At 61.9% G+C, this 57,671-nt stretch carries 47 protein-coding genes and 1 pseudogene (1 of these 48 running past the window's edge); 23 read left to right on the forward strand and 25 right to left on the reverse strand.

Annotated features, from left to right (window positions below; translation table 11 throughout):
• The first annotated feature begins 457 nt into the window (after nt 1–457).
• The 10 genes from GR212_RS31700 to GR212_RS31745 all read left to right on the forward strand — a co-directional run bounded on the left by GR212_RS31700 (nt 458) and on the right by GR212_RS31745 (nt 11,976).
• The gene (locus GR212_RS31700) at nt 458–1,558 is read left to right on the forward strand and encodes an LLM class flavin-dependent oxidoreductase (RefSeq protein ID WP_163993083.1); all 1,101 of its coding nucleotides are present in this window, start codon (nt 458–460) and stop codon (nt 1,556–1,558) included.
• Nucleotides 1,559–1,674: 116 nt separating this feature from the next.
• Nucleotides 1,675–2,919 (forward strand): acyl-CoA dehydrogenase family protein, encoded by a 1,245-nt coding sequence (locus GR212_RS31705; protein WP_163993085.1) that lies wholly within the window; start codon nt 1,675–1,677, stop codon nt 2,917–2,919.
• On the forward strand, nt 2,916–3,959 hold the full coding sequence (locus GR212_RS31710) for a ketopantoate reductase family protein (RefSeq protein WP_163993087.1): 1,044 nt from the start codon (nt 2,916–2,918) through the stop codon (nt 3,957–3,959). The genes GR212_RS31705 and GR212_RS31710 overlap by 4 nt, the downstream gene beginning before the upstream one ends.
• 39 nt (nt 3,960–3,998) lie before the next feature.
• Nucleotides 3,999–4,592, forward strand: coding sequence for a TetR/AcrR family transcriptional regulator (locus GR212_RS31715; RefSeq protein ID WP_163993089.1), 594 nt, complete (start codon nt 3,999–4,001; stop codon nt 4,590–4,592).
• Nucleotides 4,576–5,178: a 2-hydroxychromene-2-carboxylate isomerase gene (locus tag GR212_RS31720; RefSeq protein WP_163993091.1), complete on the forward strand. Its 603-nt coding sequence runs from the start codon at nt 4,576–4,578 to the stop codon at nt 5,176–5,178. Before GR212_RS31715 ends, GR212_RS31720 begins: the two co-directional genes overlap by 17 nt.
• A 462-nt stretch (nt 5,179–5,640) precedes the next feature.
• Nucleotides 5,641–7,293 carry an ABC transporter substrate-binding protein gene (locus tag GR212_RS31725; RefSeq protein WP_163993094.1) on the forward strand — a complete coding sequence of 551 codons (1,653 nt, stop codon included), beginning with the start codon at nt 5,641–5,643 and terminating at the stop codon, nt 7,291–7,293.
• 39 nt (nt 7,294–7,332) lie between these two features.
• The gene (locus GR212_RS31730) at nt 7,333–8,343 is read left to right on the forward strand and encodes an ABC transporter permease (protein ID WP_163993095.1); all 1,011 of its coding nucleotides are present in this window, start codon (nt 7,333–7,335) and stop codon (nt 8,341–8,343) included.
• Complete coding sequence (locus tag GR212_RS31735) at nt 8,340–9,188, forward strand: ABC transporter permease (RefSeq protein WP_163993097.1); 849 nt, start codon at nt 8,340–8,342, stop codon at nt 9,186–9,188. Before GR212_RS31730 ends, GR212_RS31735 begins: the two co-directional genes overlap by 4 nt.
• Complete coding sequence (locus tag GR212_RS31740; RefSeq protein WP_163993099.1) at nt 9,167–10,897, forward strand: dipeptide ABC transporter ATP-binding protein; 1,731 nt, start codon at nt 9,167–9,169, stop codon at nt 10,895–10,897. Before GR212_RS31735 ends, GR212_RS31740 begins: the two co-directional genes overlap by 22 nt.
• Nucleotides 10,894–11,976, forward strand: coding sequence for an LLM class flavin-dependent oxidoreductase (locus GR212_RS31745; RefSeq protein ID WP_163993101.1), 1,083 nt, complete (start codon nt 10,894–10,896; stop codon nt 11,974–11,976). Before GR212_RS31740 ends, GR212_RS31745 begins: the two co-directional genes overlap by 4 nt.
• A 157-nt stretch (nt 11,977–12,133) precedes the next feature.
• Here GR212_RS31745 and GR212_RS31750 read toward each other — a convergent pair whose 3' ends face one another.
• The 6 genes from GR212_RS31750 to GR212_RS31775 form a co-directional block, all read right to left on the reverse strand.
• The gene (locus GR212_RS31750) at nt 12,134–13,207 is read right to left on the reverse strand and encodes a DNA topoisomerase IB (RefSeq protein ID WP_163993103.1); all 1,074 of its coding nucleotides are present in this window, start codon (nt 13,205–13,207) and stop codon (nt 12,134–12,136) included.
• Nucleotides 13,208–13,438: 231 nt separating this feature from the next.
• On the reverse strand, nt 13,439–14,035 hold the full coding sequence (locus GR212_RS31755; RefSeq protein WP_163993106.1) for an FMN-binding negative transcriptional regulator: 597 nt from the start codon (nt 14,033–14,035) through the stop codon (nt 13,439–13,441).
• A 56-nt stretch (nt 14,036–14,091) separates the two neighbouring features.
• Nucleotides 14,092–15,219 (reverse strand): zinc-dependent alcohol dehydrogenase family protein, encoded by a 1,128-nt coding sequence (locus tag GR212_RS31760; RefSeq protein ID WP_163993107.1) that lies wholly within the window; start codon nt 15,217–15,219, stop codon nt 14,092–14,094.
• 133 nt (nt 15,220–15,352) lie between these two features.
• On the reverse strand, nt 15,353–16,510 hold the full coding sequence (locus GR212_RS31765) for an amidohydrolase (protein ID WP_163993110.1): 1,158 nt from the start codon (nt 16,508–16,510) through the stop codon (nt 15,353–15,355).
• A gap of 28 nt (nt 16,511–16,538) precedes the next feature.
• Nucleotides 16,539–17,525, reverse strand: coding sequence for an alpha/beta hydrolase fold domain-containing protein (locus GR212_RS31770; RefSeq protein WP_163993112.1), 987 nt, complete (start codon nt 17,523–17,525; stop codon nt 16,539–16,541).
• An 89-nt stretch (nt 17,526–17,614) separates the two neighbouring features.
• Complete coding sequence (locus GR212_RS31775) at nt 17,615–18,403, reverse strand: AraC family transcriptional regulator (protein ID WP_163993114.1); 789 nt, start codon at nt 18,401–18,403, stop codon at nt 17,615–17,617.
• A gap of 234 nt (nt 18,404–18,637) precedes the next feature.
• Between GR212_RS31775 and GR212_RS31780 the strand changes: the two genes are divergently transcribed.
• From GR212_RS31780 to GR212_RS31810, 7 genes are all read left to right on the forward strand, one after another.
• Nucleotides 18,638–19,483 (forward strand): ABC transporter substrate-binding protein, encoded by an 846-nt coding sequence (locus GR212_RS31780; RefSeq protein ID WP_163993116.1) that lies wholly within the window; start codon nt 18,638–18,640, stop codon nt 19,481–19,483.
• 22 nt (nt 19,484–19,505) lie between these two features.
• Nucleotides 19,506–20,636, forward strand: coding sequence for an amino acid ABC transporter permease (locus GR212_RS31785; RefSeq protein ID WP_246726140.1), 1,131 nt, complete (start codon nt 19,506–19,508; stop codon nt 20,634–20,636).
• A 13-nt stretch (nt 20,637–20,649) separates the two neighbouring features.
• Nucleotides 20,650–21,393, forward strand: a complete 744-nt coding sequence (locus GR212_RS31790; RefSeq protein ID WP_163993215.1) for an amino acid ABC transporter ATP-binding protein — start codon at nt 20,650–20,652, stop codon at nt 21,391–21,393.
• Between the two features lie 207 nt (nt 21,394–21,600).
• Complete coding sequence (locus GR212_RS31795; RefSeq protein ID WP_163993118.1) at nt 21,601–21,903, forward strand: XRE family transcriptional regulator; 303 nt, start codon at nt 21,601–21,603, stop codon at nt 21,901–21,903.
• Between the two features lie 369 nt (nt 21,904–22,272).
• On the forward strand, nt 22,273–22,731 hold the full coding sequence (locus GR212_RS31800; RefSeq protein WP_163993120.1) for a (2Fe-2S)-binding protein: 459 nt from the start codon (nt 22,273–22,275) through the stop codon (nt 22,729–22,731).
• A 2-nt stretch (nt 22,732–22,733) separates the two neighbouring features.
• Nucleotides 22,734–24,104: a c-type cytochrome gene (locus GR212_RS31805; protein ID WP_163993123.1), complete on the forward strand. Its 1,371-nt coding sequence runs from the start codon at nt 22,734–22,736 to the stop codon at nt 24,102–24,104.
• Entirely contained in the window at nt 24,097–26,382 is a 2,286-nt protein-coding gene (locus GR212_RS31810) for a xanthine dehydrogenase family protein molybdopterin-binding subunit (protein ID WP_163993126.1), read from the forward strand. Before GR212_RS31805 ends, GR212_RS31810 begins: the two co-directional genes overlap by 8 nt.
• Nucleotides 26,383–26,424: 42 nt before the next feature.
• Here GR212_RS31810 and GR212_RS31815 read toward each other — a convergent pair whose 3' ends face one another.
• Nucleotides 26,425–27,636: an MFS transporter gene (locus GR212_RS31815; RefSeq protein ID WP_163993128.1), complete on the reverse strand. Its 1,212-nt coding sequence runs from the start codon at nt 27,634–27,636 to the stop codon at nt 26,425–26,427.
• Nucleotides 27,637–28,365: 729 nt separating this feature from the next.
• Here GR212_RS31815 and GR212_RS31820 point away from each other — a divergent pair.
• Entirely contained in the window at nt 28,366–28,998 is a 633-nt protein-coding gene (locus GR212_RS31820) for a glutathione S-transferase family protein (protein WP_163993130.1), read from the forward strand.
• Nucleotides 28,999–29,363: 365 nt separating this feature from the next.
• On the opposite strand, the gene GR212_RS31825 is transcribed toward GR212_RS31820, so the two are convergent.
• The 3 genes from GR212_RS31825 to GR212_RS31835 all read right to left on the reverse strand — a co-directional run bounded on the left by GR212_RS31825 (nt 29,364) and on the right by GR212_RS31835 (nt 30,937).
• Complete coding sequence (locus GR212_RS31825; RefSeq protein ID WP_163993132.1) at nt 29,364–29,792, reverse strand: nuclear transport factor 2 family protein; 429 nt, start codon at nt 29,790–29,792, stop codon at nt 29,364–29,366.
• A gap of 254 nt (nt 29,793–30,046) precedes the next feature.
• Nucleotides 30,047–30,346, reverse strand: a complete 300-nt coding sequence (locus GR212_RS31830) for a putative quinol monooxygenase (RefSeq protein WP_163993134.1) — start codon at nt 30,344–30,346, stop codon at nt 30,047–30,049.
• 216 nt (nt 30,347–30,562) lie between these two features.
• On the reverse strand, nt 30,563–30,937 hold the full coding sequence (locus tag GR212_RS31835) for a putative quinol monooxygenase (protein WP_163993136.1): 375 nt from the start codon (nt 30,935–30,937) through the stop codon (nt 30,563–30,565).
• Between the two features lie 409 nt (nt 30,938–31,346).
• Between GR212_RS31835 and GR212_RS31840 the strand changes: the two genes are divergently transcribed.
• The gene (locus GR212_RS31840) at nt 31,347–32,090 is read left to right on the forward strand and encodes an SDR family NAD(P)-dependent oxidoreductase (RefSeq protein WP_163993138.1); all 744 of its coding nucleotides are present in this window, start codon (nt 31,347–31,349) and stop codon (nt 32,088–32,090) included.
• 616 nt (nt 32,091–32,706) lie between these two features.
• Here the strand turns inward: GR212_RS31840 and GR212_RS31845 are convergent.
• From GR212_RS31845 to GR212_RS31865, 5 genes are all read right to left on the reverse strand, one after another.
• A complete protein-coding gene (locus tag GR212_RS31845) occupies nt 32,707–33,825 on the reverse strand; it encodes an alkene reductase (RefSeq protein WP_163993140.1) in 1,119 nt (372 codons plus the stop codon).
• Nucleotides 33,826–34,024: 199 nt separating this feature from the next.
• Nucleotides 34,025–35,206 (reverse strand): MFS transporter, encoded by a 1,182-nt coding sequence (locus tag GR212_RS31850; RefSeq protein ID WP_163993142.1) that lies wholly within the window; start codon nt 35,204–35,206, stop codon nt 34,025–34,027.
• Between the two features lie 46 nt (nt 35,207–35,252).
• Nucleotides 35,253–35,999: an SDR family NAD(P)-dependent oxidoreductase gene (locus GR212_RS31855; RefSeq protein WP_163993143.1), complete on the reverse strand. Its 747-nt coding sequence runs from the start codon at nt 35,997–35,999 to the stop codon at nt 35,253–35,255.
• 93 nt (nt 36,000–36,092) lie between these two features.
• A complete protein-coding gene (locus GR212_RS31860; RefSeq protein WP_163993145.1) occupies nt 36,093–36,944 on the reverse strand; it encodes an alpha/beta fold hydrolase in 852 nt (283 codons plus the stop codon).
• A gap of 34 nt (nt 36,945–36,978) precedes the next feature.
• Nucleotides 36,979–37,725, reverse strand: coding sequence for an SDR family NAD(P)-dependent oxidoreductase (locus tag GR212_RS31865; RefSeq protein WP_163993148.1), 747 nt, complete (start codon nt 37,723–37,725; stop codon nt 36,979–36,981).
• A gap of 160 nt (nt 37,726–37,885) precedes the next feature.
• Between GR212_RS31865 and GR212_RS31870 the strand changes: the two genes are divergently transcribed.
• Entirely contained in the window at nt 37,886–38,776 is an 891-nt protein-coding gene (locus GR212_RS31870; protein WP_163993150.1) for a LysR family transcriptional regulator, read from the forward strand.
• Nucleotides 38,777–39,102: 326 nt separating this feature from the next.
• Here the strand turns inward: GR212_RS31870 and GR212_RS31875 are convergent, their stop codons facing one another.
• From GR212_RS31875 to GR212_RS31895, 6 genes and pseudogenes are all read right to left on the reverse strand, one after another.
• Nucleotides 39,103–40,131, reverse strand: coding sequence for a helix-turn-helix domain-containing protein (locus GR212_RS31875; protein WP_163993152.1), 1,029 nt, complete (start codon nt 40,129–40,131; stop codon nt 39,103–39,105).
• A 153-nt stretch (nt 40,132–40,284) separates the two neighbouring features.
• Nucleotides 40,285–41,226 carry an ATP-binding protein gene (locus tag GR212_RS31880; protein ID WP_246726142.1) on the reverse strand — a complete coding sequence of 314 codons (942 nt, stop codon included), beginning with the start codon at nt 41,224–41,226 and terminating at the stop codon, nt 40,285–40,287.
• A gap of 141 nt (nt 41,227–41,367) precedes the next feature.
• Nucleotides 41,368–41,712 (reverse strand): annotated as a pseudogene (locus GR212_RS37855) (winged helix-turn-helix domain-containing protein); the annotation flags it as partial.
• Nucleotides 41,713–41,760: 48 nt separating this feature from the next.
• Nucleotides 41,761–43,575, reverse strand: a complete 1,815-nt coding sequence (locus GR212_RS31885) for an ATP-binding protein (RefSeq protein WP_163993155.1) — start codon at nt 43,573–43,575, stop codon at nt 41,761–41,763.
• Nucleotides 43,576–43,788: 213 nt separating this feature from the next.
• Complete coding sequence (locus tag GR212_RS31890) at nt 43,789–44,088, reverse strand: putative quinol monooxygenase (RefSeq protein ID WP_163993157.1); 300 nt, start codon at nt 44,086–44,088, stop codon at nt 43,789–43,791.
• 106 nt (nt 44,089–44,194) lie between these two features.
• Nucleotides 44,195–46,975, reverse strand: a complete 2,781-nt coding sequence (locus GR212_RS31895; RefSeq protein ID WP_163993159.1) for an ATP-binding protein — start codon at nt 46,973–46,975, stop codon at nt 44,195–44,197.
• Between the two features lie 359 nt (nt 46,976–47,334).
• Between GR212_RS31895 and GR212_RS31900 the strand changes: the two genes are divergently transcribed.
• From GR212_RS31900 to GR212_RS31910, 3 genes are all read left to right on the forward strand, one after another.
• A complete protein-coding gene (locus tag GR212_RS31900) occupies nt 47,335–50,196 on the forward strand; it encodes a winged helix-turn-helix domain-containing protein (RefSeq protein WP_163993161.1) in 2,862 nt (953 codons plus the stop codon).
• Between the two features lie 309 nt (nt 50,197–50,505).
• Nucleotides 50,506–51,693: an efflux RND transporter periplasmic adaptor subunit gene (locus tag GR212_RS31905; RefSeq protein ID WP_163993163.1), complete on the forward strand. Its 1,188-nt coding sequence runs from the start codon at nt 50,506–50,508 to the stop codon at nt 51,691–51,693.
• Entirely contained in the window at nt 51,690–54,872 is a 3,183-nt protein-coding gene (locus tag GR212_RS31910; protein WP_163993165.1) for an efflux RND transporter permease subunit, read from the forward strand. Before GR212_RS31905 ends, GR212_RS31910 begins: the two co-directional genes overlap by 4 nt.
• Before the next feature lie 232 nt (nt 54,873–55,104).
• Here the strand turns inward: GR212_RS31910 and GR212_RS31915 are convergent, their stop codons facing one another.
• The 4 genes in view from GR212_RS31915 to GR212_RS31930 are tightly spaced (at most 34 nt apart) and all read right to left on the reverse strand, a layout consistent with a single transcriptional unit that may run on beyond the window.
• On the reverse strand, nt 55,105–55,857 hold the full coding sequence (locus tag GR212_RS31915; RefSeq protein WP_163993166.1) for an SDR family oxidoreductase: 753 nt from the start codon (nt 55,855–55,857) through the stop codon (nt 55,105–55,107).
• Between the two features lie 34 nt (nt 55,858–55,891).
• Nucleotides 55,892–56,293, reverse strand: coding sequence for a nuclear transport factor 2 family protein (locus tag GR212_RS31920; protein WP_163993168.1), 402 nt, complete (start codon nt 56,291–56,293; stop codon nt 55,892–55,894).
• 27 nt (nt 56,294–56,320) lie between these two features.
• Nucleotides 56,321–57,430, reverse strand: a complete 1,110-nt coding sequence (locus GR212_RS31925; RefSeq protein WP_163993170.1) for an alkene reductase — start codon at nt 57,428–57,430, stop codon at nt 56,321–56,323.
• A 22-nt stretch (nt 57,431–57,452) separates the two neighbouring features.
• Nucleotides 57,453–57,671, reverse strand: partial view of a zinc-dependent alcohol dehydrogenase family protein gene (locus GR212_RS31930; RefSeq protein ID WP_163993172.1) — the end only. It continues 771 nt past the right edge of the window; only the last 219 of its 990 coding nucleotides appear in the window; its start codon lies off the right edge, out of view — the gene reads right to left on this strand; it ends in the stop codon at nt 57,453–57,455.

Raw genomic sequence — 57,671 nt, forward strand, 5'->3', positions numbered from 1 at the left:
CCAGTGGGCCGGTATCCTCCGCTTCCAGCGCAGCTTCTAAGCCGCGCAGCTGAACCAAGTTCGACACATCTCCCGCTCAGACCTCCGAGCAGGAGAGGAAAGGCCCGGTATCCCAACCGGGCCTTTTTGCAATGGATTGAGGCACCATCCGTTTCCAGCCTGATTTCGTTTATGGCTGCGCCTCTTGGCAACGGGTGCGACCGAACCCGAAAGAAGGCGATCGCAGCGTCGCAACCCATTTTCACCGGGGTCATCGCCGCTCGGTTCCACTCTGAAAGGATAGAGGGCGGGTGGCTATGAAACGTCGAGACAGCCCTCGGCTTCCGGGGGAGAAACGGTCAAAGCACAAATATTCTACAAATTTTGTAGAAAAAGAATGACCTGTCTTTCTGAGGCTCGGAGGTCGCGTTAGCTTTTCGGCACACGATCAGGTGAAGCAAACCACAGGGATATAGATATGCCGACCGAATTCATCAGCATCACCTTTCCGAACGCCTCGACCGAGCTTAATCCTCTCGAGAATCCGGCAATCGACCCGCAGTTCCTCGAGCGTTACGCCCGCTCGCTCGACGATTACGGTTTCAACTATACCCTCATTCCCTATGATACCGCATCCTTCGATCCCTTCACCATCGGCGCGACGGTCGCGGCCCATACGAAGAATATCAAGATCATCATCGCTCTCCGCCCGAATACGATCTATCCGACGGTCGCGGCGAAATCGCTCGCGACGCTCGATCAGCTGAGTGGCGGCCGCGTGGTCGTCCACTTCATTGCCGGCGGAAGCGATGAGGAGCAGGCCAAGGAAGGCGACTTCCTCGACAAACGTCAGCGTTATGAGCGGCAGGAGGAGTATATCCGCATCCTGCGTCGCGTCTGGCAGTCGGGCGAACCTTTCGACTTCGACGGCCGGTACTATCAATTCAAGCAGTTCCATAGCCGGGTGCGTCCGGTCAACGGCACCATCCCGGTATCGGTCGGCGGGTCGTCGGACGACGCCTATCGCATCGGTGGTGAACTTGCCGATATCTTCGGGCTGTGGGGCGAGCCGCTGGCGGAAACCAGGCAGCAGATCGATCGCGTCTATGCCGAAGCGGCCCGCGCGGGACGCAAGGATCGCCCGCGGATCTGGGTCACCTTCCGTCCGATTGTTGCGGAAACCGACGAGCTTGCCTGGGCCAAGGCGCATCGCACCCTCGACCTGCTCAAGGACAATCGCGCCAAGGGGCTTGGCAAGGTTCCGCCGGCCGCCCCCTCTCCGCAGAATGTCGGCTCGCAGCGCCTGCTTGAAATCGCCTCCCGGGGCGATGTGCATGACCGGGCTCTCTGGTATCCGACGGTGACGGCAACCAATGCGCGCGGTGCGTCCACCGCGCTGGTCGGCTCGCCAAGAACGATCGCAGATTCCATTCTCGACTACGTCGATCTTGGCGCGGATCTGATCTCGATCCGCGGTTACGACAATCTGAACGATGCCATCGACTACGGCCGCTATATTCTGCCCCTCGTCAGGGCGGGTCTGGCGGAGCGTGAGGCGCCGCAACAAGCGGTCGCCTGATCCACCGTCTTGAGGCCCCGGCAAACACCATTCGGATATAGCCCGCAAGGATCGGTCATCGCACGGTGAGCGCCGCGCAATGCCATTCTTCGCCACTTCAAAGAGGCTGATGCAACGTGTCTTACAGCACAATCGATCTCGCGGAAGTCACCCGGAAGCTTGCCGCCGGGGCCCCTGCGGCGGACGCATCGGGCGCCTTTCCCTGGCCCGGCATAGAGGTCGTTCATGCCGCCGGTCTTCTTGAAAGCGCTGTGTCGGCCCGGTTCGGCGGCAAGGGCGCGGGCATTGCCGATGTCGGGCGTATCCTTGCGGCTCTGGGCCGCGGCGATCCTTCGGTGGCCCTGATCAGCGCAATGACCATCTTCACCCATCTCGGCCAGGCGGCGGCCAACCGCTGGCCGGAGCCGCTATACCGGCGTTTGCTCGACGACGCGCGGGATCGTCCGATCCTGCTGAACGCGGCGCGGGTCGAACCCGAGCTTGGCTCTCCGGCGCGGGGTGGACTTCCCGATACATTGGCGCGCCGGACGGCGAACGGCTGGGCGATTTCCGGCCGCAAGCGTTTCGTCACCGGCGCGCTTGGCCTGACCCATTTCCTGGTCTGGGCGCGCACCGACGAAACGCCGCAACGGGTCGGTACTTTCGTCGTGCCATCGGAATGTCCCGGCATCAAGGTCATCGAGAACTGGAAGAGCCTGGGAATGCGGGCCAGCGGCTCGCACGACGTGGAGTTCAAAGATGTCGAGGTGCCGCTCGAAGACGTCCTCGATCTGGTCGACACCTCCATCGGCACGCAGGACAATCGCGCCCATGCCGCCGCCTCCGTCGCGCTGACCGCCATATATCTCGGAGCCGCCGAAGCTGCGCAGGAGGCGTTCATCCGCTTCGGTCACGAACGGATACCCGCCAATCTCGGCGTTCCGATTGCAAGAACGGACAGGTTCATTTCGGCGGCCGGGGAGATCGACCTGCTCGTGGGCGGAGCAAGGCAAATCCTGTTCAATGCGCTCGACCATTCGCTGGACGAACCGGAAGCTCTGATCAGGGCGCGGCTGCTTGCGGCGCGCAACATACGCGACGCGGTTCAACTGGCCGTTCGCACGCTTGGCAATCCCGGCCTCAACGGCGATCTGGGAATCGAGCGGCACTTCCGCGACATCCAATCGGTTCTCGTCCACGCCCCCCAGGAAGACACCTCAATTTCGATTCTCGGGCGCTCGGCATGCGACCGGTGGAACCGGAAAGCCGAGGAGGAGGAGCAACCCCTCAGCGCGGAAAAAACGTCCGGTTCAATCTCCGGCTCCCGGCAGACGGAAGGCCCGCGAGAACTCCTGGACACGATTTCCGAAAGGCGAGCATGACGCGCTACATCATTATCGGAGCCGGTGCTGTCGGTGCCAGCCTTGCCGCCCAGTTCGAGCTTTCGGGCATCGACTATGCTCTTGTCGGACGCGGGACGCAGATAAGGCACATCATCGATCACGGCCTCACCTACCGGCGGCCCGCCGGGACGCGGCAGATCCGGCTGAAAGCCTTCGATACCGCGGGGCCGCCGTCGCTGCGGCGGGACGATATCCTGTTGCTGACGGTGAAATCGCAGGATGTCGCGGAAGCTCTTTCCGTCTGGGCCTGGCGGCCGGTCGAGGATGCTCCGGAGCTGACGGCCTCCAGCCTGCCGATCGTCACGTTTCAAAACGGCCTGGCAACGGAGGCGGCGGCTCTCAGACTTTTTGCGAACGTCTATGGCGCCAGCATACTGACCCCTGCCCGCTTCACCGAGACCGGTCACGTCGTGGTCGGCGGTGATCCGCAAGTGGCGATCGTCACCATCGGCCGTTATCCGCGCGGCACGGACGAGACCGCTGCCAAGCTCGTCGCCGAACTTGGCCGGTCCGATTACATCGCCGAGGCGACCGACGCTATTCAGCGGTGGAAGGCGGCGAAGCTTCTTCACAACGTGCGCAACGTGCTGGAACTCTTCGACGGACCTGAAAGCGAACGAGCCGCCTTCGGTGCCGCCCTTGTCCAGGAGACCGAGACGGTTCTGACGGCGGCTGGCCATACGTTCGCGTCGCCCTCGGAACGCACGGTCAGCATGGCGCACTGGAAGATCGCCGAAAACTCCGGCATTCAACCCGGTCAGCAGTCGACCTGGCAGAGTTTCACGCGCGGCGCCTCAAGCGAAGTCGACTATCTGAACGGAGAGGTCGTTCTTCTCGGGCGCCTGCACGCGATAGAGACGCCGTTCAACAGGGCGGCACAGGAAATTGCCGGATCGGCGGCGCGACAAGGTGGCTTCACGGCGCTGCTTCCTTTCGCTAATCTGCGCCGGCTTGCCGAGAACTACCTGTCTTTCTCCACCCTTATCCATTCGAGGCCGAAAGCACATCAAACGGGCTAGTCCCGGGATGATGCATGCGAAGGCATCCGGACCGACACAATGAAAATATCCGAGCATATACTGAACACCGCCGGCACTCTCTTCTACAAGGAAGGCATTCGCGCCGTCGGCATCGACCGCATCGTCGACGAAGCCAATGTCGCCAAAGCCACCCTCTACCGGCACTTTCCGTCCAAGGATCATCTTGTCGCAGCCTATCTGACGGAGCGTCACGAGCGCGTGCTTCTCCAGTTGGGAGATGTCATATCGAACGTCGCGCTGCAGCCGCGCGACCAGATCGCGCTGATTTTTGAGCGCCTGTTCGAAAAGGCCGACAGTCCCGAGTTTCGCGGCTGCGCCTTTGCATTGGCCGTCGCCGAACATGGCGATTCCGAGCGCGTGGTCTCGATCGCCCGCGAGCACAAGAAAGCCGTGGGCGACATCTTCCGCTCCATCATGGCGGCTGCCAGGTGTTCGACCGAACAGGCTGCCGCGCACATGTCTCTGCTTTACGAAGGAGCGCTCGCAACGGTCGCCGTCGGCCGTGATCCCCAGGCCGTCTTGATGGCACGCGACTGCGCGCTTTCCGTCTTCGATAGTGCAACCGGCCAATACATCCTGTCTGGAGGAAAGCCTTATGACCAAAACCATTGACTATTTCTTCGGGATCGGATCGCCGTGGGCCTATATCGGCTTCGACCCGTTCATCGAGCTGGCGGCGCAATCCGACGCCGAAATTCGCCCCTATCTCATTCCGTTGATCGTCGAGAATGGCGCGATCTACTCGCGTGACCGCCCCGACGCTCGCCGCGCCTACGGGGTGAAGGATCTCCGGCGCTGGGCTTCTCTTCGCGGCAAAACGCTCGATTTCACCAATCGGTCCGCGCTCTCCGACCCGACTCCTGCCGGCTTTCTCATTTTGGCGGCCCAGCTCAAGGGCCTGGACTGGGTGGAGCTGACCAGGGCACTGCAGCGCGCCTTCTGGAGTGCCGGCGCAGACATCGGCAATGCCGATGTGCGGAAGGCGATTGCCGATGCGGCCGGATTTGACGGTGCAGCCCTCGAAGCACACGCGGCCCTTTCCGAGGTCAGCAACCTCTGGAGCAGCAATCGCGAAATTGCAAAGGAGGCCGGCGTCTTCGGCCTTCCGACCTTCCGCTATGACGGCGAGCTCTATTGGGGGCAGGACAGCCTTCCCTTCCTGGAACGCCATCTGTCCGGCGAAAAGCTGGTGGCCTGACCAAAGCGTGGAGGATTTCAGGTCGACGAGACCTGAAATCCTCCACCATCTGCCGATCAGAAAATCGGTATGCCGCGCGAAAATCGCGCACTGCTTTCTGCGTCCCCTTTGGCATCAAACCCTGCAAGATCGTGCGGCAACGGGCGCACGCCGGCAGCTTAGGAGGTGGAGGTTGAACGGTCCGTCGGCGAACTACGGCCATTGCGGATCCTCAAGCCGCCCAGTTTCAAAAATCGATCCGGATACGATCAGTCCGCGGAGCTCGATCGCCAAGGAGGGTTTTGACCCTGCTGCGTCTCTCGGCGACAGGCCTTGAAAAAAGCCGACCCCCGCACGCGCCAAAACCGGACAAAATAATCCATAAATTTAGTAGAAAAAGAACAACCAGTCTTTCTCCTTTGGTTCTGCCTGCATAGGCTTTGTTTCACGAACTCGCCGAAACCGAACCAGCAGGATCTCTCCATGACCGAACGCCTTTTCTCGCTGTCCCTTTCCCGGCGCCGTCTGTTGATCACCACTTCCGCAGTGGCAACCGGAGCCCTGGCGACGATGGCGGGCCTCACTCCGGCTTACAGTGCCGGCGAAGCCGTCAATGGCGGAGACATCACCTTTCTCATCGACTCGTTGGGCGATACCTGGATCCCGAACAACAGCGCGATTTCCAGCTTTCAGGGTCATATCTGGGGCCATGTGACCGACAAGCTTGTCTACGTCGACGCCGACGGCAAGGTCAGCCCCTGGATTGCCGAGCGTTGGGAGCAGAATGACAAGGCCACCGAATTCACCCTCCACCTTAAAGGCGGCGCGACCTTCTCCGACGGCACGCCGCTCGACGCGGCCGCCGTCGTGGCCAACCTCGACATCTGGTACGCCGGCCGCAAGAAAGAGGGCATCAACCCGATCGGGCTCTTCCCGAAGACATACGACCATGCCGAGGCCGTTGACGCAGCGACCGTGAAGGTCTTCTTCAAGGCGCCGACACTCGGCTTCATACCGACGCTCGGCTATCACGGATCGATCCTCATCTCCCCGAAGACGATCGCTCAGCCGGCCGCCCAGCAGGCCGACTTGAGCAAGACCTCCGGCAGCGGCCCGTATCTGGTCGACTCCTGGAAGGAAGGAGACTTCGTCAAACTGGTGAAGAGAAAGGATTACAACTGGGGTCCGGCGGCAGTCGGCCACACGGGTCCGGCCTTCCTCGATACGATCACCTACAAGCTGGTATCCGAACCATCCTTGCGCGTCGCCGCTGTCCAGTCCGGGCAGGCCGACATCGCCTACAACGCCTCGCCACAGGAACTGACGTCCCTCAAGCAGGACGGCTTCACAGTCGCGACGCCGCGTTATCTCGGTTTCGTGAATGGCTGGGCCATCAACACCAAGCTTGCGCCTTACGACGACGTGAAGGTACGCCAGGCCCTGCAGGCGGGCATCAATCGCCAGGAAATCATCGATACCGTCTATACGCCCGACTGGAAGCTCGCGACCTCGTTCATCCAGAGCAACGTGCCCGGCGCGACTGATCATAGCGACCTGCTCGCCTACAATCCCGACAAGGCGGAGAAGCTGCTCGACGCGGCTGGGTGGATCAAGGGCGCCGACGGCATACGCGCAAAGGACGGCAAGCAGCTGTCATTGACGCTCAACTCCAACCCCTACCTCGCGACCTCGAAATCGATCGATGAGCTCATCGCCCAGCAATTGGCCGCGATCGGTTGGAAGGTCGATATCCGGGCCTACGACGTCGTGACCTTCGGCCAGAAGGTCCAGTATGGCGGCCCGGCCGTGCCGGCCTATGAGGTCACGCGCAGCTTCATCGACGCCGGTACAGTCGCCAGCATCCTCACCGACGCCAACAATGGCGAGAATTGGTTCGCCCTCGGGGAAAGCGACGCGAAACTCAACGAGCTGCGCGACAAGATCGCCAGCGCCGGTTCCGCCGAAATCCGCAACCCGCTCCTCGACGAGCTGCAGAAATACGTCCTCGAACAAGGCTACTTCATCCCGCGAACGCAGATCGTCCAGCGCATCTATGTCCAGTCTCCGAAACTCAAGGGCGAGACATACAACGGCGTCGCCTACGCCAGCTATTACGTGGCCACGAAAAGCGCGTAGCCCGCACAGTTCAACCGAGCAACCGAGGAGGTGACCGGCATGAGCAATGCCTATCTAACCTACGCCGCAAAGCGCCTCGTGCAGGCCGTTGTCGTCATTCTGCTGGCCTATGTCTTCACCTTCGTCGTCGTCAGCATCCTGCCGGGCGACCCCGTGACGAACGTCCTGCGCAATCCGCAGAACGGGTTCACCGAGGAAGAGATCAAGGAAATCATCGCCGCTCAGGGCCTGGACAAACCGGTCCTGGTCCAACTGTCGACCTCCTTGTCCCACTTCCTGATCGGCGACCTGGGCCTGTCGATGCGAACCAACCGACCCGTGACGACCATGATTACCGAGGTGCTTCCCTCGACGCTGGTCCTTGCCTTTGCGGCTCTCGCCGTCGCGCTGCTGCTGGCGATCGTGATTTCATACGGCACCCAATTCCTTCCCAAAAGGTTCGGCCAGGGCTTGCTGCGGGGTTTTCCGTCCTTGTGCCTGTCGGTGCCGAATTTCGTGATCGGCCTGGTGCTGATTCATATCTTCGGCTTTCAGTTCGGTCTCTTCCGCGTCATTGAGCCCGACAGCTTCTGGGCGACCCTTTTTGCGGCGGTCGCGCTGGGTATCCCCATCTCGGCGCAAATCGCCGAGGTGCTCATCGCCAATCTCGACCACGAGTCGGGACAGGAATACGCCGCCGTCGCGCGGAGCCGCGGCCTCGGGCAGATGCGCCTCTTTGCCAAGCACCTGCTGAAGCCGTCTTCGCTTCCCGTCGTCACCGTCGTAGCGCTCACCGTCGGCGAGCTGCTCGGCGGCTCGCTCATAACCGAGGCGGTCTTCGGACGCACCGGCGTCGGCAGCCTCGTACAGCGCTCGGTGAGCACGCAGGATCTGCCCGTCCTGCAAGCTGTCGTATCGCTGGCGGCGGTGGTCTTCGTGCTGGTCAATCTCATCGCCGACCTTGTCTATCCGCTGCTCGACCCGCGCATAAAGCTTGTCGGCAATGCGGAGGCCCGCCCGGCGGCCGTGGACGAAGGCTCCGCCGGCATTTCCAAGGCGGTGACGTCATGACCCTCGTCTCCGCCGCCACGTCCTCGCGCATCAAGGCGGCCGGTTTGCTGGCTGTTCCGCGATTGCCGCCGATCGTCGCGCTCTCGTTCCTGGTCGTTGCGATCGTGATCGCCTGGTCGCTCGCGCCGGGCCTGTTCACCAGCCACAACCCGGCCATCGGCGTTCCCGCTCAAAAGCTGCTCGGTCCCAGTACCGGACACTGGTTCGGAACCGATCATCTGGGTCGCGACCTCTACACCCGCGTCGTCTATGGCTCGGCTTCCTCCGTCAGGAGCGCGCTTATCGCCGTCGTCATCGGCGTCGTGGCCGGTGGGCTCATCGGCCTCCTGGCCGGCTTCCTCGGCGGTCGTGTCGATACCGTGCTTGCCCGCCTCGTCGACGTGCTGCTTGCCATTCCGAAGTTCCTGCTTGCCGTCATCGTCGTCACCGCGATCGGCTTCGACACCACCAACGCCGCCATCGCCACCGGCGTCTCGTCGGTGGCCGTCTTCGCCCGGGTGATGCGCTCAGAGGTCATCAAGACCAGGCAGGCAACCTTCATCGAAGCCTCGTTTCTGCTGGGAGGCTCGCGCTGGCACATTCTATGGCGGCACGTCCTGCCGAATGCGTCGCGCTCCGTGCTGCCGCTTGCGGTGCTGCAGTTCGGCGATTCGATCCTGGTAATCGCCAGCCTCGCCTTCCTCGGCTATGGCGACCCGCCACCGGCCTCCGACTGGGGTTTGCTGATTTCAATCGGCAAGGACTACCTCAAATGGCCCTGGCTGGTTTACGCGCCCGCCTTCGTCACGATCGCGACCGTCCTCTCTGTGAATAGGATCAGCCGATGGCTTCGCAAGACAGATTGAATGCAGTTCTCGCCCGTCCCGACGGTGCGGCGGTGTCGTCGCCTCGGCCAGCGCCCCTGCTCCAGGTAGACGGCCTGTCCGTCTCCTACGGGCCGCATGAGGTCGTTTCCAATGTCGGATTCGAGCTGGGCCGCGGCAGGAGCCTTGCCCTCATCGGAGAGTCGGGCTCAGGCAAGTCGACCATCGCCCGCGCGGTGCTGCGGCTGCTCCCCGGCGGGGGCCGCGCCGCCGGCCGCGTCGAGTTCGAGGGCCAGGACATGCTGGGGCTGCCCGAGCGGCGGTTCCGGCCGCTGCGGGGACGAGCCATCGGCTTCGTCCCGCAGGACCCCGCCAATGCGCTCAATCCGGTGCGGACGATCGGTGCCCAGGCGATGGAAGCGGCCGCGCTTGCCGACGAGCCCAACAAGATCGTGCGCAAGGCGCTCGTCCTGGAGACGTTCGCCGAGGTCGGGCTCGATAACCCCCAGCGTGTCTACGACTCCTATCCCCACCAATTGTCCGGCGGGATGCTTCAACGAGTGCTGATCGGTCTTGCGGTCCTGCCTCGGCCGCTGCTGCTGGTCGCGGATGAGCCGACCTCCGCGCTCGACGTCACGATCCAGAAGCGGATTCTCGATCTGCTTTCGCGCTTGCAGCACGAGCTGGATATCAGCCTGCTCCTCATTACCCACGATCTGGCGATCGCCGCCGAGCGGGCAGACTCGCTTGTCGTCCTCAAGGGCGGCGTTGTTCAGGAGGCCGGTGACACCGCGGCCGTCTTTTCCGCGCCTGCGTCCGCCTACGCGAAGAAACTGCATGCCGACGTCCCGGCCCTCAACCCCGACCGTTACCACAAGCTTCGCGATCCAGGCTTCCGTTTGCTTGACGCCGATGCCACTACCACGCCGAAGATCGAAGTCAGCGGCATCACGAAGAGCTTCACCGTCGATGGCAAGGTGCTGACCGCCGTTGACGACGTATCGTTCACCGTCCAGGCGGGCACCACACACGCGCTCGTCGGCGAGTCGGGCTCGGGCAAGACGACGACGATCCGGCTGCTGCTTGGGCTCGATCAGCCGGATATCGGGCACATTTCGATCGCCGGGGAAAAGCTCACCGGTCGCTCGCAACAGTCTTTGCGCACGGTATGGCGCCATCTTCAGCTCGTCTATCAAAACCCGTTCACCTCGCTCGACCCGACCTGGAAGGTCGAGCAGCTGGTTCGCGAGCCGCTCGACAGGTTCGACATCGGAACCCGCGACGAACGGACGGCGCGCGTCCGCGAGGCGCTGGACAATGTCGGGCTTGGCGAACATCTGCTTTCGCGCAAGCCGCAAGCCTTGTCAGGCGGCCAGCGCCAGCGCGTCGCCATCGCCCGGGCGCTGGTCCTGAAGCCGGATGTAATCGTTCTCGACGAGCCTACCTCCGCGCTCGACGTCAGCGTTCAGGCCGACATCGTCGAAGTGTTGCTCTCGCTGCAAGCCAGCCTCGGCCTGACCTATGTCTTCGTCTCGCACGATCTGGCCCTCGTGCGCCAGCTCGCCCACACCGTCTCGGTCATGCAGCGCGGGCGTATTGTCGAACAGGGTAGAGTCAAGGACATATTCGACAACCCGCGGCAGCCCTATACGGTGTCGTTGCTGGAATCGATCCCGACCGGCGTTGCCGGTATCGCCCGCGCACCGCACCCGCAACTTCGCCGGATCATCAACCAGGAAAAGATCGCATGACCATAGCCGCATCTGTCAGCCCCCTGCCCGCGATCTTTCGTCCGAAGCGACGGCTCGGTTTCAACACCCGGGTGGCATTCAACGACGAAGCAGGGCCGGCGCAGGGGTTGCGCGACGGGATCGAGCTGTTCAAGGCGGCAGAGCGGCTGGGTTATCAGTCCGGCTGGGCCTACCAGCGGCACTTCGACCACTATCTGTCCTCGCCACTTCCGTTCTTCGCCGCGGCCGGCCAGCATACGAAGCATATCACGCTGGGCTCGGCGGTCATCCCGATGCGCTACCAGGATCCGATCCTGCTCGCCGAAGCAGCCGGGACCACCGATCTGTTGATCGGCGGCCGGCTGGAGCTGGCCATCTCGACCGGCGCCAATGCCGTGTTCGACGCGGTTTTCGGCGCGGTCGACACCGATGCGCGGACAGAGGCCAAGCGCCGGCAGGCACGCTTCCTTGACGCGCTCTCGGGCACGGTCCTGCACGTCGTCGATGGGCCGGGTCAGGGTGCCCCGGAAGGCACGGAACTGCGCGTAACGCCGCACAGCCCGACCCTGCGCTCCCGGATCCGGCAGGGCTCGGCCAGCCTGGCCTCGGCTGTGCAGGCCGCCGAACTCGGGATCGGGCTGATCTCCGGAACCGTGCAGCACGATCATGCCGAAGGCGAGACGTTCGGGGAGTATCAGGCCCGCTCCATCGATGCTTTCCGCACCACATGGACCCATAAATGGGGTACCGAGCCGCCACCGGTCACCGTCGCAGCCTCGATTCTGGTGGGCACCACCACCGAGCTCCGGGAAAAATACGCCGCTTACGATTTCGAGCGTCGCACCCACGGCATCGCCGCATCCCGCCCCAAGGGCGCCCTGGCGCCGGCCAATCAGCCAACCGGGATCCAGATATCCCCGGTCTTTCAGGGCACCCCAGACCAGGTGATCGAGGCGGTCCTCAGCGACCCGGGCCTTGCCGCCGCAGACGAGGTTGTGCTTTTCCTGCCGCCCGCCTTCAATCTTGCCGAGAACATACGGCTACTGACCGACCTTGCGCAGACGGTGGCGCCGAACTTCGGCTGGTCGCCTGGCGCATGACAGCGCGCGGCTACGCCGTTCAGGGTCCGTCGCCTTGACCTTTAAAAGGTGCTCTCGGCATCGGCGGGAGCATGGTGGCGTCCTTTGAGTGGCCGGCGATCCAGTACCAAATCTCAATCATGCGGCCGCGCGGCGGGCTGCCACTCCTTCAAAGGTTTCAATCCTTCGACACCCGTCTTTGAAGCCATCGCAACACGCGAACCTCCTCGATGTCCATCCACTGCAGGAGCCTCTCGCTGCGCGTTTGGATCTTGAGGACCTCTGGAAGGCATCCGGCCCTGAAATCCTCGAAAACCGCGGGATGGATGTAGGATGACCTGCAAACCGAACGCGTGTTGACGAGCATCGATGCGACAGTATCGATCACCTGATTGAGCTGGCGCGTGACCGCTCTCTCCGACAATTCCACGTCGAGGGGAGCCAGAGCCGAGACCGCCATGCAAGTCGCACCCCACGTTCTGAACTGACGCGAGCTGAAATCGCTTCCGGACGTCTCCCTGATATAGGCGTTCACGTCCTGCGACGAGATCTGCCGGTAGCCCCCGTCGTCGCAAACATACTTGAAAAGCTGCTGGCCCGGCAGCTCCTGCAACCTTCGCACGACGTTTGCGATGCGTCGGTCGCTGTGCACCAGATTCCATTCCTTGCCGGACTTGCCCCTGAAGCGGAATTTGACCGTTCCCCCCTCCACGCGCACATGGCGCCTTTTGAGCGTCGTCACTCCGTAAGACCGGTTCGCCTCGGCATAGGCGGCATTGCCGACGCGAATATAGAGGTTGTCCAGCATCCAGATCACGGTCGCCAAGGCCTTTTCCATGGTCAGGCCTCGGGAGCCGAGATCGGCATCGACCCGCTGGCGGATTTCGGGAAGACTGCTTGCAAAGTCGACGAGACGATCGAACTTCACGCGACCGCGTTCGGAATGCCAGTCCGGATGATAGCGATATTGCTTGCGCCCGCGAGCATCGATTCCGATCGCCTGAAGATGGGAAAATGGATTTGTCGAGATCACCACGTCCGTATAGGCGGGAGGGATGGCCAGGGCGTCCAGACGGGCGATCTCCACTCTATCGGTGATCCGCATTCCGCTTGGCATGTAATAGAGAAATCCGTTCTTTCCATGCCTTCGGCGAATGCCGTCCTCAAGGCTGACAAGGTAGGTCAGTCCGGAATGGAGTTTCAGTTCGGCGGCCGCGGCGGCGGCATCCACTTTGGAGATGATCTGGTTCATGCCCCGATAACTCCCGCGCGATGCGCCGGTTCCCATACATTCGCCTGGATGTTTGATCCCGGATTTTGATGGCGCGACCGTCTCGCAAGCGCGGAGAGATCCGCTGTGGGGCAGGATCCGCATGAGAAGCGGCGCGATGACAGAAGCCATCGCGCCAGAAGGCGATCATGAGAAATCGACAGAGCGACATCGCCGATCGGGCGGATGCCCGACTATCCACCCTTCATCGTTCTATGCCCGGTCCCGCATGCGCTTCATCCAACGGACCAGCGCGTCGTCTTTCAATGCGCCCAGAATGTGGCTGAAGGTTTCGTCGCTCTCATCCTGGCCGAGCTTGAAGCGGGCTGAAATGGAAAGGATACGGGCGCGAAAACCGATGACACCGCTGCGGAGCTTCGCATAACGCGGACCGAGGCTGTCGATGGTCCAGGGCGTCTGTTCGTTCTGCTCCATATGGGCGACCGTTCGCACCAGAGCCTCGTCGGTCAACTCGTCGCTGAACGCGATTTCCGCCGCAATCCGCACCACCACGAAATTCCATGTCGGCGCCCAATCGCTTTTTCCGGCCATGGCCGGTGAGATATAGGCGCTCGGGCCATGAAAGCTCAGGAGACAGCGGGAATCCTTGTTGAGAACCGGATAAATGGGCGCATGCCGTGGCAGATGGCCGAGCAACGCCGTCGGCCGGCCATCGGCATTGCGCTCGAGCAGAACAGGCATATCGGTCATGTGGAAATCACCGTCATGAGCCGCGATGGCCGCCATCGGATAGGCGTCGATCACGTCGCCGATGTCGCGATCGTTCCAGTTGTCGAATTTTCCTGTCATCTTATCCTGCCCATGACGTTGCGGCCGGGTCTCGTGCCCGGCTCTCGTTCGAAATATCAGAGAAACCAAACGACCTGGCGAATGGCCGCGCCATCGGCCAATCGATCGAAGCCGGCATTGATCTCTTCAAGGCTCAGGCGGCCGGTCAGCAGCTTGTCGACCGGCAGCTTGCCGCGCTTGTAGAGATTGAGGAAGCGAGGGATATCCCGCGACGGCACGCTTGAGCCGATATAACTGCCTTTCAGCGTGCGCTCCTCCGCCGTCAGTGTCACGGCGGGCAGGCGCAGCATGGCGTTGGGATTGGGAAGGCCGCCGGTGATGGTTGTTCCGCCGCGGCGCGTAATTGCGTAGCCGAGTTCCAGCGCATGGACCGAGCCCGCAAATTCGAGCGCCACGGCGACGCCGCCGCCGGTAATCTCGCGGGCTTTCCCGACCACATCCGGATCATCGCCGCGCAGGGTGTGGGTCGCGCCGAGCGAGCGGGCGAATTCGAGCTTCGACTCCAGCCGGTCGATGGCAAGGATGGTCTCGCAACCCGCGGCGACAGCGCCGAGCAGCGCGGCAAGCCCGACGCCGCCGAGACCGATGACGGCGACAGATCCGCCAGGTTTGATTTCGCCGGCGTTGAACACCGTGCCCACACCGGTGATGACGGCACAACCCATCAGCCCGGCGATATCGAGCGGCACCTCGGGGTCGATCTTCACCAGCGAACGGCGGGAAACCGTGGCATATTCCGCGAAAGACGATACGCCGCAATGATGATGGATAGGCTTGCCGTGACGGAAAAGGCGCGTCGCGCCGGTGGTCAGGTCGCCCTTGGCGTTGTGCGCGGCACCCGGCTCGCAAAGCGCCGGGCGGCCCTCCGAACAGGGATTGCAATGGCCGCAACTCGGCACGAAGACGAACGCCACATGATCGCCGGGCTTCAGGTCTTCCACGAAAGGACCGACCTCCTCGACGATGCCGGCAGCTTCATGGCCCAGCACCATCGGTAAGGGGCGCGGCCGGTTTCCCTCCATAACGGACAGATCCGAATGACAGAGACCCGCGGCCGCCATGCGCACGAGGACCTCCCCCGGGCCTGGCCCTTCAAGGTCGATCATCTGCACCTTGAGAGGCAAAGTTTCGCCATAGGGCCGGTCCAGCCCCATTTCCTCGAGCACGGCAGCTTTGATCCTCATCGTCGGCAACCCTTTCGGCTGATGTGGAATGTACGCAGGAGACTATCATCCCGGCGGCATGGCCCGCCTGCGACATCAGGTCAAAAACTATCGCGATAGGGCCGCATTGCGATGGCGAAAGACAGGATCAGGATCAGGCCGCGTCGCCGAGCATGTTTTGCACGACACGCATGAAAACGCCGGCGCCGATGCCGATGAGGCCATCCGGGAAATCATAGTCGGGGCTGTGAAGCGCTGGACAATTCGGTCCCGCGCCGAGGAGGAACATCGCCGAGGGAGCAACGGCTCGGAAGCGCCCGAAATCTTCCGATCCAAGCATCGGCAGGTTGCCGCGACCGAAGGCGATACCCTGTTGCTCCAGCGCTTCGGCAAGGCGGGCAACCGCCTCCGGACTGTTTTCGCAATGGGAGAAGATATCGCTGTAGTCGATGGAAAGACCGAGCCCTTCGGCGGTAGCGACCTGTTTCACCAAAGCCTCGACCTCGTTGCAGAGATGCTCCATGCGGTCGTCGATCAAGGTGCGCAACGTCGCCCAGACCTCCGCCGTGCCCGGGGCGACGCCGAAGGTGGGCTCGCCGAGCGACGCATGGGTGACGGTCACCATCGAGAGGCTCTCGTCGCGGGCGCCGTCGACGGACATGGCCGCAAGCGCCGTCATCAGGGCCGCCACCGCACCCATGGGCGATTTGCCGGAGCGGGGCGTGGACGCATGCGCCGTCCGTCCTGTCAGCCGAATGCGGATGCCGCGGGAGGCGCAATTCACCGGCCCTTCGGCAAGCGCCACTTCGCCGAACGCCAGGCCCGGCGAATTATGCAGCGAAAAGGAAAAATCCGGGCGGATCTCGGCAAATCGCGGATCGTCGAGCACCGCCGCCGCGCCCGCGCCGGTTTCCTCGGCAGGCTGGAAGAGCAGCACCACGCGGCCGCGCCGCAGCCGCTCCCGCGACAGGCCGTGGGCAAGCCCGGCCATGATCGCCATATGCCCGTCATGGCCGCACATATGGCCTTTGCCCGCCACGAGCGACTTGTGGGCGATGTCGCGGGTTTCGGCGATCGGGAGGGCATCGAGCTCGCAGCGGAAGAGCAACGTCGGCCCCGACCCCTTCCCCTCGAAAACGGCGGCGACACCGGTGCCGCCAAGTCCCGTCATGATCCGGTCCGGCTTCAGCGGCGTGAGGAAGGAGACGACGCGCCCGGCCGTTTCATGTTCCTCGCCGGAGATTTCCGGATGCCGGTGAAGATCGTGTCGAAACCGCACCAGATCCCCGATATCGCCTTCAGTCAGAAACATGAGCCCATCCTTTCTTGTCTTCCCTCGTTCAGGCGCCTGCTCTGCCAAGCACGCGGGATATGAACCGCGCGCCATCGGCAATCGCCTCGCGTGCCAACCTGGACATGGACATCGCCTCCAGGAAGGAATGCGTGGCGCCCTTGTAGACCTTGCTGTCGGCGACGTTGCCAGCCCCCCGCAGCCTCTCCACCATCTCGAAGCTGTCGGCCGCGATGATATCCCGATCCGGAACGACAAGGAAAGCGGGCGGCAGGCCATGAAGCTCGGCCTTCAGCAGATAAATCTCGGGATTGGTCAGGTCTTCCGGCGTGCGCGTGTAGTTGCGGAAATAGAAGTTGACCTCCTCGCGATCCATGACGGAGCCCGGCCCGCCATGCAGCGCCTCGGCCTCATCGGAGCATTCGGTTGCAAAACCCGCGTAGTTGAACAGCAGGCCCTTGATCGCAGCGCCATCACCCTTGTCGCGCATGCGGATTGCCGTGGCGAGCGAAAGATTGCCGCCCGCCGAATCGCCGCCCAGAGCCAGCCGCGAGGGATCGATGCCGATCGATGCGAGTTTCAGCCAGCCGAGCGCATCCTCCACCTGATCGATGGCGACGGGATATTTGTGCTCGGGAGAACGATAGTAGTCGAGACCCAGCACCTTCACCTTGGCCGCATGGGCATATTCGCGCATCAGCCTGTCGTGGGTGTCGATGCTGAACAGAACAAAGCCGCCGCCGTGGAGATAGACGAGGACCGGCGCATCATCCGGCAGTCCGGGATCGTAGAGCCTAGCGCGCATAGCCCCGTGGCGTGTCGGGATCGACAGATCCTGCGTCTTTGCCATGACGGGGCCGCCCTGCCGGAAGGGCTCGCGGACGATTTCCGCGATCCGGCGCGCTTCTTCGGGAGAAACGCTGGAGAGCGACGGATACTGTGCCCAGCCCTTGCGCATCCTGGTGAGGAACAGGGCAATTTCGTCATCGATTGGCGACAGGGTGGCGTGCTGCGGGGAGGAAGGAGATATGCTCACGGAACTGGCCTCATGGTCTTCGGGTCGAGGCAATCTTAGCAATCGTCCGTGCGCCGGCGCTCCCTTCGCCGGGTCTTTTCCTGTCTCGATCAGGCCGTTGTGCCCTGCGGCTTGAGGTTGTGCTCCGCACGATAGTGGCTCGGCGGGGCGCCGAAGGAACGATGGAAGATCGACGTGAACGCCGAGACGCTCTCATAGCCTATGCCATAGGCAACAGAGGTCACCGAATGGCCCGCATGCAGGAGCGAGAGCGCGTGCATCAGGCGCACCTGCAGCCGCCATGTGGCCAGAGCCATGCCCGTCTGATTCTTGAAGATGCGCGTGAATGTCCGCCGCCCCATATTGGCGACGGAAGCCCAGTAATCGATATCGCTGTGGTCTCCGGGATTGTCGATAATCATGTTGCAAACCCGCAGGATGCGGCTGTCGCTCGGCATGGGTATCTGGATGTTCGCTGTCGGCATGCGTGGAATCTCGTCCAGCAGCAGCCGGACGATCTGCCCCTCGCGTCCTGCCTCGTCATAGGCGAAATTGAACGTCATGATCTCGCCGATCAGCGCGCGCACCAGATCGGAAACCTCAAAAACCCGGCACTCCTTCGGCAGGTTGTCGAGCATCGGGTCTATATAGACAGCGTAGAATTTGACGTTCTCGCGACACTGGGTCTGGTGGCGCACGCCGGGCGGAATCCAGATCGCCCGGTTGGGTGGCAGCACGTAGGTCGCTGCTTCCGTCGTAACGGCCTGGACGCCCGACAATGAAAAGCTGAGCTGGGCCCGCTCATGTGCATGGAAGGGGTCGACATATCCGGCCGGGTACTCGTCCGACAGCGTCACGACCGGCCTGATCGTGAGCGGGTAATCCTGACTGCGCTTCATCCTCGCCTCTCCAAAGCACATCTTCCTAGCGGAAAACTGTGGTCACGAGCCTTAGCCTGATTCAAGCAAATTTGCTTGCCACTGCATCAAATTGGCCAGTTCAAAACACTTTCAGTCCCGGCCGCGACAAACTTCCCCGTGGCTTGATGCTACTGTCTCAGGACGAAAAGCAACGCAGCGGCACCCCGCCGGGAGTGCTTTTCGAGTAACGAATAGAAAAGGGGAATCAATAACATGAAGAATAAAGGTGCCTCGGGCGCTTGTTTCGCCGCGCTTGCGCTATGCCTCTTGGCGGGGACCTCCGCCACGGCCAACGAAATCTCCAAATGCCCGCTTTCCGGTGAAAAGGGTTCCGTTTCGATAACGCCTGCGAATCCAGGCGAAATAACCGTCGAGACGGCACTCCCCAACCCGGCCTGGTGGAATGGCGACACACCTGACGAGATCGCGGACGGCTTCGAATATTGTCTCGCCGCCAACGTCGCCCATCGCGCCGGCTTCGACAAGGTCAAGATCGTCGTCTCGTCCTTCCCCGCGCTGATTGCGAACGCCAACCAGCACAAGGACCTGGCGATGGCGACCATCTCCATCACCGACGAGCGCAAGAAGGTCCTGTCTTTCTCGGCGCCATACTTCTCCTCCGATATCGGCGTGCTCGTGAAAGCCGGCAAGCAGGTGGATTCCGCCGCGCTGAAGACCTTTCGCATCGGCGTTCTGCAGGGCACCACCGGCGCCAATTTCGTGACCGATCGTATTAAGCCCGCGGAAGTTAAGGTCTATCCGGAAAACCCCGGCATGTTCGCCGCGCTCATGGCCGGCCAGATCGATGCCGCGATCACCGACACCGCGATCATCCTCGCCCAGGCATCGAAGTCGAACGGCGCACTGACCGTCGCCGGCCAGTTCGAGACGGGCGAGTATTACGGTGCAATCTATCCGAAGGACTCTCCGAACAAGGCCGCAATCGACAAGGTCATCCAGGACATGCGCGCCGACGGGACGTTGGCGAAGCTCGCCTCGACCTATCTCACTGGCATCTGGGGTGCCGATCCCACCAAGATCCCCTATCTGAAGCCTTGATCGGACGGCGGGAAAATACGCTATGACGACCACTTCTCGAAGCGCCGAGACCAAGTTGATGGGTCTCGGCGAAGGACGATCCTTCGGCGCCGGTGCGGCGCCGAAGGATCCGCGCGGATGGACGACGACGGCCATGCTCTGCGCCCTGTTCATAACCGTTTCGACCTGGATTACCTTCGGCGCGGCTCGCGACCACGCTGCCGCGCTGGGTGTCAGCGCGGTGCTATCAGGCGCGCTGTTTGCAATTCCGGTCGTCCTCGCCTTGTTGCTGCTGTGGCCGGCATCGGCAAGCGTCCTTCGCGCCCAGAGGGCGCGGCAGGCGGTTGCGGCCGGGGATATGATCGCAGCGAGAATCGCGACCTCGGCATCGCTCGATTACGCCCACTACACGGCCGGCTTCTCCGCGCTCTTCGCGGTCATCATCGCTCTCGCGCAGTTCCTGATGGCAAACGACCTGGCGGTCAGCCGCACCTTCCTGGCGCTGCCGCTGATCGTGTCGTCGTTTCCGCTGGTTCTGAAGGCTTTCTGGGTCAACATCTATATCTTCGTCGTCGCCGAGATCTGCGTTCTCGTCTGGGGTCTGATCGTTGCGGTGGCGAGGCTCATTCCGGGCAAGACCGGCGCTCCGGTACGGGCGATGGCCACGCTCTATACCGATATTTTCCGCGGCATGCCGGCGATCATCACGATCTACCTCATCGGCTTCGGCCTCCCCTTGAGCAACCTTCCGATCTTGAAGGATCTGTCTGTCGAGACCTACGCAATCCTGGCCTTGACGCTGACCTTCGGCGCCTATGTCGCCGAGGTCTATCGGGCGGGGATCGAAAGCATCCATTGGAGCCAGGTGGCGGCGGCGCGTTCGCTCGGCCTGTCCCACATGCAAACCATGCGCTACGTCATCGTTCCCCAGGCGGTGCGGCGCATCATTCCGCCGCTGCTCAACGACTTCATCGGCTTGCAGAAGGACACGGCGCTGGTCAACGTCATCGGCTCGATCGATGCCTTCAACCAGGCCAAGATCCTCTCGAGCAACTACTTCAACCTGTCGCCCGTCACCGTCGTCGCCTTCGTGTTCGTGCTGATCACGATACCGCAGGCCCGGTTTGTCGACCGGATCATCGAAAACGACCAGCGGCGCATGCGCGCAGGATAAGGCGAGGATGGCCATGCCAATCATCGAAGTCAGGAACATCTCCAAGAACTATGGCACCTTCAAGGTTTTCGACGGCCTGACGCTGGAGGTGGAAGAGCATCAGGTCGTTTGCCTGATCGGGGCCTCCGGCTGCGGCAAGTCCACGCTCTTGCGCTGCCTGAACGGGTTGGAGACGATCAACTCCGGCGAAATTCGAATCCATGACGACCGCATCACCGGCCCGGGCGTCGATGTCAACGCGCTGCGGCGCGACGTCGGCATCGTCTTCCAGAGCTACAACCTCTTTCCCCACATGACGGTGCTGGAAAACGTGATCCTGGCGCCGTGCAAGGTGCTCAGACAACCGAAAGACGACGCCGTGGCGCTGGCGATGCGTCTCCTGGAGCGCATCGGCCTTGCCCACAAGGCCCATGAGTATCCCGACCGTCTCTCCGGCGGCCAGCAACAGCGCGTCGCGATCGTGCGGGCACTGGCGATGAGCCCGATGATCATGCTTCTCGACGAGATCACCTCGGCGCTCGATCCGGAACTCGTCTCCGAAGTCCTCAACATCGTACGCGACCTCGCCGCCGACGGCATGACCATGGTGCTTGCGACGCACGAAATGGGCTTTGCCCGCGAGGTTTCCAGCAAGGTCTGCTTCCTCGCCGACGGCAAGGTCTACGAGGAAGGTCCTCCCGAGCAGATCTTCAGCGCTCCGACGCGGGAACGCACGGGATCCTTCCTGCAGAAGATCGTCGAGGCCGGCCGGCTGTAGTTTCGGCGTTCAATCAGCGCGGGCGGTTGAGCATCCGCCGGCCGCCGGCAATGCGTGGACAGCTTCGCCGGGTCGTCGATGCCGCATGCTTTGATACAAGTCGTCGGATGCCCGAAAGCGCCGTGACGACTCTGGCATTGGGACAGTTGACAGGAGGAAAGCGCGACTGGACTATGCCAGGATCGGAACGCGCTCAAGAGGCTTACCGTGATTACAGGCCCGCAATGTCACGCTGCTCGTGCCTTGGTGGAATTCACCAGGGATCGTCTCTCCAAATCAGCCGGGGTGGAAAAGGAGCAAATCGAACGGTTCGAGCGAAAGCTTGAGGAGCCGGATGACCGGGTTGTCGGTCTGCTCCAGTCAACGCTCGAGGCGGCAGGCGCAGTCTTTCTGCAAGATGGAGACGCCGGCGGCATCGGCGTGCGGCTGAAGTTCAACCGATCCGAAACCCGACGGATCGCCACTCTGGAAAGCGAAGGCGGCATCGTGGCACAAGACGACGTGCCTTGAAGGTTGTCGCAGACGGCGTTCTCGGCGGCTTGCTTCGTAAGGCGAAGCCGCCTCTTCCATCGCCGACCGGCAACATGGATATGACTGCTCGATCCCGGCCCCGCCTTGAGATTTGAAAGGCAGCAGCTCTTTTGCGAAGGGCGATGATCGATACTACGGCGAGGACCCTGAGTATTTCGGTCTCGCCTTGAAGCGCGCCGAAACACCACTCCTTTTCAGATACCGCCGCAAAATAGCATGGCGCGGAACGATGCCATCCAATGGCGGCGATAACGCATTGTTGAAGTTTACCAGGGGGCGATACCGGCGTACTGTCCGGCGAGCAGTTCCGTTGATGCATCGCTTTCGCTGTCACGCAGGGATGGAGACATGCTCACTCTGAATATCAATGCGCAATTGCGCGAAGTGGATGTCCCCGAGGATATGCCGCTTCTCTGGGCGTTGCGCGATCACCTCAATCTCGTCGGCACCAAATATGGCTGCGGCGTCGCCCAGTGCGGCGCTTGCACGGTGCATGTGGGCGGCAAGCCGGTACGCTCGTGCCAGCTGGCCGTTGGCGACGTCGGTACCCGCGCCATCGTCACCATCGAAGGAATTGGCAGGACGCCCAACGGCGCCAAGGTCCAGCAAGCCTGGATGGAAGCTGCGGTGCCGCAATGCGGCTATTGCCAGGCCGGTCAGATCATGTCGGCAACAGCCTTGCTGGACAGCAATCCTCAACCTGACGATTCCGACATCGACGCGGCCATGGCAGGCAATCTCTGTCGCTGCGGAACCTATATCCGCATCCGCCGCGCGATCAAGAACGCCGCCGCCAAACCGGCCTGACCATGAAGAAAATCATCGGTCTTGTCGTCGCGCTTATTGTTGTCATCGCGCTTGGTTTTGCGGGATGGCTGGTACTCGGCCGTGATCCGACGTCCTTTGCCGGTGGCTCGACCGTGGCGTTGGAAGACTATCAGGTCGCCAATACGACCGGCGTTCCGGCACAGCTTGCCGGCGAAGATCTGGTGAAGCGCGGCGAATATCTCATCCATGCCGCAGACTGTCAGGCCTGCCACACCGCCCCCGGCGGCACGCCCTTTACAGGCGGATTCGCCTTCAACCTGCCGTTCGGCACCATCTATTCCACCAACATCACGCCGGACAAGGAAACAGGTATCGGCAACTACACCGACGCGCAGTTCCTTGCGGCGGTACACCGGGGCATTCGGGCCGACGGCGAGAAGCTTTATCCCGCCATGCCCTATACCTCCTACAGCTACATGACGGACGCCGACGTGCTGGCCATCAAGGCCTATCTCTTCACGCTGGCGCCGGCGCATGCTCCGGCCAGGCAAAACCGGCTTTCGTGGCCATTCGACCAGCGCAGCCTTCTCACCTTCTGGAACGGGATGTTCAACGCCGATGAACGCTTCCGTCCCAACACCGGCGAGAGCCCGCAATGGAACAGAGGCGCCTATCTTGCCGAGGCGCTCGGCCATTGCGGCGAGTGCCATACACCGCGCAACCTCGCCTTTGCGCTGGACAATCACCACAAATTCGCCGGCGCCATCACCGCGGGCTGGCACGCCTACAATATCACCGGCGACAGGGATTCCGGCATCGGCGGCTGGAGCGACGAGGATATCTATCTCTACCTCTCGACCGGCCATGCCAACGGGCATGGCGGCGCGGCAGGCCCGATGGGCGAAGCCACCGACGACAGCCTCAGCTATCTGGTGCCGGATGACGTGCATGCCCTGGTGGCCTATCTGCGCAGCATACCCGCCCATGCGAGCGATCTTCCGCGCACAGTCACGACGGCTGCACCGGCCTCCCACAAGGAGGGCGTGGCGGCGGATGTCGATTCTCGCGGAGAAAAGATCTTCGCCGGCGCTTGCGCGAGCTGCCATGACTGGACCGGCGTAAGCCCGGTCACCGGCTACGCCACGCTCACCGGCGTGCGCGCGGTGAACGACCCGAGCGCCACCAACGTGGCGCAAACGGTCATCAATGGCGTCGATCGCACGACCGCCGAGGGCAGAATTTTCATGCCGGCCTTCGGCGAGGGTTATTCGGACGACGATATCGCTGCCGTCGCCAACTATGTGACGGCCCGGTTCGGCGCCAAAGGCGCGCATTTGACAGGCAAGGATGTGGCCAACCTTCGAAAGCAGGCGCCCCAGCAATCCAGTTCCCCGGAGGCACACAATGGCTGACACCAGCTCCAATTTTGCCGAATCCGATGCCTATCTGTCGGCTCTGATGCGCGAGGTTCGGTCCGTATCGGCAACCAATGCCGTGCTGTCCATGGGACGGCGCACCTTCTTCAAACTGGCCGGCGGGAGCGCCGCCGGCCTGATCCTGGGCTTCCATCTCGGAGACGCGGCGTTCGCAGCCGAGACAACCGACGACAAAGATCAGGTCATGAACGCGTTCATCCGTATCGCGCCGGACAACACGATCACCATCTACTCCAAGTGCCCGGAGATCGGCCAGGGCATCAAGACCTCGTTCGGCGTGATCATCGCCGACGAACTCGACGCCGACTGGAACCATGTCGTGATGGAGCAGGCCGATATCAATCCCAAGGTCTATGGCAGCCAGGGCGCGGGTGGTTCGACCTCCATCCCCCGCGCCTGGGACCAATTGCGTCAGGCCGGCGCCGGCGCCAGGGCCATGCTGATTGCCGCCGCCGCCCAAGCCTGGGACGTGGATCCCACACAGATTGCCGCTCAGGATTCGGTCTTGAGCCATGCCGCCAGCGGCAGATCCGCAACCTATGGGTCGCTTGCGGCGGCTGCCGCCAGAATGCCGGTGCCTGATCCCCGGAGCCTGAAACTGAAGACCCGCGCCGACTATCGCCTGATAGGCAAGCGCTATCGCGGCGTCGACGATCCCAAGGTCGTCAGCGGCCAGCCGCTGTTCGGCATCGATGTCCAACTCCCCGGCATGGTCTATGCCAGCTTCACCAAATGTCCGGCGGCGGGCGGCAAGGTCCGATCCTTCAACGTGGACGAGATCAAGGCTCAGCGCGGCCTGCTCGACGCCTTCGCCCTGGACGGGACTGGCCTGCTGGTCGAAGTCATGCCGGGCGTCGCCATCATCGCCAGGGACACCTGGAGCGCCTTCCAGGCGAAGAGCAAGCTGCAAGTGGATTGGGATCTGAGCGAAGCCTCGACGGATTCCACCTCGAAATTCTCGGCCGAGGCCAGGAAGCTCGCAACCCGTTTCCCGGAAAAGCCCGATGACAACGTCGGCGACGTGGACAAGTCATTCGCCGGTGCCACCAAGACCGTGGAGGCCTATTACGAATATCCCTTCGCCGCCCATGTGCCGCTGGAGCCGATGAACACCACGGCGCACTGGCATGACGGCGTGATGGAAATGTGGGTGCCCACCCAGCAGCCCGATCGCGGCCTGCCGCTGGTCGCAAAGGTGGCCGGCATACCGCAGGAAAAGATCGTGATGCATCAGACCCGTGTCGGCGGCGGTTTCGGGCGACGCCTGGTCAACGACTATGCCTGCGAGGCGGCGGCCATCGCAAAGAAGGTCAACGCCCCGATCAAGCTGCAGTGGACGCGCGAAGACGATTTCGGCCACGATTTCTATCGCCCCGCCGGCTATCATCAGTTCAAGGGTGCGATCGACAAGGAGGGCAGGCTCGACGCCTGGCAGGAGCATTTCATCACCTTCACCGCCGACGGCAAGAAAGAAGCCACGGGCGCCAATCTGACCGACAACCTGAAATACTCCATCAAGGCGCCCAACCTGCGGCGCGGCAAGACCATGTTGCCGCTGAAGATCCCCACCGGTGCCTGGCGCGCGCCGGGCGACAATGCACAGGTCTTCGCCGCCCAAAGCTTCATGCATGAACTGTCGCTCGCTTCGGGCCGCGACCATGTCGAATTCCTCCTCGACGCAGTGAATCGCGACGTCGCCGAACTGGCGCCCAAGGACCAGAGCGTCAACTTCAGCCCCAAGCGGGCGACCGACGTGATCCGGATGTGCGCCGAGAAGGCGGGCTGGGGCAAGGCAATGCCCAAAGGCAGCGGTCTGGGCCTGGCGTGGTGCTACTCCCATGCCGGCCACGTCGCGCAGGCGGTCGAGCTGAGCGTCGACGCGAACAAACAGATCAAGATCGATCGCATCTTGGTGGTGCTCGACGTCGGCCCCATCATCGACATGGCCGGCTCCGAAGCCCAGGCGCAGGGCGCGTCCACCGATGCGCTCTCCACCGCCATGGGCCTCAAGATCAATATCGAAAACGGCCGGATCCGGGAGCAGAACTACAACGCCTATCCGATCCTGCGCCTGCCCTTCGCGCCGATGACGATCGATGCCTATTTCATCCAGTCGGACAACCCGCCGACCGGCATGGGCGAACCCGCCTTCCCGGCGCTCGCGCCCGCGCTGGGCAACGCCATATTCGCGGCAACGGGAGAAAGGGTACGCCAATTGCCCTTGCGCGATCTGGGCTTCTCCCTGGCAATCTGACAGATCGCTTTTATTGAAGCCGAATGAGCCATGACCGGCAGGTCATGGTGCTGTCCTACCCTCGGGACGCTGCAGCTTGAGCGTGAAGGCCGCAGCGATGGCGGCGGCGGCCGCACTCGCGATGATCGGGCCGAGATAAGTACCCGTGCGGTCGAACACGAAGCCGGCGGCAGTCGGACCGAGGAGAGCCGCGATACCGACGCCGGTATAGAGATAACCGAGCATGGCGCCGATGTTGCGGGTGCCGAAAAGATCGGCTGCAACGGCGGGATAGAGACCGACACAGCCTCCATAGACCGCGCCGAAAACCACGGCGAAGATGGCGAGCATGGCAAAACCATCCGCGAAAGCCCACAGGACGAAAGAGGCGGCCACACCGGCGGTCAAGGCCGCGAGCATGCGCACCGCACCCAGACGATCGCCAAGGCCCGCCAGCACGAAGCGCCCGAACACATTTCCAATGCCGATCAGAGCAATCAGGGTTGTCCCGGCGTCGAGCGGAAGGCCAAGATCGCGGGCGGCTGGAACGATATGGACGTAAGGGATGAAAATGCAGAAGGAGCCCAGAACGATAACAAGATAGAAAAGCGGGAACCCGGGCGTGCGCCAGGCGGCAAGCGGGCTGAGCGTCGCCGGCGTCGGTGTCGCCGTGTTCAAATCGGCGGCGGCGCGGCGGCGGCGAATGAGCATGGCGGCTGGAGGACCGACGACAGCGATCACGGCGGCAAGCATGAGAAAGCAGCCGCGCCAGCCGAGATAGGGGATGAGACGACCGACGGTGAAGGGCAAGACGAGCGTTCCGAGCCCCAGGCCCGCCGTCGCGATGCCGGAAGCCCGGGCGCGTTGGCGGACGAACCAGGACTGCACGGCCCCGATTGCCGGCACATAGGACAGCCCGATGCCGATACCGACGCCGGCGCCATAAGCGACGTAAAGCATGGGAAGCGAGGTGGACCGGCTTGCCGCGACGTAACCGATGACCATCGCAATGACGCCGGCGGCGACGAGCCTGCTGGTCGACCACCGATCGGCAAGTGGCCCGGCGACCGCGCCCAGCGAATAGAAGATGAAGGCCCCGATCGAGAAGACCAGCGCGATCTCGCCGCGCGATGCATTGAACTCGGCCGACAAACCCGGAAACAGCGCCGAAAAGGCGTAGGCGGAGCCAAAGGTGATGGCTGTCGTGGCATGCGCACCGGCAACGACACGCCAGCCATATCGCGTGTCGGGTTCTTCTTGGCTAAACTGAAGCATGGGATTCCGTGTGGGGCTTGCTGCAAAAATCGCAATAGAAGTAGGCTTTTGCGACAGATAAATACAGCAGCTTTTTGCGCCTGGAGTCAGGCTGCAAGTCGTCCGAAACGGCAATGGAAATGGACGCGAACATGGTCTTCGCAGTTCCTGCCGGACTGCTCCGAAGGCGGCGCGCAGCCCGACCGCACGGCCGCCGGCGAGACTTACCGTCTTAAAACGCGCACCTGCTTCAAAAGCCGCACTTCTATTCAATAGCGGGCCCATGCGCGAGTGCATAACCTTGCGGGATAGTTGTTCAATAGCGGCCACACGGGAGGGAGTGGAACAGCAGGCGGCTGTGGGAAAGCAAACTGGCTCACTCAGCATAAGCCGACCGCGCCTGCGCCGCCGCCCGCTCCGATTTCCGCCACAGATAATTCGAAGGTGCCTTGTCCCATGCCTTCAAGGCATGGGGAAAGACCTACAAAGTCTTTTTCGGAAGAAGGCTAACGGCATAGATATGCAGCAACGGAATACGAGAGAAGTTGCTTACAGGCGATGTTCTCCATCCGGAAACATACGACGTTACAATAGTTTGCCGCCAGTGCATTGCAACATTTCCACGATACCCCATCGTCTGGCTGCTCCAGTCTTCTCATCCATGGACGGGCATCGGAAGATGCCGTGGCCCATGCCTCATCAAACATCTGAACCGCCTACCCGCTTAACTCGCAACAAGGAATACAGAAAATGAAACTCTACCAATCGAAGGGCTCGCCGAACTCCCGCCGCGTCCGCATCCTGATCGCAGAAAAGGGCCTGGACGTCGAACTCGTTCCGGTGGACCTCGGCGCCAAGGAGCAGTTCTCCGACGCCTATCGGGCGATCAATCCTCGCCAAGTCGTCCCGACCCTGGTGCTCGACAACGGCACGGCGATCGGCGAAGTGCCCGTCATACAGCGTTATCTCGATGAGGTGCATCCCGAGGTGCCACTGTTGGGCTCGCCCCCCGAAGAGCGCGCCATCGTCGGCATGTGGGACCGCCGCGTCGAGACGGAAGGCTTTGCTTCCGTCATGGAGGCTATCCGCAACACGGTTGCCGGCTTGAAGGATCGGGCGATCGCAGGCCCGCATAACTATGCCCAAATCCCGGATCTTATCGAGCGCAGCAAGCAGCGGGTCGCCAACTTCTATTCCGATCTGGAAAGCCGTCTGCAGACCGCACCCTTCGTTGCCGGAGAGAAGTTCACGGTGGCCGACATCACGACGCTCGTGACCATCGATTTCGCGACCAATGCGATCTCCATGCCGATCCCGGACGGCGCTGCAGCCACGAAGGACTGGTATCAGAAGGTGTCCAGCCGCCCGAGCGCCCAGGCCTGAGGCGTTCGCCATCCCCGAGGAGTCGTCACGCATTGTCGGCTCCTCGACCCTTTGGATCAGGGCGGTCAGCGGCCTGCCAAACACTGGCTCGCCACCAACGCAACGGCATCCTTCCGTGGTAACCGAATGCGCCGGGGCTTCCCGATCCGGGCAAATCGTCCAGTCTCCATCCTATCGATGATCCTGCGGCGTCGTTGCGGCGAATACAGGCCCCTGCGCTCAGATTGGCCGGCGGAGGCTTTTTCGACCGGAGACACGCGATCTGGCCTGGCGAGGTCCACCTTCCAATTCGAAGCCATCGACCATGTTCGCAGGCGGGCCGGCCGTCCCTCATTTCCGTTTCGGCATTTTTGGAAACCGGTCGCTTAAACAGCGAGGTTTTTGAGTCCGTGGTCGATTTTCAAGCTGTCCAGCAGCGCTTGGGGTTCGAAATATGCCACCCATATGTCGATCGCAAGTCCGTTGCGGACTGTCCAATGTTCGGAAATCTTGATCATGTCATCTCGGCCGGTGAGACCGAAGTTGCAAAGCGCGACGGCCTTCTCGCCATCCGCAAAGAAGACGTCGTAGCTGAAGCGGCCGAAGTCGAGGACGTCGGGCAAGTTCGGAAGGACCTGATCGCGGAAGAAGGCGCCACCATGATGCACACCGCCCCACGGAAGATAGTTCGGCGCAGTGGTGATGAAGTCGGGATGGAGATAGGGAGCAAAGTCCGTCAGCCTCTTCTGCACGCCGGCCTGGTAATAGGCATCGACGACGGTAAGCGTCTCGCTGGTTTTCGAATGTACGGCCATAGGGCAATCCTCGCTGGTGGTCGGCTATGGGAAGCGGACCAGGTCCATGTCTCGTTTTCGTGGCTGCAAAGTAGGCTGACGCACATCGGAATGATTGAAAGCTCATCGCAGCTTTAGAATTTTCCGAACTGAAAATGCCTTGCCTGCGCTGGCGGGCTACCATCCGTTTTGGAGTTCTTGCAGTGAATCTGCCTGCCGTTGTGAAGAGCCTGCAATCGACTCTTCGCCAATCGATACCGCGCATAGGTTTCGAGCTATGAGGCCGCCTTTAGAATATGGACCGTAAGGTGGGCGAGATGCGGTTTCACCGTTTGAAGGAATAGACCGAGGTTTGCGCCCTTGTTGTGCGCATCCAGAGCTTCGGAAGACGTCCACTTTTCGACCACCATGAACGAGTCAGCGCCTATCCGGTCTCCACCATCCGCATCGACCAGCGGCTGATATTCGATGCATCCTTCCTCCTCGAGGACGAGCGGTCGCATCTTGTTGAACGCTGCGAGGACAAACTCGCGTTGGCCAGGACTTGCGGTCAGCATTGCCACAACATGTATCATTGGGTGATCCCTTATGACCTCCTTCAAACTGCGTACACGTTGGCGGCGGCACGCTATTGAAGGATCTTGATCGAAAATCGAGTAGCCTTGATACCGGCGTACCATGGCACGCGCGGATATAGCCAAAGAAGATGCAGCAAAAGCCGCTCCGTCCGGCCGACAACACGGATGGTCATTTTGAGCGACCGGGACTTTTCGATCCGGACGGAGTATCGTCTACCCGACTGCCATGTTGAGACGTGATCCGGGTGTCGCCGCTGACGGCTTCCGGCCGGTTTCCTGATCCGCGGAAGCCGGTTCTCCGCCAAACTGATAAATCGTGAGGATCGCGACGTGGCTGGCGACAAGGGCGAAGATGTCTGCCACTTCGGCAGACTTTCGCAGCCTTTCGAAGGTCTCCGCGGACCGCCATCCAAGGGATATCGAAATCGGCCGCCCCCACTCGGGCTCCTGAGGTTCACCATCCGCCCTCACATCGAACCAGATGCATTCCGGGTTCGCCCTGACGGCGTCTGCCACGCGGTCCAGAAAGCGCAGCAACGGCTGCGTTCTGCCGGGCCGTACGCGGGCATCTACCACAAGCTCTATCATGGCGAGTTCCTTTAACCTTCGGGGCATACTGACAGCAGGACGGTCGGCGCTATTGAAGACTCTTGAGGTAGAATCCATTCCGCCTCGTCGCGGTTCCCGGAAGCCGGCGGAAAGCCTGACATCGTGTTTGAGACCAGCCTCATCCGTGTCTCGATCCACAAGCCCGAACCATGGCGGCGATGGATCGGAAGAGCAGCCGTGGCAATATATTCCGGGCCATCCCCAGTATCCCATTGCGCCGGCTTCATCAGCAGTCAGGCCCTCGATCTTAACGACGAGCAGCAGTGACATCATGAATAGCCATGCCTCGCCGGCATGACTGCCAACCAACAAAGTCTTTCACTAACAGACTGGAAAACAATAGCTTTTCCCTCAGGGAAATCATCCCTGGATAGAAGGAAACAGAACTATGGGAAAGCTCTCAGGTAAAACAGCGCTCGTGACGGGCGCCTCTCGCGGCATCGGCCGCTCGGCCGCCCTAGCGCTTGCGGATGCGGGCGCCACGGTGCTCGTTCATTACTCTCAAGCCGGGCCGGAAGCCGACGCCGTCGTCACTGAAATTCGCAGCAAGGGCGGCAAAGCCGAAAAGCTCAAGGCCGATCTTTCCACCGCGAATGGCCCGTTCGAACTCGCCGAACAGGTCAAGAAAGTCACCGGCCGGCTCGACGTTCTCGTAGCAAATGCGGGCGTCTCCAAGGCCGCATCCATCGAGGAAACCCGCGTCGAAGACTTCGACCACCAGTTCGCGGTGAACGTTCGCGCACCGTTCTTCCTCGTGCAACAGCTCTTGCCGATCCTTGGAGAGTCCTCCAGCGTCGTGCTGGTGTCTTCACTGGCCGCTCATGCGGCTGTCGGAAACCTTCCGGCATATGCCGCAACGAAGGGCGCGATCGACACTCTGGTCAAGCATTTCGCATCCGCCCTCGGTTCGCGCGGCATCCGCGTGAACGCGGTTGCTCCGGGCGTCGTCGCCACCGACATGTCGAACTTCGCCAAGACCGAAGCCGGCAAGGAATTCACCCTTGGGATCCAGGCGATCAAGCGGGTCGCGCAGCCGGTCGATATCAGCGGTGCGATTGCGTTTCTCGCATCCGACGATTCCCAATGGATCACGGGCGACACACTCCGCGTCGATGGCGGCTCGAAGCTCTAAAGACAAGCCTCCCACATCTGCGGCAGTCCAGGGTGGGAGACGATCGCAAGAAAACTGGCTGCCGGCGGCACGGTGGAAGCGTTGTCCGAGATGCGCGGAAAAGCCGGACTGCCGAAAGTGGGGTTCGTCCCTCGATGCCGCCGTTTCGCGGCCTTACTCCAAGGCAACCTATCAAAAGATGGCCAGCCCTACTTAGGCGGTCTTGGATGATGAACTCCCTATCTGCCGATTTGATCCCCTGCCCCCAGGTCGCAGGCTCGCCCTCCCCCACCCGTCAAAGATAATCGACACCCACAGATAGCGACGTTGTCGACCGATATCATCACCATCTATCAGCACAGTTCCCTCGCAAGAGACGGGTGCGTTGGGTTCGGCACGTCAACTGCGCCTGCGGCCGAAACGCGGAGGTCGATCCGTGGCGGAATGGAGCAGCTGGCGCAGGAGCATGCGCGGCACCGGCTACCACCAGCGCATATGCCGGCATCCAATCAGCAAACGTTGGAGGAAGCTATTTGCAAAAAAAGCTCGGTGGCAGCCCGATGCCAAACCATCTGATGCTCGTGTCCACGAGACGCGCGCTTTGGGCGCGCGTCTCGTCCGTCAAGGCATCCGGCGACTATTCGGCCGCGAGCGCCTTCAGGAAGGGATAGTCTGTGTATCCCTTCTCGGTTCCACCATAGAAGGTGTCGCGATCATAGCGGTTCAAGGCCGCCCCGGCGCGGAGGCGCTCCGGTAGATCGGGATTGGCGATGAAGTGACGTCCGAAGGCAACGAGATCGGCATCACCCGAAGCGATCACGGCTTCGGCTTTCTGGCCGTCGTAGCCGCCCGCGGAAATGATCGGCGCCGAGAAGAGCTTCCGCAGCCGGGCAGTGGCGATCGGGTGCTCCATGCGCTCGACATCTTGCGAGCCTTTTACGCGTGGCTCGACGATGTGGAGGTATGACATGTCGAGCTGGTCGAGACGCCTGGCGACATGATCGAACAGGCTTTCCGGATCGCTATCGCCCATTCCATTGAAGGTGCCGCTCGGCGAAAGACGGACACCGAACCGTTTCGCGCCCCAGACGGATTTGACGGCCGTGGCGACATCGAGCAGGAACTGCGCGCGCTTCTCGACTCCGCCTCCGTAGCGGTCCGTCCGCTTGTTGGAGATGTCCTGAAGGAATTGGTCCGGCAGGTAACCATTGGCGGCATGGATTTCGACACCATCGAAATCAGCCGCCACGGCGCGGGCCGCAGCCGCGCGGTAGAGTTCGACGACGTCTTGAATCTCGTCTTCGGAGAGCGCCCGTGGGGGCGTCGCCGGGACCCAGCCGTTCCGCGTGTAGGCAAGGCCGTCATAAGGAACAGCGCTCGGCGCGACTGGAACGCGGCCTCCGTTCAGATCCTCATGGGAGGTACGTCCGACATGCCAAAGCTGAAGATAGATGCGGCCGCCCTGGGCGTGAACCGCCTGTGTGATCCGAGACCATCCGGCGACCTGTTCGTCGTTATAGATGCCGGGCGCGCCCAGATAGCCGCGGTTGTCGGGGGTTATCGTCGTAGCCTCGCTGATGATCAGGCCGCCGTCGCTGGCGCGTTGCTTGTAGTATTCGACCATCAGATCCCCTGGAACGTCGGTGTCGAGGTTGGCGCGCAAGCGCGTCAGCGGCGCCATCACCACTCGATGCTTGAGGTCCATTTCGCCGATCCGGACCGGCGAGAACAGGCCGTGTTCTGATTGCAGACTCATCTTCTTTCTCCTTGGATTGCAGTGATTTGCGTTGAAATCTCGGGATGCCGGGGGTGTCACTTACGCAGCAGCGTCGAATTGTGGAGGCTGTGCCTCCGATCGGTGCTCAGCCGGAACCCGGTCACACCGAATGGATTGGCTTGAGGTTATGTCTCGATGGATGGAACCGGCGGCCGTCATGACCGCCGGTGACGGGCAGCTAGGCGACCTCGGCGACGTCGATCTTGGCGGAGACGCGCCCGAGGGTCAGGACCGTGAGCAGCGACAGGGCCGATAGCGTTCCCCCGATATACATCGCATTGAGCAGGCCCAGCTGGTCGACGACCACTCCCCCGACGAACGAGCCGACGGCGATGGAGATCTGGAAATTCGCGACGAACAGAGCCATCCCGCCTTCGGCAACGTTGGGAGCCGCCTTGGCCATCCACATCTGCAAAGCGACAGGCATGGCGCCGTAGGACAGGCCCCAGATCGCCAGCAGCGCCAGCGTGCCCACCTGCGATGTTCCGACCACCGGCAACAAGAACATCGGCAGCATCAGGAAGACGATCGTCGCAATGAACGTCTTTCGGATGCTGCGTGAGGCACCCGCGCCGCCTGCGAAATTGCCGGCCAGACCGATCGCGGTATAACCAAGGAGGATCGAGGAGATGGCGCCGCCACCGAAGCCTGAAATCTGCGCCAGAAAGGGCGTGACGTAGGTATATGTGGCGAACTGCGCAACGAGCACGAGAAACATCGCGGCCAGCCCTATGCGGCCTTGCTGCGTCTGCGCGATTCCCAGCAGATCGGATGGGCGGACGCGCTGCTGGACCTCAAGCTTCGGCAGCGAGCAGATCTGCGCGACGAACGCGAGAACGGAGATCGCAAGCGCGGCTCCGAAGGCCGCCCGCCAGCCGACGACATCGCCGATGAGTGCGCCCGCCGGGCCGCCGATCAGCATCCCGAGCGACACGCCCGCGAAGATGATCGAGGTGGCCCGCCCGACCTGGCTCTCCTCGACAAGACGCCCGCCCAGGCCCGCGCCAATGGCCCAGAAGCCGCCCAGGCCGACGCCGAACAATATGCGGCCGAAAATGAGGACCATGAAGTTCGGGGCGATCATGGATACCAGATTGGAGATCGCCAAAAGAAACGACAGACCCAGCAGCACCAGGCGCCGGTCGTGGTTCTTGATCGCCACGGTCACGAAGGGCGCGGCGACGGCTGCCAGGAGACCGGGTGCCGTCACCATCAGGCCGGCGGTACCTTCAGAGACGTCGAGCCCGTCGCCGATATAGCGCAACAGGCCGACCGGGAGGAATTCGGTCGTGCAGAAGACGGTTGCGCTGAGAGCGACGGCAAACACGCCCAACCAGTTCGAATTTTTATCCTGCGACATAGGTAGATATCCTTTGCATTTGAGCCCGACGCACGGCGGCGTGCGTCTAGAGCCGTGATCCGCCGTCAGCCTGGACGACTTCGCCGGTGATCCACCGGGCTTCATTGGAGGCGAGGAAGGTGACGACGCGTGCGACGTCCTCGGGGCGTCCGACGCGCTTCATCGATTGCATGGCGAGCGTCCGCTCCCTGCCCTCGTGCGTTCGCACGAAAGAGGACATCTCGGTCTCAACGATCCCCGGCGCGACCGCGTTCACGCGGATGTCATGCGGGCCAAAGGCGCTGGCGAGATATTTTACGATGGTTTCCAGCGCGCCCTTCGTCGCGGCATACGCTGCATGCCCGCCGATCGGTGAGCGCGCCGCGAGAGACGAGATGAATATGACGTTGCTGTCGGTGCACATGATCGATCGAAGCTGCTGCACGAGGAACAGCGGCGCCCTGACGTTGACGGCGAAGAGCCTGTCGAATTCCTCGATCGTGAGATCCTCGATCGAGGCCGGGACGAAGATACCGGCGTTGGCGACGAGGATGTCGAGGCGTCCGCCGATGATTTCCTTCGCGCGCTTGGCAAGCCTGTGCGGCCCGTCCGGTGCGGAAAGGTCCGCGCTGATCTTTTCGGCGCGTGAGCCGAGGGAGCGGATTTCGGCCACGACCTGATCTGCCTCCCGTGCATGCCGACCGTAGTGAACGATGACCTGCGCGCCCTCCTGGGCGAGGCTCAGAGCGGTCGCACGGCCGATCCCGCGCGAAGCGCCGGTTACAACCACCGTCTTCCCTGAGAGCTCGGCCATTGCGTATTCCTTTCATAGGTTCGGGACGCAAGCGGCCCTCTGGCCATCCTCGTGGATGGCCAGCGCGTCCTGTTGGGCTGCCGGAGCTGTGGACTAGAAGTGGTTCTTATCCAGGAACGTCGAAACGTCCGATACGAACAGTTCCGGATACTGGTACTGGGAACCGTGGCTGCTGTCCGGGTAGAGGATCAGCTGTGCGTTCGGAAGATTCTGCTGCAGGATAAATGAGTTGACCGTATAGATGATCACGTCGTTGCCGCCGTTGACGACCAGCGTCGGCTGATTGATCGACTTCAGGTAGGCATGGGGATTCTCGCGCGGAGCGCCCCACTTCCCGAGAGCTTCGATCTGCGCCGGTGCGACCTTCTCGCTGACCTCATGATCGCGTCCCTCCGTGCGGAGGCGAAAGCGCTTCAGAAATTCGCGGCCTGCGGCCTGGCTCCTGTCCGTGGGGGTGAAGAAAACCCCCAGCCACAGGTCGTCGGGGTGCTCGTAGGTCCCGCCGAACACCGCCAGGGCTTCCGGGGTCAGCGTTTCCATGGCCTCACCGCTGCGCGGACCGGTCCCGACGAGGATCAGCTTGCGCACCAGATCGGGGGCGGCGAGAGCCATTTCCTGGGCGACAAGGCCGCCCAGCGAGAAGCCGAGCACATCCACCTTGGAAAGGCCGAGCGCCTTGACGAAGGCGACGGCGTTCGCCGCCATGCCCTCGATCGTGGTCGGAACCTCGCCGGAGGTGGTCGAAATCCCCGCGTTGTTGAACAGGATCACTTCACGGCCCTTGGCAAGGCCGTCCGTGACAAGCGGATCCCAGTGATCCATTGTCCCGGTGAAGTGCATGTTCATGACGAGAGGAACGCCTTCCGGATTGCCGAAGCGGCGATAGGCGAAATTCACTCCCGCCGCCTCGACGAACTGCGTCGGCGCAGTGTGATGCGTAGTCATGATGATGCTCCTAAGATGCTGCAGTTGATCGAGATCAGCCAGCGGTCTTGCCGCCGTCCACCGTGACGACCTGGCCCGTGACGAAGGAAGCCTGCTCGGAGACGAGGAAGGCGATCGCGTGAGCCACGTCCTCGGGCTTGCCGATACGGCCGAGCGGGACGCCCGACGCGAGCGCGGCCTTGTTCTCCTCGGTGCCGGTGAAGCGGTCGAGCATGCCCGTATCCGTCGGGCCGGGCGCAACTGCGTTGACACGGACGCCCGAGCCGGCGACTTCAAGGGCGGCCGACTTGGTCAGGCCTTCCACGGCATGCTTGCTGGCAGAGTAGACCGAGGCATAGGCGGCGCCTTCGTGACCGTAGGTCGAGGAGATGTTGACGATGCTACCCACGCCGCGCTCCTGCATTACGCGCAGCTCGTGCTTCATGCTGAGCAGCGTGCCGAGAACATTGGTGTCGAAGGTGGCGGCGTAGCTTTCCGCGGTCTGGGCGGTGACGAGGCCGGGCTGTCCTTCGGTGCCGGCGTTGTTCACGGCGGCGTCGAGGCGGCCATGCAGGCTGATTGTCTGGTCTACAAGGTTGCGGACGTCATCGTCGTTGCGAACGTCTGCGCGTATGAACGAAGCAACTCCGCCGCCTGCATTGATCTCTTCGGCAAGGGCATACCCCTTAGGTTCGTTGCGGCCGGAGACAACCACCTTGTTTCCCTGCTTGGCAATTTCGATAGCGGCTGCGCGGCCGATGCCCGTCAGCGCTCCTGTGATCAGTACTACACGTTCAGACATGGCTCAAATCCTTGATATTTCTGTTAAAAGACGGAGTCTTCGGGCACTGCGTCGCAGCTGCTTTCCGCTTCCGTTGAGTAACTGTGTAGGCTTGTTCAGCTGCATTGAAAAAGACTTTGTAAGTTGGTAGATATACCTCTGAAGCATGGAGTCTATCGTTATGGAACTTCGTCACCTGCGTTACTTCATCGCCGTCGCCGAAGAGGGCAGCCTTACTCTCGCGGCGGAAAAGCGCCTTCATACCGCGCAGCCGTCCCTGTCGAGGCAGATACGGGACCTGGAATACGAGGTGGGAGTACCGCTGCTCCTGCGCAGCGCCCGCGGCATCGAATTGACCGCCGCCGGAAAGGCGTTCCTCGATCACGCCCGGCAATCCGTTACGGAAGCGGAGGCCGCCGTCGAAGCCGCCCGCAGGGCGGCGGAGCCGGACAAGCCGGTTTTCTCGATGGGATTTCTGACGGGGATGGAGGTCGAGTGGCTTCCGATCGCATCGCGCATCCTGCGCGACGAACTTCCCAATATCGAAATCAGGGTCGTCAGCCAGTATTCCCCCCAGCTCGCCGAGGATCTGCAGAGAGGCAAGCTTGACGTCGCATTCCTTCGCAACGAGCAGAAGCAGAACGTCGAATACCGGGTCGTCGCCAGCGAGCCGCTGGTGGTCGTTCTGCCGAGCGATCATCGGCTCGCTGCGGAACACGAAATTGACCCTCGTGATCTGGTAGGTGAGATCTTCATCGGCATGTCCGACATCCCCCATGTGCTGAGGGGTGTCATAGACGGCTATTTCGCCAAGCTCGGCCTCGACATCAAACCCACCCATGTGATCGACAATTTTGCGATGGCCATCTCGCTGGTGGCGTCCACACGCGGGGTCTGCCTTCTTCCTGCCTACGCGGAAAACTTCCTGTCGTGGTCGGTCGTCAGCCGCCCTCTGAAGGGAGAAAGCCCGACCATCGATCTGATGCTGGGCTACAACAATCTGAACACGTCGCCATTGCTGCGCCTGTTCCTCACGCGGATGGAAAACCAGGCTGTAACACCGGCGCGCTAGGGTCTTGGGTGAAGCCATTGCCTGACGGTTCCTTCCGTTAGAACGCCCCTGGAGGCTGGAGACATGCACCTCATAGCGTCTCGCCCGCCGAAGCCATCGCGGCGAGGCCTGTCGTTGCTGCCTTGGTCTAACACCCGCCCCGTTCCGGCTATTGGATGATTCCCGCCACTTTTGAGCAATCGTGCAGCGAAGCATCCGAAGGCTGAGATGTTGGGTATGGAGCTGCGTGGATGCGGCAGACGAAGAAAGCAGGACCTCAGGCAAAACCCGAGAGCGCCGGCCTACAAGACAAGAGACGGTCCGACCGCGCGCATCGAACCGCCCGCTCAGCCCGAAAACTCGTAGTCGTACGGCGCGTCAACGCCATGCGCCGCAAGGGCCTTGTCCCGGATCCAGGCCAGGGGAGTGGTTCCGACAATCTTGCTGAACGTCCGGGTAAAATGCGCCTGATCGCAGAAGCCCAGGGTCAGGGCCACATGGGCGAGCGACATCTCTTTGCGGAGAAGAAGGGATTTCGCGGTCTCTATCCGTGCTTCGATCAGCCATTGATGCGGAGCTTTTCCCGTCGAAATCTTGAATGCGCGGCAGAAATGGGCGACGGACATCGTGACAATTTCCGCAAGTTCGGAGAGTGCCGCGGTCTCTGCGATATTGTCCAGCATATGGCGCTGAACCTTTTGCAGCTGAAAGGGCGCCATGCCTCCGCGGGCGAGAGATCGCGGCTTCTGACGATGCGACCTGGCAAGCGCAATCATCATCGCGGATGCGAGCGTATCCCCGAAAAGAGAGTCGTCGGATAGCGACGACTGACATTCATGCGCAATTAGCTTCGACAGATCCATGAGACGCTGGTCGAGAAACATCAGCTTCGGAATGAGCTTTCCGGACGATCCCGTCACCTCGTCATAGACATCCTGAAGACGGCTTTCATCCACTTGAACGAGCAGGTGTCGAAGAAAACGCACCCTTTCCGATGTTCCCCCCGCCCGGAAGCTTTTCGGCAGAATGCTGACAGGTCCCTCGTTAAAACGCTCCAGATCGCTTTCCGGTCCGGAGCTTCCGGCGGCATCGACTACAAACTTGCCGCCCACAACCTCAAGGACGACGGAAATCCTTGCCGATGACGAGTCGATTTCCACTTTCATGGAATGCTCGGCCTCCACATAGTCGAGGGTCGCCGAGACGTGGCTCCATGTTCGTCTGTAGCGCTGCGTGATGACGCCGCCATGGTACACGACCGGATCTGTGGCAGACCAGCTTGGCGAACCTTCGGCCGACCGGAGAGGCAAGCCCGATTTTATCGAGGCCGGGTGGCCATCGGACGGAAGTGCCGTAGCACGAGCATTTGCCAACATAATGATAGTCCCCTCGTCGAAACCTGGGGAGACGATCGGAGGAGGAGGGACGAAAAACAAATTATACGTTGTGAGAAAATGTGGACGCTATCGGCTCTTCCGGGCGCACCTGGCAATCGAATGCCAATGCAATCCCTCGATGGCCTTGGCACTTTATGGGACATTCGATCTTGCGATCGAAAGACGTCGAATATCGTTGCCGAGCCTGTAGATTTTCGCGTCGCCTTCGATGTCGACCAACATCACCGACTTGAGGATGAGCGAAAGAAAACGATCAGGGAATGCACTACGTTCGCTCGCCGTGCGCGCGCAGGCAGCAAACGCCGCATCCATTTCAAATGGGCCGGCAAAGACGGAGAGCCGACGGAGCACGTCCTTCTCTTCGTCGGACAGCATCCTGTAGCTCCAATCGACGTTCGCACGTAGAGTCCGATGCCGGTCAGGCCGCGCATGGCGCGCTTCCAGGTCGAAAATTCCGTCCTCCGGGATATTTCGCAGGGCTTCGACGCCGCCTCGCCTGCAGTGAACGGCGGCTATCTCGATCGCAAGCGGCAGTCCGTCCAGGCGCCTTGAAGCGTCCGCCACCATAATCCGCTCGGACTCGGAAAGCGATCCAGCATCCAGATGCCCCCGCATCAGCAGCACCTCCACCGACGGATAGGACAGAATCCGTGGCCAACTGGATCCGGCAGGCGGCACCGCAAGCATCCCAAGCCTTCGCTGCCGTTCGCCGGCCGTCATCAGCGGCGCTCTGCTGGTGGCGATCACGAACAGATCTTTGAAGGATGCAAGCAGTCTTCGAGCCGTCTCTGCCGCGAAAATCGTGTCCTGCTCGCAGCCGTCCAGGATCAAAAGCGCACCGCCTTCGCTGCGCTGAGCCTGCAAGGACGCCATAGCGGTCGATATCATCCCCAGACCATGGATTGCCGCGACGTTCACCACCAGGACGCCACGGGAAAACCGCTCGCGCAGATCGTCGGCGATTGCCAGAGCCAACGACGTCTTTCCCACGCCGCCGGCACCGACGATGGTGAGGAAGCGATCCGATAGGAGCGTTCTGCCAAATGCCGCGATCTCGTCCTTCCGGCCCGCCAATTCCGTTTCCCGCCAGAACGAAATTTCCCGTTCGCTGTCCGGGTCGAGTGCCTTGATCCGCGCCTGCGTCTCCGAGGGCGCATGGAATCCCTCGCTTCCGTCGGGATATTTCGGGTTAACTTCCGCAATGAAGGAATAGCCTTTGCCCGACAATGCGGCAATGAACCTGCATTCGCTTGATTGGCCCAGGGCTTTGCGTAGCGGGGCGATGTGAAACCTGAGCTGAGAGGGATCCATCCTTCTGTCCGGCCACACTTTTCCGACAATCTCTTCGCTCGAGATAGTTTCGCCTCGACGCTCCACCAGGCACGCAAGCAGATCGAACCCGCGGCCAGCGAGACGCATGGGCCTGCCGTCGCGCGTCAGCTCGCGGCGCAGCGTATCGAGTTCAAACGATCCGAAGCAGTACCGCATTCGCTCCTTTCCCAGGCAACCCCGATCGGCTTCCATGTTCGGCCGGGTTGATGCGGCATATCCGCCGCGCATATCATATCAACCGCGGCGAACTCCTCTTTGAATTGGCCCGGCACACCTCTAGCGCACCCGACCCGACGATCGGCGAGAGGTGTCGCGCAACAATTTCGCCAGGCCGCCCCGCATTTCCTCGGCCGGACCGCCAACATAGTGGCGAACCGCCGTCAGCATTTTCAAAAGAGATGCTTCCAGATATTCATTCGAGGGAGCGCTTTCGAAAAGCGGCCGCGCGCGCTCAAGATAGTTCAGATAGTCACGCAGCAAGCCGACCTCCAGAAAAAGCACGCTGGCTGAGAGGCACAGTTTGATCGCCAGCTCGGGGTCGCCCCGTTCGGACTGGCACCAGTCGAGCGCAGCGCGAATGTCTCCAATCAATTTGGCGTGCGCTTGCCGCCAGGCGGCACGATCTGCGTTCGGGTACGAAGCATCCAGGCGCCTGAGCTCCTCTTCGAAGAGAACGGCATGCAGGCGACGAGCCTCATCCTCCTCCCCGCTTTCACGCAGGCGCTGCAGGGCGTAGACCCTGGTCGTCGCCAACAGGGAGTAGTTGTTGGTCTTCTCGGCCGCGTCAAAGTCAACCAGCGATTTCAGCACCAGCTCCGCGAGATCTTCGAAGGCTTCCCGCGCGGAAGGCGCATGCTTCGCCCCGACACAGACCGCCAGGCTTTCCGAAAAGGCGCCGTCGAATACCGACAGGCGACAAAGCATCCTCTGCTGTCTGAGCGACAGAAGACCGAAGCTCCAGCCTTGGCTGGCCGACATCGATCGATGCCGAGGCGGTATCCGTTGATGATGACTGCCGACACCGGCATCGATTGCGGAGGTCAGAAGGTCCGATAGGCCTGAAAGCCCGAGATCCTGATACCTGGCCGCTGCAAGCTCGATCGCCAGCGGAATGCCGTCGAGCCGGCGACATATCGCGGCGATCAACGACAAACGGCGCCCGTCGGCCAGCAGGGATGCAGCGATCTGCGACCTCTCCACAAACAGCGCAATCGAAGGACAGGAAAGAACCTCATCGATATCGACGCTGTCGTCCATCGCCGGCAGCGGCAGCGTCGACAACCGCCTGAGCCTTTCGCCGACAGCGCGTATCGGTTCACGGCTCGCGGCGAGGATGACGGCGGACGGCAGTTCGCTCCGTATCCGCTCCACGAGTGCCGAGGCGGTTTCAATGGCGTGCTCGCAGCTATCGAAGATCGTGAGCAGCCGCTCATTCCGAGACAGGGGAGCCATCTGTTGCAACCAGTCAGCGATCGCGGGATCCAAGCCTGGAGCGGAAGCAACGCCTAAGCTGGGGCCGGGCCTCTCCATACCCGAGAAGTCGACGAAGGCGATCTTGTCGAAGACGTTGGCAAGCCGCGCTGCTACCGCCAGCGCAAGCGCTGTCTTGCCGACGCCGCCGGCGCCGATGATGGTGAGGAAGGATTCGCTCAGAAGGGCCTCGGCGACAGCCGGGACATCCGTTTCTCGGCCGAAGAGACGAGGCTGCGCATCGTCGGATCCGAGCCAGCGGACGATGGGCCAAGCGCCACCTTCTCGCTTCGCTATTTTTGGAATGTCGCCATGCGGCTTCTCCAGATTGCCGGCAGCGCAACCCGGGCGAACCTTTTCGGTCAACATGTATCCTCTGCCAGCGACAGTGGTCAGCAAGGTGTGTTCAGGGTCGTCGAGCAGCCTTCTCAACACCTTCATCTGAAATCGAAGTGCGCTATCCCCCACAGCCCTCCTGCCCGGCCACGCGCGCGCCACCAATTCGGCATGCGTGACGACTTCCCCCGCATTTTCGACCAGGGCAAGCAGAAGATCGAATGCCCGGCCGCCTATGGCCAGATGGACACCCTCGCGAGTGAGCCGGCGCGACTGGGGATCCATCCGGAATTGCCCGAACGTCAAGCAGGAGAGCTCATGGCCATCGCCTATTCGTCCGGAGCGACTGAGGGGAAGAGGCATCGGCGAGGAATCCCGGCGCTCGCAGGAGCTACCCTCTCCTGCTTCAGGCTTGCAGCTCGACGAGGCCCGCAAAGTGAGCAGCGAAAGCTCCTCCGGCCATCGGTCATCCGCGTCCATCTTTCATCGCCTCATCTGTCAGAGCTCCCGGAGCACATGCAGCGACAGCGAGTTGAGAAGCGCCCTTGATCCGGTCATGAAGGAACGAAGCGGGGCTGCCGTCTTGTGCGTCTTGAACGCTGCGTGGTTCTCCCATTTTTCGATGACCACGAAGGTGTCGCTTCCGAAGCCCGGGTCGGTTTCGTCGGCATCTCCCATCGCGATATATTCCAGGCAACCAGGTTCCTTCCTCACGGCGGGCACTATTTCTTTAAAAGCCTTCAACAGCGCCTCGCGCATTCCCGAATTTGCAATGATGATGCTGATGACGTGGATCATTTAATCTTCCTCCAAGACCTGACTACCTACGATAGTGCCGGCCCCGAATTCATATTGAACAGATTTGATGCAAATGGGCGTCGATCGATGTTCCCGTCTTCAAGTGTCAGTGGACAGCGGCAAGTTGCGCACGCGCCGCTCGAAAATCCACGCTTTCGAAACCTTCTGCGAAAAGGGGCATGACGTCGGAAAGAACGGTCGCGGCTTCGAACGTGGCGCCGGTTTCCGCAAGGACTCGCGCAAGGCTCGTTGCGCATCTGAGCCGCCATGTGTCGTAGCCTTGGCTGGTCGCCAGATTGAGCCCCTGGCGGAAAAATTTCATCGCCTCCGCTTTATCTCCCGACCTGCGAAGTTCGAGCTCGCCGCAGATCCGCAGCAGTTCGGCATAGCACCAGCCGGGTGTGGTGTTCATGGCGTGGCGCACCACCCAGTCGATGGCCATCTCGCCGCCCAGCACTGCCGTATACTCGGTCAGCACGCCTCCAATGCCGATCTTTGAAAGCAGCCCGGTGTGGTCATTCCTATTTCGAACTATGGCATCGGGCGAGGTCACGTCTTCATAGGCCTCCGCCCAGCGAAGCCAACGATAGAGCGCATGACGGGAAGCGGTCTCCGTCAGGAGAGCAAGATACGGCGCTGCTGCCGACGGCCCATTTGTAAGGTAGACAAGCGGAAATGCGGCGGTCCCCAGCGCATGACACAATGAAAGCGGATGATTGGCCACCAGAGCATCATCGACGCAGCGCGATGCGAGAAGGGTTGCCTGGTCCAATTTGCCGGTGAGCCAGAGATGATTGGCAAGGGTAGATCGAAGCGTTACCTGGCGTTGATCGAATTGTGAACCGGCATTCTTGATCTGGGGATTGCCGTCTAGGGGATGGAGCGCGGCGGCAATACGGCGTTCGGCCTCCACCCTGTTTCCCGCATAGTGATTGCTATGTCCCAGGGTTCGGTTTGCCACATGCCGGGCATCTGGGCCCTCCAGCCTGTCGAAGTCCCTTTGCAACGTCAGCGCCTTTTCATGTTCTCCCCTGAACAGGTAGGCTGCGGAAAGACCCGATATCGCCCGAAGCTCGTCTGCTATGCTACCCGCATCGCGGGCTGCCTTCAGGCTCAGTTCGAACTGCCCCGTCGTCTCGTCGCCGAGCGGAAAATCGTGGGAATGATGATAGATCGTCGCCAGGGCCGCGTGCATCTTCGCGTCCGCGAGCCTGTCGGGTGCAGGCGATCTCCGGTTCACTTCCAGCGCCCGTTCGATAAGCGTGCGGTATTCGCCAATCAGCCCTATCGTCATGAACAGCACCGATCCCAATGCCGTCAACGTTACGCCGATTTGTTCATCTCCGGGGCTTGAGAACGCCCATTCGATCGACTGTCTCACCTCGGGAAGCTTGGAGCCATACTGCTCGAGCCATGTTGACGTCACGCCGTCGCTCCAGGCCGCCGCCGCCTCTTCCAGCAGGGAAACGCAGAACTCCGCGTGGCGGCGGTACATGAGCACCGCTTCGCCGTTTTCGTCGAGTTTTTCCCGGCCAAACTCGCGTATCATGTTAAGCATGCGGCATCGGATGAAGCAGCCCTTGCCCACGGCCGTTATCAGCGACTTGGCGATCAGGCTGGCCAGGATGGCGCCGATCTCGCGGCCGAGATCGCCTCCGAGCCCTGTCACGTCGCAAGCAGCTTCGACCGTGAAATCTCCCGAAAAAACGGAGAGTCTCCGGAAAACCACCCCTTCGAAACCCGTTAGCAGGCCATAGCTCCAACTGATGGTATTCCGCAACGTGCGATGCCTCAGTTCGCCGGGCAGGCGAACTTCCCTCAGCATCGGATAGATGGCTTCAAAACCCTCACCGAACCTGCCTAGGTCCAGATCGCCGGCGCGCGCAGCCGCGAACTCGATCGCAAGAGGTATACCCTCAAGATTTCGGCATAGTTCGGCAATCGCCTGCGCATTTTCTGCGGAAGGTCGAAACACTTCGCTCTGCGCCGATGCCCTTTCGACAAACAGTTCGACCGCCGGAAAGCTGAAAATCTCCTCGGCCGTAAGCGGCTCTCCCAAGGGCGGCGTCTTGAGCGGCGGCACGCTTCTGATCAATTCCCCTTCCGCATGAAGAGGCTCGCGGCTCGTGACGAGAATATCGACGGTCGCCGCACGTTTGCGGACGGCCTCGACAAAGACCCGTACCGCCGGCGCAAGATGCTCGCAATTGTCCAGAATAAGCAACGACGTGCGGTCTTCGAGGCGGGAAAGAACGCTGTCAATCGGATTGTCCGAGAACGAACTGAGGCGGAGAACCGAGCAAAGCTCTCCGGCTATCTGGTCGGCCTTCTGCAGCAGGCCGAGATCGACGAAGTGAACGCCATCGGCATAGTTGTCCGAAATCTCGTCAGCGATTGCGAGAGCCATCGTTGTCTTGCCCACCCCGGCCGGCCCGGAAAGCGTCAGGAGATGAGTGGCGGCCAGCTGGATCGATGCCGCACGGGTAAAAGCCTCGCGTCCGATAACCCGGGTCCTGGGTGAAATTCGTGGCGGCGGCGCGGGCTGCGCCAACGACGCGCCGGGATCGCGCCGCAACATGGCGTCGGATGCAAGAAGATAGCCTTTTCCGGGAACGTTGACGATGAAGCCCCGCTCGCTTTGCTGCTCGCCCAGCGCCTTCCTCAGGGCCGCGATATGAACCCTCAGGGTGCCGACATCCAAGTGCATGCCGGGCCAGACCAGCCTTCCGATTTCGGAAAGCGTGACCACGCTTCCCCGCTTGACCGCGAGTGTCGTAAGAACATCGAAGGCGCGGCCACCGACCGGTACCAGCTGGCCGTTCTTCTCCAGAATCCGCCTTGAGGCGAACAATCTGAACGGTCCGAACGAAAGGTACTCCTCGGTCATCTAGGTCACCGTCATCTCCAATGCGTCCGCCGGCTTTGGTCGCGAGATCGAAATGCCAAAGCCAGCCACCCAAAAAGGCCTGCGGACGCGACGATCGCAGCCATCGGGCGCTCTCTCGAACGGTGTCGTCCGCCATGCGCCTTCCCCGCCGCGACGACCGCGTTTTCAGGCCATCACATATTGATGCGAAGTCGGCTCCGGGCGAAATAAATAGCTGTAAATTTTCTCTTTTCACTGCAAAGATTGCCAGTAAATGCCGGGTAGACCGCTGGATTGGCGAGCGGAGAGTATGGTCTGGAAAGGCTTTGCAAGTTAGGACGTGCACTTGTCCCAATGCGTTCGTCTTTTAGGAGAGTTTAGTGCCGGGAACTCAGAATATACCTCGCACGGCGATGCTAAAATTCGGTCCCTTCAAGCTTCTGCCGATGCAGAGATTGCTCATAAAAGACGACATGCCGGTCAGGATCAGCCCGCGTGCGTTCGATATACTGACAATGCTCACCGAGCGTAGCGGCCAGATCGTTGACAAGCAGGAACTCTTGAAAAATGCCTGGCCGAAGACACTGGTCGGCGAGGCGAACCTGCGTGTCTACGTGGCGGAGTTGCGCAAGCTCCTTGCGGCGGCCGGCATCGAAGACGCCATCGGAAACGTCGTCGGCCGAGGCTACCAATTCAAGGCTCCCGTCGAAGAAGCCGCGGAAGCAGCCACCTTCCTCGCCAACGGATCGGAAGGCATCGGCCTTCCGGTTGCCCTGTCAAGGATGTTCGGGCGCGCGGACGTTGTCGACACTCTCTCGGCCCGTGTGTCGCGGCATCGTCTTGTGACGATTTCCGGCGCCGGCGGCATTGGCAAGACCACCGTGGCGATCGCCGCAGCGACCTCGCTTGCAAGTTCCTATCGGGACGGCGGCCGGTTCATCGACTTGACGCCGGTTTCCAACGCCAGCCATGTCCCGGCCACCGTCGCATCGGCGGTCGGGATCGTCGCTCTCTCGCGCGATCCTGTCCATGACCTTCTTGCCCACCTCAAGAACAAGCATCTGTTGATCCTGTTGGACAATTGCGAGCATGTCGTCGAGATTGCCGCCAAGCTTGCGGAGGAAATATTGAAGGCGGCCCCGATGGTGAGGATCATCGCGACGAGCCGCGAGCCTCTCAATGCCGAAGGCGAAGTCATCCTGCGTCTGTCGCCTCTGCAGGCACCGCCAGTCGGGGACATGTTGACCGCGGCCGAAGCACTCGCCTTCCCATCGGTCCAGCTGTTTGCCGAACGGGCGGCCGCTTCGCTCGACAATTACCGGCTGACCGACGCGGAGGCACCGGTCGTCGCCGACATATGCAGGAGACTTGATGGCCTCCCGCTCGCCATCCAGCTCGCGGCAAGCCGTGTCGATGCGTTCGGGGTGTTCGGTCTCTTCAAGCTGCTCGACGACAAATTCAAATTGATGATGCAGGGCGCCCGTACCGCCGTTCCACGGCATCGGACACTCGGCGCCACGCTCGACTGGAGCTATGGCGCGCTTGCCGAGACGGAAAAGGCGGTGCTGCGCAGGGTTAGCCTTTTCGCGGGTCACTTTACGCTGAGAGCCGCGATCGCCGTGGCATCGGGTCCGGATATCGGCCAGTCCATATTGGTGGATGATATCGCCCACCTCGTCAGGAAATCTCTGATCGTCGCCGAATTCGGGCATGCGAACGCAAGATATCGTCTGCTTAGCACCACGCGGGCATATGCTCAGGAGAGATTGGCCGAAAGTGAGGAGGTCAATCAGTTCTCCCTGCGCCATGCCGAGTATCTTCGACAGATAACGGACCAGGTCGTAGCAGAACAGGGACCCAGGTCCGGGCAGGAATGGCTCCTTGCCTATGCCGACCATATAGAGGACATCCGTCTGGCTCTGAATTGGGCTTTCTCTCCCGGCGGCGCTGCCGAAGCTGGCGTGGCTCTGACCATTTCTGCCATCCCTCTATGGATCGATCTATCCCTGAACGAGGAGTGCCGCCTTTGGGCCGAAGCCGCGCTTTCCAGGCTCGACCCACACGGCGATCGGGATTCGAACGAAAAGCTGCGGCTTTTTTCGGCCGTTGGAGGCGCGTCCCTCTATACGCGCGGTTCGGCGCCGGAACTGACCGCCGCGTGGACGTCCGTGCTGAAGATCGCCGAACGAATCGGAGAGGACGACTACCGATTGAGAGCGATGTGGGGACTGTGGTCAGACCGAATAAACCATGGGGAGAACCGGGCTGCGCTCGACTATGCCAACCGGTTCGCAAGAAGCGCGGCAAGCTGCGGAGACCCTGCCGCCTCGGCGCTGGCTGATAGACTGCTGGGATATTCCTTTCATCTTCTGGGCGAACAGGACCTGGCCAGAAAGCATACCGAGCTCATGCTGGCGCACTATACCGCGCCCCCGGATCGCTCGCATATCGTGCGCTTTCAATTCGATCAGCAGGTAATGGCGAACATCGCTCTGGCCAGCATAATGTGGCTGCAGGGATGTCCGGACAAGGCGGTCTCCATTGTCGAAGCGAACGTCGACAAGGCAAAGGACGTCGGACATGCGCTCTCTCTGACATATGTTCTGGTTCAATCGGCGGTCCCTGTTTCTCTCCTTGCGGGTGATCTCGAAGCGGCGGAACGCTACGTCGGCATGCTTGCCCGTCAGCCGGTGCGGCACGCCGCCGAACCATGGGCGCGATGGACCCGATGTCTCAAAGGGGTGCTGCTTATGAGACAAGGCGCGTTGCAGGACGGGCTGGACGTTCTAGGGAGCGCACTCGAAACGTTTCCCGAGCACTCCTTTCATATGCGCTACATCGGCTTTCTGGGAGAACTCGCGATGGGGCTTGCCCGCGCGGGAAAAGTCGAGGAAGGCAATGCGGTCGCAGACCGAGCGATTTCCGCAGCACTGCAGACCCAGGAACTTTGGATCCTTCCGGAATTGCTCAGGATCAAGGGAGAGATCCTCGCCATTCAGATCGAGAGCCCGGCAATTGCCGCCATCGAGGAGCTGTTTTCCGAAGCGCTGAGCCTGGCCGGACGGCAGAACGCCTTGTCGTGGCAGCTGAGGGCGGCAAGCAGCACCGCCCGGTTTTGGCAACGCCTCGGCCGGTTTCACGAGGCCCGCGACCTGCTGGAGCCAATCTACGCCAGATTTACCGAAGGCTTCCTCACCGGCGACCTGAGAGAGGCTCAGACGCTCCTCGCAAATCGAGGCTGAGACCGCCCAATTTCGACGGATTTACACAGTGGCGCTTGTCGATCGGCGATGTATTCGCCTCGCCTTCGTCATCACCCGGCGGCGGCAGGGCGTTCCGAACGAGTGGACTGGAAAACGGTGCACTTGTTCGATCAGGATTCTTCTAAAAGGCTGATTTTCGACAATAGCCCGCCCGTCACCCGACTAGGGTTTCCCTATCAGGAAACCGCGAGCCTTCGACGGCCGCATCGTCAGGGGCTCGGCAATGCCATTGATACGCTTTGACAGCGTCGAGGTGCGCTTGCCCGACCAGATCCGGAGGCTACTCCAATGCGCATAACCGACCATCACGGCCGTCTTGTCGCTTTTCTCTTACTCCTCGCGGCCAGCACCGCGTCCGCGCAGCAGTCTCCACCCCCGCCGCAGGTCTCGGTGGCAAAGCCGCTCCTGCGCGACGTCACCGACACCGACGACTTCATCGGGCGCTTCCAGGCGTCGGAGCAGGTCAGCGTGCGTTCGCGTGTCGGGGGATATCTCCAGAATATCGACTTCAAGGACGGCCAGCTCGTCAAGGCCGGCGACCAATTGTTCCAGATCGACCAGCGGCCGTTCGACACGGCGCTCAACGAGGCGAACGCAACCCTTGCCGTCGCAAATTCCACGCTGACCTACGCCAAGTCGGAGTTCGAGCGCGTGGACTCGCTTGTAAAGTCCGGGAGCCAGTCCGTATCGACGCTCGACGACCGCCGTCGCGAGCTTCAGTCCGCCGAGGCCAACGTGGAAGGTGCGCAGGCGAGCGTCGAACGCGCGAAACTCGATCTCATCTACAGCAACATTACGGCTCCGCTGAGCGGACGCATCGACAGGCATCTCATATCGGCTGGAAACCTCGTGCAGGCCGACCAGACCGTTCTGACCACCATCGTCGCCATGGACCCGATCGACTTCTACTTCGACGTCGACGAGCGGCGATTGCTGAACTACGCGGAGACCGCCAGGAAGCAGGGCAACGTCCTGCAGGACGGCGGCGGGAGCCTCCCTGTCACGGTGACGCTTGCGGATCGCGACCATACCAAGGTCAAGGGTGTCGTCGACTTCGCCGAAAACACGGTGGATCCCGAGTCCGGAACGCTGCGTGTCCGCGCCCGTTTCGCCAACCCGAATTTCCTTCTTCAGCCCGGCCTCTTCGGACGGGTGGCGATCGAGGGCTCGAACGCCTACCAGGCCGTGCTGATACCCGACGAGGCTATCGCGTCCGACCAGAACGAGCGGGTCGTCTATGTCGTTGGGGAAGACGGTACGGTATCGACGAAGTCGGTACGGCCGGGGCCGAAACTCTATGGCTACCGCGTCATCAGAAGCGGTCTGACCGGCGGCGAGACGATCGTCGTGAAAGGCGTCGTCCGGGTCCGTCCAGGCGGCAAGGTAACGCCTGTCACCGTGCAGCTTCCGCCCGAGAACAATGATGCGCCGGCTTCGAGCCAGGAAGCGGCCGCCGCCGTGGAGCCATCGAAATGAGGTTCGCACACTTTTTCATCGACCGCCCGATTTTCGCATCGGTCATATCCGTGGTTCTGATGATCGTCGGCACCATCGCCTATCTCCAGCTGCCGATCTCGCAGTATCCGGACATCGCGCCGCCGACGATCGTGGTAAAGACGTCCTATCCGGGGGCCGATCCGCAGACCATCGCAGATACGGTCTCGACCCCCATCGAGCAGGAAGTGAACGGCGTCGAGGACATGCTCTACATGTCGTCCTACTCGAGCGCCGACGGCGCGATGTCGCTGACGATCACATTCAAGCTCGGCACCGACCTCGACAAGGCACAGGTCCTCGTCCAGAACCGTGTTGCGATCGCCCTGCCACGCCTGCCCGACGAAGTGCAACGGCTTGGCGTGACCACGCAGAAGAGCTCGCCCGACCTGATGATGGTGATCCATATCCTCTCGCCATCCGGCAGGTACGACCAGCTTTATACCTCGAACTACGCCCGCAACCGCATCCGCGACACGCTGGTCCGCCTGCAGGGCGTCGGCGATGTCCAGATATTCGGCGAACGCCAGTATGCCATGCGCATCTGGCTCGATCCGGAGAAACTCGCCTCGTACAACATGACGGCAAGCGACGTCGTCGGCGCGCTTCGCGACCAGAACGTCCAGGTTTCGGGCGGCTCCATCGGCGGTCCGCCGGCCGGCACCGATAGCTCGTTTCAATATGTCGTCAGGACCGACGGACGCTTCTCCGATCCCAGGCAGTTCCGCTACGTGATCGTCAAGTCCACGTCGGCCGGACGGCTGGTGAAGCTCGAGGACGTCGCCCGCGTCGAACTTGGCGCCCAGGACTACGTCACGAACAGCTACCTGAACAACCAGCCGGCCGTCGCCCTCGGCATCTTCGCGCGGCCGGGCACGAACGCGCTCGAGACCGCCGCCCAGATCCGGCAGATCATGACGGACGTTTCCAAGGACTTCCCGCCGGGGCTTGAATACCGGGTCGTGTACGACACGACCGCTTTCGTCTCGGAATCGATCACCGAAGTCTATCACACCATCGGCGAGGCCGCCGTTCTCGTTGCGATCGTCGTTCTGGTCTTTCTCCAGTCCTGGAGAACTGCAATCATTCCGATCGTCGCGATCCCCGTATCGCTGGTCGGCACCTTTGCGTTCCTGGCCGCATTCGGAATGTCGCTGAACATGCTGACCCTTTTCGGTCTCGTGCTCGCGATTGGTATCGTGGTCGACGACGCGATCGTGGTCGTGGAGAACGTGGAGCGAAACCTTGCCAAGGGCATGGGTCCGCGACGGGCCGCGCACACGACCATGGACGAAGTCGGGACGGCCGTCGTCGCCATTTCCCTCGTGCTGGTGGCGGTCTTCGTACCGACTGCGTTCATTCCCGGCATCGCGGGACAGTTCTACAAACAATTCGCGGTGACGATCGCGATCGCGACCGTGATCTCCGCGGTAAACTCGCTTACCCTCTCTCCGGCTCTCGCAGCCCTGGTTCTGAAGCGGCATTCGAACGTCGAGCACCATCGCAGCCTCTTCTCGCGGATCGGCCATGGCATCTCGGGCGGTTTCAACCGCGGCTTCGACGCGATGAGCCGCGGCTATTCGGTGCTCGTACGCCTCATCGTCCAGTCCTGGATCGGGCGCGGCTGCGCGCTCGCCGTCTTTCTGCTCCTCCTGGGTGCAACGTGGTTCGTAAGCACGCAGGTTCCGAGCGGCTTCATTCCGGTGATGGACCAGGGCTACGCGATCATTGTCGTTCAGCTGCCCGATGGCGCATCGCTCGACCGTACCGACGCGGTCGTGAAGCAGGTCGCAGAGATCGCGAGGAAGACCCCCGGCGTCGGCAATGCCGTCGAATTCGCCGGCTTCAGTGGCGCCACCTTCACCAATGCATCGAACGCCGGCGTGGTCTTCACGCCGTTCCAGCCTTTCGAGGAACGGCTGAAGTCCGGCGAAACCGCCAATTCGATCATCGCGAACCTCTACAAGAACCTTCAGAGCGTCGATGAAGCCTTCATCATCGCCATACCGCCGCCGCCTGTACGGGGCATCGGCAATTCGGGCGGCTTCAAGATGCAGGTCATGGATCTCGAGAACGCCGACATGACCCGCGTCCTCGGCCTGACCCGGCAGCTGATGGCTGCCGCCAACCAGACGCCTGGCCTGAACGGCGTGTTCACGACCTTTTCGGAATCAGGCCCGGAATTCTACCTGGATATAGACCGCGACAAGGCGCAATTCCTGAACGTGCCGATCCCGAACATCTTTGACACGCTCTCGAGCAACCTGGGCATCTCCTACGTGAACGACTTCAACGCCTTCGGGCGCGTCTACCAGGTGCGCGCCCAGGCCGACAAGCAGTTCAGAATGGAGCGCGACGACATGCTCGATCTGAAGGTGCGATCGGCCACCGGCGCGCTTGTCCCGCTGGGCACGCTTGCCGATATCCGCGAGACCAGCGGACCGCCGCTTGTCCAGCGCTACAACATGTACGTCTCCGTCCCGCTCCAGGGAAACGCCACGCCGGGGACTTCCACGGGCGACGCCATCAAGACGATGGAAGGACTGGCCACAAGGATCCTTCCGCCCGGCACCACGTTCGAGTGGACCGATCTGTCCTATCAGGAAACGCATGTCGGTGGCAGCGCGACCTGGATCTTCGTGCTCTCCGTGGTGTTTGTGTTCCTCGCACTCTCGGCCCAGTATGAGAGCTGGATATTGCCGCTCGCGATTATTCTGATCGTTCCTCTCGCAGTCCTGGGCGCGTTGCTCGGCGTCTACGTCCGTGGGATGGACAACAACGTCCTGACCCAGATCGGCTTCGTGGTCCTGATCGGCCTGGCGGCCAAGAACGCAATCCTCATCGTGGAGTTCGCCCGGCAGGCCCAGGAGGACGGAAAGACCGCGGTGGAGGCGGCGATCGAGGCGAGCCATCTGCGTCTGCGGCCGATCCTGATGACAGCATTCGCCTTCATCTTCGGCGTGCTGCCGCTGGCCGTCGCTCGAGGACCGGGCGCGGAGATGCGGCAGTCCCTCGGCACCGCGGTCTTCTCCGGAATGCTCGGCGTGACGGTGTTCGGCCTGTTCCTCACCCCCGTCTTCTATGTCGTGCTCCGTTCGGGCTACAAGCCGCGCCGGCACGAGGAGGAAGAGGATGAGATACTGCCGCAGGCCGCGGAATAATCCGGGCCATTGCATCGGCCATGCTCGCGTCCGATAGCCGCTGGAGCGAGCGCAGCCGCGAACCCCGTTTCAGATTGGCCCCGCTCCCAGCGGCAGGAGATGCGTGGGGTATCGAATGCAGCCAAACGGATACTGCCCCGAGGGCGGGTGTAACGAACTGGAGGCGCGGATCCCGATGGAAGGATTCCGCGCCTCTCGGCTGTTCAAAACCACAACGGCCGGCGGGTCGCCGTTAGCCGAACATGGCGAGCGCCTGCTGGTTAAACGCGTCGATCAGCAGGTGCTCGTTGGGGCCAGCGTTGTTTCGGAACGCTTTTGCTCCGTCGACGACGATCTCGTCCGCATCGGTGCCAAGCAGGGCGATGGCCTCGTTGATAAACTGGTCGAGCGGCATCGCCTGCTCGGCCTCCCGGCTGTTCATGAGGTCTGTCCGGACCCACGGCGGCGCGATTTCGAGCACGCGAACCCCGGTGTCCTTGAGCATGAAGCGTTGCGACAGCGCATAGGAATGGATCGCCGCCTTTGTCGCCGAATAGACTGCGGTGACGGCCATCGGGACAAATCCGAGCACGGAGCTCGTATAGGCGATGACGGCCCCTTCCTTGCCCTTGAGATGGTCGACCAGCGCCGAACTCATCCGGATGGAGCCGACGAAGTTCGTCATGACCGTATCCATCAGGAGCTTGTCGTCGATCTGGCCCGCAGCCCGGTCGGGCAGCATGATGCCCGCGTTGTTGATGAGAACGTTGAGATCCGGATGGTCGGCGATGAGCCGGCGGGCGGCGGCATTGATGCTGGCCGAATCCGTGACATCGAGTTCGACCGCCTCGATACCCGGATTTGCGTCGATGACCTCCTGGAGGTTCGCGCGCCGGCGACCGGAGATGATAACCTTGTTGCCGAGCTTGTGAAGCTCCTCCGCAAGAGCGCGGCCAATGCCTGAGCCGCCGCCGGTGATGAAGATGGTGTTGCCCGAGAGTTTCATAGTCGTATTCCCTAGGTTTCGGAGGTTTGGAGGATCATTCGGGAAAGCGGTCGCCGAACATCGGCAGTCCGCTGACGGATTGAGCGCGGGTGGCTTCTTCCTGAAGCACGTCCCAGTGCTCGGCCAGCTTGCCGTCCTGGAAGCGGATGACGTCTACGGCAATCCACGCGGCAGGCCGGCCGTTGCCGGAAAAGCGTCCGTGCACCATCACGTAGTCGCCCTCGGCGACGATCAGCTGGCTCTCGTAGCGAAGCGTGCCGGGAAGCGAGCGGATCAGCTCGAACAATCCTTCGCGGCCGGGAGCGATGTGGGCGCTGTGCTGAATGTAGCTGTCCGACCAGTAGCGTTCAGCGGCGGCGTAGTTCCGCTTGTTGAAGAGCGTGTCGAACGCGTCAAGGACGAGTGCCTTGTTCTCTTCCGGGGTGGTGCGAGTCATTGGAGATTTCCTTTCTGTTTTGACCTGCTAGCGGGGCTGCAGCTCAAGGGTTGGATAGTCGGAATAGCCGCGCGGGCCGGAGGCATAGACGGTCGTCCAGTCCACCTCCGCGAGAGGGGCGCCCATGCGGAGCCGCTCGACGAGATCCGGGTTCGAAATGAAAGGCCTTCCGAAGGCCACCAGATCGGCAAGTCCGTCGGCTATCAGCCGGTTGGCGCGCTCGGCATCCATCTGAACGTTGGCGATCAGGGTCCCTTTGAAGATGGGCCTGAAGTGACGGAACATCGCATCGCCCGTCAGGGACTCGATCGGCGTGCCGGTGAAGTCGGTCGTGTTTCCCATCAGCAGCAGGTGCGACAGCCCGTAGCCGCTGAGTTCACGGATCGCATATTCCGCCATGGGCAGCGTTTCGTCGTTGGCGGCGAAAGGCCCGTGCTCGTGCATGGGGCTGATCTTTATGCCCACGCGGCTCGGCTCGACCTGGTCGAGGACGGCCTCGACAACCTCAAACAGGATGCGCGCCCGGTCCTCTATGCCGCCGCCGTAGGCGTCGTCCCGCCGATTGGTCGCCTTGTTGAGAAACTGCGCGAGCAGGTAGAGATAATTCGCAAGAATCTGAACCCCGTCGAATCCGGCATCCATCGCGTTGCGCGCGGCGCGGCCGTAGTCGAGCACCGTCTGGCGGATTTCATCCCTCGTCATCGGGCGCGGCGTTACCGTGGGGACACGTCCAGCCGCTGTGACGGACTGCTGCTCGGGATCGACGTCCGACGCCGAAAGCGGCAAGCGGCCGGCTCTCAGGTCCGGATGGGACATCGCCCCCGTATGCCATAGCTGAGCGACGATCCGGCCGCCGGCGGCGTGGACCGCCTGGGTGACCCGCGCCCAGCCGCGAATCTGCTCCCGGCTCCACAGGCCGGGCGTGTCGGCCCAGCCGAAGCCATCCGGGCTGATGGCCGTCGCCTCGGTCACGATGAGGCCTGCTCCGGCGCGTTGGGCATAATATTCGGCCTGCAGTTCTGTCGGGACATGGTCGACGGAGCGCGCCCGCATGCGCGTAAGCGGCGCCATGACAATACGGTTCGAAAGCGGCAGGCCGCCCATTCGATAGGGCGTGAACAAGGGTTGTCGAGACATTGACGGTTTTTCCTTTTGGGGTTCAGAGGGTGATGACGATCTTGCCAACCTGCTCGCCCGCCTCCATGAAGCGGTGCGCGTCGGCGATCTGATCAAAGGGAAATGTTCGCGCGATCGTCGGGCGAAGCGATCCGTCGGCGAGACCGCTGGTGACGAACTGCTTCAGCGCGGCGAGCTGCGCGTCGTCGCGGGTAAGGGCGGTCAGCGCCAATCCGCGGATAGTCAGGTCACGCGCGAAGAC

The sequence above is a fragment of the Martinezella lusitana genome (assembly GCF_010668395.1).
Lineage (GTDB): Bacteria > Pseudomonadota > Alphaproteobacteria > Rhizobiales > Rhizobiaceae > Rhizobium > Rhizobium lusitanum_A.

Coding starts and splice junctions, on each gene's coding strand:
- GR212_RS31730 (WP_163993095.1), top strand. CDS start 7,333: ATGAGCAATGCCTATCTAACCTACGCCGCAAAGCGCCTCGTGCAGGCC.
- GR212_RS31725 (WP_163993094.1), top strand. CDS start 5,641: ATGACCGAACGCCTTTTCTCGCTGTCCCTTTCCCGGCGCCGTCTGTTG.
- GR212_RS31760 (WP_163993107.1), bottom strand. CDS start 15,219: ATGAGGATCAAAGCTGCCGTGCTCGAGGAAATGGGGCTGGACCGGCCC.
- GR212_RS31785 (WP_246726140.1), top strand. CDS start 19,506: ATGACGACCACTTCTCGAAGCGCCGAGACCAAGTTGATGGGTCTCGGC.
- GR212_RS31790 (WP_163993215.1), top strand. CDS start 20,650: ATGCCAATCATCGAAGTCAGGAACATCTCCAAGAACTATGGCACCTTC.
- GR212_RS31710 (WP_163993087.1), top strand. CDS start 2,916: ATGACGCGCTACATCATTATCGGAGCCGGTGCTGTCGGTGCCAGCCTT.
- GR212_RS31910 (WP_163993165.1), top strand. CDS start 51,690: ATGAGGTTCGCACACTTTTTCATCGACCGCCCGATTTTCGCATCGGTC.
- GR212_RS31855 (WP_163993143.1), bottom strand. CDS start 35,999: ATGGCCGAGCTCTCAGGGAAGACGGTGGTTGTAACCGGCGCTTCGCGC.
- GR212_RS31755 (WP_163993106.1), bottom strand. CDS start 14,035: ATGACAGGAAAATTCGACAACTGGAACGATCGCGACATCGGCGACGTG.
- GR212_RS31810 (WP_163993126.1), top strand. CDS start 24,097: ATGGCTGACACCAGCTCCAATTTTGCCGAATCCGATGCCTATCTGTCG.
- GR212_RS31750 (WP_163993103.1), bottom strand. CDS start 13,207: ATGAACCAGATCATCTCCAAAGTGGATGCCGCCGCCGCGGCCGCCGAA.
- GR212_RS31715 (WP_163993089.1), top strand. CDS start 3,999: ATGAAAATATCCGAGCATATACTGAACACCGCCGGCACTCTCTTCTAC.
- GR212_RS31740 (WP_163993099.1), top strand. CDS start 9,167: ATGGCTTCGCAAGACAGATTGAATGCAGTTCTCGCCCGTCCCGACGGT.
- GR212_RS31735 (WP_163993097.1), top strand. CDS start 8,340: ATGACCCTCGTCTCCGCCGCCACGTCCTCGCGCATCAAGGCGGCCGGT.
- GR212_RS31890 (WP_163993157.1), bottom strand. CDS start 44,088: ATGATCCACGTCATCAGCATCATCATTGCAAATTCGGGAATGCGCGAG.
- GR212_RS31800 (WP_163993120.1), top strand. CDS start 22,273: ATGCTCACTCTGAATATCAATGCGCAATTGCGCGAAGTGGATGTCCCC.
- GR212_RS31870 (WP_163993150.1), top strand. CDS start 37,886: ATGGAACTTCGTCACCTGCGTTACTTCATCGCCGTCGCCGAAGAGGGC.
- GR212_RS31845 (WP_163993140.1), bottom strand. CDS start 33,825: ATGAGTCTGCAATCAGAACACGGCCTGTTCTCGCCGGTCCGGATCGGC.
- GR212_RS31885 (WP_163993155.1), bottom strand. CDS start 43,575: ATGGATCCCCAGTCGCGCCGGCTCACTCGCGAGGGTGTCCATCTGGCC.
- GR212_RS31835 (WP_163993136.1), bottom strand. CDS start 30,937: ATGATAGAGCTTGTGGTAGATGCCCGCGTACGGCCCGGCAGAACGCAG.
- GR212_RS31905 (WP_163993163.1), top strand. CDS start 50,506: ATGCGCATAACCGACCATCACGGCCGTCTTGTCGCTTTTCTCTTACTC.
- GR212_RS31780 (WP_163993116.1), top strand. CDS start 18,638: ATGAAGAATAAAGGTGCCTCGGGCGCTTGTTTCGCCGCGCTTGCGCTA.
- GR212_RS31765 (WP_163993110.1), bottom strand. CDS start 16,510: ATGTTTCTGACTGAAGGCGATATCGGGGATCTGGTGCGGTTTCGACAC.
- GR212_RS31875 (WP_163993152.1), bottom strand. CDS start 40,131: ATGTTGGCAAATGCTCGTGCTACGGCACTTCCGTCCGATGGCCACCCG.
- GR212_RS31820 (WP_163993130.1), top strand. CDS start 28,366: ATGAAACTCTACCAATCGAAGGGCTCGCCGAACTCCCGCCGCGTCCGC.
- GR212_RS31865 (WP_163993148.1), bottom strand. CDS start 37,725: ATGTCTGAACGTGTAGTACTGATCACAGGAGCGCTGACGGGCATCGGC.
- GR212_RS31915 (WP_163993166.1), bottom strand. CDS start 55,857: ATGAAACTCTCGGGCAACACCATCTTCATCACCGGCGGCGGCTCAGGC.
- GR212_RS31860 (WP_163993145.1), bottom strand. CDS start 36,944: ATGACTACGCATCACACTGCGCCGACGCAGTTCGTCGAGGCGGCGGGA.
- GR212_RS31825 (WP_163993132.1), bottom strand. CDS start 29,792: ATGGCCGTACATTCGAAAACCAGCGAGACGCTTACCGTCGTCGATGCC.
- GR212_RS31805 (WP_163993123.1), top strand. CDS start 22,734: ATGAAGAAAATCATCGGTCTTGTCGTCGCGCTTATTGTTGTCATCGCG.
- GR212_RS31830 (WP_163993134.1), bottom strand. CDS start 30,346: ATGATACATGTTGTGGCAATGCTGACCGCAAGTCCTGGCCAACGCGAG.
- GR212_RS31775 (WP_163993114.1), bottom strand. CDS start 18,403: ATGAAGCGCAGTCAGGATTACCCGCTCACGATCAGGCCGGTCGTGACG.
- GR212_RS31850 (WP_163993142.1), bottom strand. CDS start 35,206: ATGTCGCAGGATAAAAATTCGAACTGGTTGGGCGTGTTTGCCGTCGCT.
- GR212_RS31920 (WP_163993168.1), bottom strand. CDS start 56,293: ATGACTCGCACCACCCCGGAAGAGAACAAGGCACTCGTCCTTGACGCG.
- GR212_RS31720 (WP_163993091.1), top strand. CDS start 4,576: ATGACCAAAACCATTGACTATTTCTTCGGGATCGGATCGCCGTGGGCC.
- GR212_RS31895 (WP_163993159.1), bottom strand. CDS start 46,975: ATGACCGAGGAGTACCTTTCGTTCGGACCGTTCAGATTGTTCGCCTCA.
- GR212_RS31700 (WP_163993083.1), top strand. CDS start 458: ATGCCGACCGAATTCATCAGCATCACCTTTCCGAACGCCTCGACCGAG.
- GR212_RS31925 (WP_163993170.1), bottom strand. CDS start 57,430: ATGTCTCGACAACCCTTGTTCACGCCCTATCGAATGGGCGGCCTGCCG.
- GR212_RS31815 (WP_163993128.1), bottom strand. CDS start 27,636: ATGCTTCAGTTTAGCCAAGAAGAACCCGACACGCGATATGGCTGGCGT.
- GR212_RS31840 (WP_163993138.1), top strand. CDS start 31,347: ATGGGAAAGCTCTCAGGTAAAACAGCGCTCGTGACGGGCGCCTCTCGC.
- GR212_RS31745 (WP_163993101.1), top strand. CDS start 10,894: ATGACCATAGCCGCATCTGTCAGCCCCCTGCCCGCGATCTTTCGTCCG.